At 72.1% G+C, this 57,671-nt stretch carries 45 protein-coding genes (2 of these 45 running past the window's edge); 23 read left to right on the top strand and 22 right to left on the bottom strand.

Annotation, left to right across the window (positions count from 1 at the left end; genetic code table 11):
* Both OG792_RS15540 and OG792_RS15535 read right to left on the bottom strand, forming a co-directional pair.
* Positions 1–3,323 carry the 5' portion of a non-ribosomal peptide synthetase gene (locus OG792_RS15540; protein ID WP_329110343.1) on the bottom strand. Its footprint begins 17,359 nt before the window's first position, so the window shows 3,323 of its 20,682 coding nt (coding positions 1–3,323); it begins with the start codon at positions 3,321–3,323; its stop codon lies off the left edge, out of view.
* Positions 3,324–3,454: 131 nt separating this feature from the next.
* Complete coding sequence (locus OG792_RS15535; RefSeq protein ID WP_329110342.1) at positions 3,455–4,807, bottom strand: lysine N(6)-hydroxylase/L-ornithine N(5)-oxygenase family protein; 1,353 nt, start codon at positions 4,805–4,807, stop codon at positions 3,455–3,457.
* Positions 4,808–4,947: 140 nt separating this feature from the next.
* Between OG792_RS15535 and OG792_RS15530 the strand changes: the two genes are divergently transcribed.
* Complete coding sequence (locus tag OG792_RS15530; protein WP_329110341.1) at positions 4,948–5,892, top strand: methionyl-tRNA formyltransferase; 945 nt, start codon at positions 4,948–4,950, stop codon at positions 5,890–5,892.
* Between the two features lie 60 nt (positions 5,893–5,952).
* Here the strand turns inward: OG792_RS15530 and OG792_RS15525 are convergent, their stop codons facing one another.
* Together OG792_RS15525 and OG792_RS15520 are read right to left on the bottom strand one after the other, a co-directional pair.
* Positions 5,953–6,888: a siderophore-interacting protein gene (locus OG792_RS15525; protein ID WP_329110340.1), complete on the bottom strand. Its 936-nt coding sequence runs from the start codon at positions 6,886–6,888 to the stop codon at positions 5,953–5,955.
* A 2-nt stretch (positions 6,889–6,890) separates the two neighbouring features.
* Positions 6,891–7,922, bottom strand: a complete 1,032-nt coding sequence (locus OG792_RS15520; RefSeq protein WP_329110338.1) for an iron-siderophore ABC transporter substrate-binding protein — start codon at positions 7,920–7,922, stop codon at positions 6,891–6,893.
* Positions 7,923–8,083: 161 nt separating this feature from the next.
* On the opposite strand from OG792_RS15520, the gene OG792_RS15515 reads away from it, so the two are divergent.
* The 10 genes from OG792_RS15515 (at position 8,084) to OG792_RS15470 (ending at position 20,293) form a co-directional block, all read left to right on the top strand.
* A complete protein-coding gene (locus tag OG792_RS15515) occupies positions 8,084–9,121 on the top strand; it encodes a FecCD family ABC transporter permease (RefSeq protein ID WP_329110337.1) in 1,038 nt (345 codons plus the stop codon).
* Entirely contained in the window at positions 9,121–10,188 is a 1,068-nt protein-coding gene (locus OG792_RS15510) for a FecCD family ABC transporter permease (protein ID WP_329110335.1), read from the top strand. Before OG792_RS15515 ends, OG792_RS15510 begins: the two co-directional genes overlap by 1 nt.
* 171 nt (positions 10,189–10,359) lie before the next feature.
* Positions 10,360–11,169: an ABC transporter ATP-binding protein gene (locus OG792_RS15505; protein WP_329111278.1), complete on the top strand. Its 810-nt coding sequence runs from the start codon at positions 10,360–10,362 to the stop codon at positions 11,167–11,169.
* The gene (locus tag OG792_RS15500) at positions 11,166–12,923 is read left to right on the top strand and encodes an ABC transporter ATP-binding protein (RefSeq protein ID WP_329110334.1); all 1,758 of its coding nucleotides are present in this window, start codon (positions 11,166–11,168) and stop codon (positions 12,921–12,923) included. Before OG792_RS15505 ends, OG792_RS15500 begins: the two co-directional genes overlap by 4 nt.
* A 129-nt stretch (positions 12,924–13,052) precedes the next feature.
* On the top strand, positions 13,053–14,804 hold the full coding sequence (locus OG792_RS15495) for an ABC transporter ATP-binding protein (RefSeq protein ID WP_329110333.1): 1,752 nt from the start codon (positions 13,053–13,055) through the stop codon (positions 14,802–14,804).
* 169 nt (positions 14,805–14,973) lie between these two features.
* On the top strand, positions 14,974–15,540 hold the full coding sequence (locus OG792_RS15490; protein WP_442932421.1) for a hypothetical protein: 567 nt from the start codon (positions 14,974–14,976) through the stop codon (positions 15,538–15,540).
* A gap of 91 nt (positions 15,541–15,631) precedes the next feature.
* A complete protein-coding gene (locus tag OG792_RS15485; RefSeq protein ID WP_329110330.1) occupies positions 15,632–16,627 on the top strand; it encodes an Acg family FMN-binding oxidoreductase in 996 nt (331 codons plus the stop codon).
* Positions 16,628–16,784: 157 nt separating this feature from the next.
* Positions 16,785–17,462 carry a vWA domain-containing protein gene (locus OG792_RS15480; protein WP_329110329.1) on the top strand — a complete coding sequence of 226 codons (678 nt, stop codon included), beginning with the start codon at positions 16,785–16,787 and terminating at the stop codon, positions 17,460–17,462.
* A gap of 115 nt (positions 17,463–17,577) precedes the next feature.
* Entirely contained in the window at positions 17,578–18,435 is an 858-nt protein-coding gene (locus OG792_RS15475) for a protein phosphatase 2C domain-containing protein (protein WP_329110328.1), read from the top strand.
* A gap of 10 nt (positions 18,436–18,445) precedes the next feature.
* Positions 18,446–20,293, top strand: a complete 1,848-nt coding sequence (locus OG792_RS15470; protein WP_329110327.1) for a hypothetical protein — start codon at positions 18,446–18,448, stop codon at positions 20,291–20,293.
* An 832-nt stretch (positions 20,294–21,125) separates the two neighbouring features.
* Here the strand turns inward: OG792_RS15470 and OG792_RS15465 are convergent.
* Positions 21,126–21,518 carry a hypothetical protein gene (locus OG792_RS15465; RefSeq protein WP_329110325.1) on the bottom strand — a complete coding sequence of 131 codons (393 nt, stop codon included), beginning with the start codon at positions 21,516–21,518 and terminating at the stop codon, positions 21,126–21,128.
* Positions 21,519–21,580: 62 nt separating this feature from the next.
* Here OG792_RS15465 and OG792_RS15460 point away from each other — a divergent pair, with 62 nt between their 5' ends.
* A complete protein-coding gene (locus tag OG792_RS15460) occupies positions 21,581–24,490 on the top strand; it encodes a CHAT domain-containing protein (RefSeq protein WP_329110323.1) in 2,910 nt (969 codons plus the stop codon).
* A gap of 54 nt (positions 24,491–24,544) precedes the next feature.
* Here the strand turns inward: OG792_RS15460 and nhaA are convergent, their stop codons facing one another.
* The gene (gene nhaA, locus OG792_RS15455) at positions 24,545–26,434 is read right to left on the bottom strand and encodes a Na+/H+ antiporter NhaA (protein ID WP_329110321.1); all 1,890 of its coding nucleotides are present in this window, start codon (positions 26,432–26,434) and stop codon (positions 24,545–24,547) included.
* 205 nt (positions 26,435–26,639) lie between these two features.
* On the opposite strand from nhaA, the gene OG792_RS15450 reads away from it, so the two are divergent.
* Positions 26,640–26,762: a 50S ribosomal protein L36 gene (locus OG792_RS15450; RefSeq protein WP_329110320.1), complete on the top strand. Its 123-nt coding sequence runs from the start codon at positions 26,640–26,642 to the stop codon at positions 26,760–26,762.
* Positions 26,763–27,021: 259 nt separating this feature from the next.
* The gene (locus tag OG792_RS15445) at positions 27,022–28,368 is read left to right on the top strand and encodes an MFS transporter (protein WP_442932475.1); all 1,347 of its coding nucleotides are present in this window, start codon (positions 27,022–27,024) and stop codon (positions 28,366–28,368) included.
* Positions 28,369–28,492: 124 nt separating this feature from the next.
* On the opposite strand, the gene OG792_RS15440 is transcribed toward OG792_RS15445, so the two are convergent.
* The 13 genes from OG792_RS15440 to OG792_RS15380 all read right to left on the bottom strand — a co-directional run bounded on the left by OG792_RS15440 (position 28,493) and on the right by OG792_RS15380 (position 40,126).
* A complete protein-coding gene (locus tag OG792_RS15440; protein ID WP_329110317.1) occupies positions 28,493–29,680 on the bottom strand; it encodes a YeiH family protein in 1,188 nt (395 codons plus the stop codon).
* Positions 29,680–29,841, bottom strand: a complete 162-nt coding sequence (locus OG792_RS15435) for a hypothetical protein (RefSeq protein WP_329110316.1) — start codon at positions 29,839–29,841, stop codon at positions 29,680–29,682. Before OG792_RS15435 ends, OG792_RS15440 begins: the two co-directional genes overlap by 1 nt.
* Positions 29,842–30,254: 413 nt before the next feature.
* A complete protein-coding gene (locus tag OG792_RS15430) occupies positions 30,255–31,142 on the bottom strand; it encodes a sulfite exporter TauE/SafE family protein (protein ID WP_329110314.1) in 888 nt (295 codons plus the stop codon).
* The gene (locus tag OG792_RS15425) at positions 31,037–31,537 is read right to left on the bottom strand and encodes an RrF2 family transcriptional regulator (RefSeq protein ID WP_329110312.1); all 501 of its coding nucleotides are present in this window, start codon (positions 31,535–31,537) and stop codon (positions 31,037–31,039) included. Before OG792_RS15425 ends, OG792_RS15430 begins: the two co-directional genes overlap by 106 nt.
* Positions 31,538–31,568: 31 nt before the next feature.
* Positions 31,569–32,450: an ABC transporter permease gene (locus OG792_RS15420; RefSeq protein ID WP_329110311.1), complete on the bottom strand. Its 882-nt coding sequence runs from the start codon at positions 32,448–32,450 to the stop codon at positions 31,569–31,571.
* Positions 32,440–33,255, bottom strand: a complete 816-nt coding sequence (locus OG792_RS15415; RefSeq protein WP_329110310.1) for an ABC transporter ATP-binding protein — start codon at positions 33,253–33,255, stop codon at positions 32,440–32,442. Before OG792_RS15415 ends, OG792_RS15420 begins: the two co-directional genes overlap by 11 nt.
* Positions 33,252–34,322, bottom strand: a complete 1,071-nt coding sequence (locus OG792_RS15410) for an ABC transporter substrate-binding protein (RefSeq protein ID WP_329111276.1) — start codon at positions 34,320–34,322, stop codon at positions 33,252–33,254. The genes OG792_RS15415 and OG792_RS15410 overlap by 4 nt, the downstream gene beginning before the upstream one ends.
* Before the next feature lie 129 nt (positions 34,323–34,451).
* A complete protein-coding gene (locus tag OG792_RS15405; RefSeq protein WP_329110309.1) occupies positions 34,452–34,940 on the bottom strand; it encodes a flavin reductase family protein in 489 nt (162 codons plus the stop codon).
* Positions 34,941–35,045: 105 nt separating this feature from the next.
* Positions 35,046–36,182 (bottom strand): LLM class flavin-dependent oxidoreductase, encoded by a 1,137-nt coding sequence (locus OG792_RS15400; RefSeq protein WP_329110308.1) that lies wholly within the window; start codon positions 36,180–36,182, stop codon positions 35,046–35,048.
* Positions 36,183–36,186: 4 nt separating this feature from the next.
* Complete coding sequence (locus OG792_RS15395; RefSeq protein ID WP_329110307.1) at positions 36,187–37,272, bottom strand: LLM class flavin-dependent oxidoreductase; 1,086 nt, start codon at positions 37,270–37,272, stop codon at positions 36,187–36,189.
* A complete protein-coding gene (locus OG792_RS15390; protein ID WP_329110305.1) occupies positions 37,269–38,645 on the bottom strand; it encodes an NtaA/DmoA family FMN-dependent monooxygenase in 1,377 nt (458 codons plus the stop codon). Before OG792_RS15390 ends, OG792_RS15395 begins: the two co-directional genes overlap by 4 nt.
* Positions 38,646–38,684: 39 nt before the next feature.
* Positions 38,685–39,890 (bottom strand): LLM class flavin-dependent oxidoreductase, encoded by a 1,206-nt coding sequence (locus OG792_RS15385; protein ID WP_329110303.1) that lies wholly within the window; start codon positions 39,888–39,890, stop codon positions 38,685–38,687.
* A 113-nt stretch (positions 39,891–40,003) separates the two neighbouring features.
* Complete coding sequence (locus OG792_RS15380; RefSeq protein WP_329110301.1) at positions 40,004–40,126, bottom strand: putative leader peptide; 123 nt, start codon at positions 40,124–40,126, stop codon at positions 40,004–40,006.
* Between the two features lie 317 nt (positions 40,127–40,443).
* On the opposite strand from OG792_RS15380, the gene OG792_RS15375 reads away from it, so the two are divergent.
* The 8 genes from OG792_RS15375 to OG792_RS15340 all read left to right on the top strand — a co-directional run bounded on the left by OG792_RS15375 (position 40,444) and on the right by OG792_RS15340 (position 50,634).
* Positions 40,444–41,511 carry an LLM class flavin-dependent oxidoreductase gene (locus OG792_RS15375; RefSeq protein WP_329111275.1) on the top strand — a complete coding sequence of 356 codons (1,068 nt, stop codon included), beginning with the start codon at positions 40,444–40,446 and terminating at the stop codon, positions 41,509–41,511.
* A 292-nt stretch (positions 41,512–41,803) separates the two neighbouring features.
* Complete coding sequence (locus tag OG792_RS15370; RefSeq protein WP_329110299.1) at positions 41,804–42,907, top strand: LLM class flavin-dependent oxidoreductase; 1,104 nt, start codon at positions 41,804–41,806, stop codon at positions 42,905–42,907.
* Between the two features lie 39 nt (positions 42,908–42,946).
* Positions 42,947–44,326 carry an NtaA/DmoA family FMN-dependent monooxygenase gene (locus tag OG792_RS15365; protein WP_329110298.1) on the top strand — a complete coding sequence of 460 codons (1,380 nt, stop codon included), beginning with the start codon at positions 42,947–42,949 and terminating at the stop codon, positions 44,324–44,326.
* A 62-nt stretch (positions 44,327–44,388) separates the two neighbouring features.
* A complete protein-coding gene (locus tag OG792_RS15360) occupies positions 44,389–46,014 on the top strand; it encodes an ABC transporter substrate-binding protein (RefSeq protein WP_329110297.1) in 1,626 nt (541 codons plus the stop codon).
* A 39-nt stretch (positions 46,015–46,053) separates the two neighbouring features.
* Positions 46,054–47,019 (top strand): ABC transporter permease, encoded by a 966-nt coding sequence (locus tag OG792_RS15355; RefSeq protein WP_329110296.1) that lies wholly within the window; start codon positions 46,054–46,056, stop codon positions 47,017–47,019.
* The gene (locus OG792_RS15350) at positions 47,016–47,945 is read left to right on the top strand and encodes an ABC transporter permease (protein ID WP_329110295.1); all 930 of its coding nucleotides are present in this window, start codon (positions 47,016–47,018) and stop codon (positions 47,943–47,945) included. The genes OG792_RS15355 and OG792_RS15350 overlap by 4 nt, the downstream gene beginning before the upstream one ends.
* Positions 47,942–49,609 (top strand): ABC transporter ATP-binding protein, encoded by a 1,668-nt coding sequence (locus OG792_RS15345; RefSeq protein ID WP_329110294.1) that lies wholly within the window; start codon positions 47,942–47,944, stop codon positions 49,607–49,609. The genes OG792_RS15350 and OG792_RS15345 overlap by 4 nt, the downstream gene beginning before the upstream one ends.
* A 104-nt stretch (positions 49,610–49,713) precedes the next feature.
* Positions 49,714–50,634, top strand: a complete 921-nt coding sequence (locus OG792_RS15340; RefSeq protein ID WP_329110293.1) for a glutathione S-transferase C-terminal domain-containing protein — start codon at positions 49,714–49,716, stop codon at positions 50,632–50,634.
* A 99-nt stretch (positions 50,635–50,733) separates the two neighbouring features.
* Here the strand turns inward: OG792_RS15340 and OG792_RS15335 are convergent, their stop codons facing one another.
* Together OG792_RS15335 and OG792_RS34705 are read right to left on the bottom strand one after the other, a co-directional pair.
* Positions 50,734–53,187 carry a M14 family zinc carboxypeptidase gene (locus tag OG792_RS15335; RefSeq protein ID WP_329110292.1) on the bottom strand — a complete coding sequence of 818 codons (2,454 nt, stop codon included), beginning with the start codon at positions 53,185–53,187 and terminating at the stop codon, positions 50,734–50,736.
* Positions 53,188–53,306: 119 nt separating this feature from the next.
* Positions 53,307–53,387 carry a putative leader peptide gene (locus OG792_RS34705; RefSeq protein WP_442932474.1) on the bottom strand — a complete coding sequence of 27 codons (81 nt, stop codon included), beginning with the start codon at positions 53,385–53,387 and terminating at the stop codon, positions 53,307–53,309.
* A 160-nt stretch (positions 53,388–53,547) separates the two neighbouring features.
* Here OG792_RS34705 and OG792_RS15330 point away from each other — a divergent pair, with 160 nt between their 5' ends.
* Positions 53,548–54,492 (top strand): aldo/keto reductase, encoded by a 945-nt coding sequence (locus tag OG792_RS15330; protein WP_329110291.1) that lies wholly within the window; start codon positions 53,548–53,550, stop codon positions 54,490–54,492.
* A gap of 9 nt (positions 54,493–54,501) precedes the next feature.
* On the opposite strand, the gene OG792_RS15325 is transcribed toward OG792_RS15330, so the two are convergent.
* A protein-coding gene (locus OG792_RS15325; protein ID WP_329110290.1) for a non-ribosomal peptide synthetase/MFS transporter crosses the window boundary here: on the bottom strand, positions 54,502–57,671 show its 3' portion. 2,401 nt of this gene lie beyond the right edge of the window; only the last 3,170 of its 5,571 coding nucleotides appear in the window; the start codon falls outside the window, past its right edge — the gene reads right to left on this strand; the stop codon is at positions 54,502–54,504.

Here is a 57,671-nt window from a genome sequence, read left to right as displayed (position 1 = left end):
AGGTCACGGAAGCGGGCCGGGCGGTTGCCGTACTCGGGGCGACGGGATCCGGTCGACACCGGCCGGTAGGCGTCGGTGGTGGCGGGGCCGGTGCTGAACAGCACGTCCAGGCTGCCGTCGGTGGCGTCGGCGGTCCAGGTGACGGCGACCGTGTAGCCGAGTCGGGCGCCCAGCCGGTGCAGGGCCTCCGGGTCCACCGCGTCGGCCGGCGGCTCCGGCTCGCCGGCCAGGGTGCGGGCGGCGGCGAGGTCCACGGTCAGTCGCGCGTTCGGCACGGCGGTGACCCGCAGCGCCGACGGGCGCCCGCCGTCGAACAGGTCCGCGAGCGCGTCGAGGTCCGCGACCGCACTCCCCCACCGGTACGTCCGCGGCTCGTCCCCGTCGGCCGTGCCGTTGACCGGGTCGCCGGCCGTGCGTGCGGTGACCGGGTCGCCGGCCCGGCGGTGGAGCACCACGTCGTACCGGTAGCGGGTCAGTTCGTTGTGGTCCTCGCCCCGCTTCACCCACAGGTCGGTTCCGTCGACCTCGGGCAGCTCGCGGGCGAGGGCGGGGAAGAACTCCGGGTCGAGCAGGAGTTCGCCCTCCCAGGCCAGGTCCTGCTCGACCGCGATCCGGACTGGGTCGAGTCCGGTCGAATCGAGTCCGGTCCCGTCGACTCGGCGGCCGACCTGGATCGCCGCCCGGAAGCAGGGCAGCAGGCGCAGGTTGCGGACGTCGCCGACGAAGACCCGGCCGCCGGGTACGAGCAGGTCGACCGCGCGACGCAGGACGTCGGCGAGGTAGTCGGCGTCGGGGAAGTACTGGGCCACCGAGTTGACGATCACGGTGTCGAAGTAGCCGGTCGGCAGGCCGTCGAAGCGGTGTGCCGGTTGGGCCCGCAGGGTGACCCGGGCGGCGAGGTCGGTGTCGCGGTCGACGTGCCGGCGCAGCGAGTCGATTGCCTGCTCGGACAGGTCGGTGCCCCAGTAGTCGGCGGCGCCGGGCGCGAGTCCGGACAGCAGCAGGCCGCTGCCGACGCCGATCTCCAGGATCCGTTCCGGGCGCAGTGCGGCGATCCGGGCGACGGTGGCGTCGCGCCAGGCCCGCATCTGCGGCAGCGGGATGGGTTGGCCGTCGTAGCTGCTGTTCCAGCCGGTGAAGTTCTCCGCCGCCGGTTCGGTCGTACCGGCGGTGTAGAGCAGTTCGTGCAGGTCCTTCCACTGGGCGACCTGGTGTTCACCGCTGTCGGCGGCGGGCCGCTCCCTGGTGGCCGGCACCACGTACGCGACCAGGCGGCGCTCGCCCGGCTGGTCCTCGCGGACCGTGGCGACCACCTGCGCCACGTCCGGATCGCGGGCCAGCGCCGCTTCGACCTCGCCGAGCTCGATCCGGTAACCACGGATCTTCACCTGGTCGTCGGCGCGGCCGACGAAGTCGAGCTGGCCGTCGGCACGCCACCGGACCAGGTCACCGGTCCGGTAGAGCCGCTGTCCCGGCTCGCCGTACGGGTCGGCGACGAACCGTTGGGCGGTCAGCGCCGGCCGGCCGAGGTAACCACGGGCCAGCCCACCGCCGCCGAGGTACAGCTCGCCGATCACCCCGACCGGCACCGGTCGCAGGGCGGCGTCGAGTACGTACGCGCGGGTGCCGGGGTCGGGTCGGCCGATCGGCACCGAGGAACCGGGGCGAGTGGTCGGGGTGCAGCGGCCCAGGGTGGAGTTGACGGTCGCCTCGGTCGGCCCGTACGCGTTGAACATCCGCTGCCGTCCGGCGTACCGGGCGACGAGTTCGGCGGAGACGCGTTCGGTGCCGGCGAGCAGGGTCGCGTCGGCCGGCAGCTCGACCTGCGGTGGCAGGGCGGCCAGCAGGGCCGGCGGCAGGATCATGAAGGTGACGCCGTGTTCGTGGGCGTAGTCGGCGAGGTCGGCGGTGGGCAGCCGCCGTTCGGTGGGCACCACCACCAGCCGGCCGCCGGAGAGCAGGGCCAGGCACAGGTCCCAGAACGCCACGTCGAAGCTCGGCGACGCGAACTGGAGAATCCGGCTGTGCGGGCCGACGCCGAACCGTTCGGTCTGGGTGGCGAGCAGTTTGGCCACGCCGGTGTGGGAGAGCACGACGCCCTTGGGGCGCCCGGTGGAGCCGGAGGTGTAGATGACGTACGCGGTGTTGCGCACGTCGAGCGGGGCGGTCCGGTCGGCGTCGGTCGGGTCGGTGTCGGGGCCGGCGGCGATCTGCCGGGCCAGGTCGGGCTGGTCGAGCAGCAGCCGGGCCGTGCCCGGGTGTTCGGGTACGTCGCCGGCCAGCTCGGCCGTGGTCAGCAGGCAGATCGGCGCGGCGTCGGCGAGCATGTAGCCGATCCGCTCGGCCGGGTAGTCGACGTCGAGTGGCAGGTAGGCCCCGCCGGCCTTGAGCACGGCGAGTTCGGCCACGAACAGGTCGACCGAGCGGGGCAGCGCCAGCGCGACCAGCCGTTCCGGTCCGACACCGGCGGCGATCAGCCGGTGCGCGAGCCGGTTGGCCCGGACGTTGAGTTCCGCGTAGGTCAGTTCGGTTCGCTCCAGCACCAGCGCCACCGCGTCCGGGGTACGCCGGACCCACGCCTCGAACAGCTCCGGCAGCGGTAGGGACGCCCCGGTGATGGCGGTGTCGTTCCAGCGCCGCACCATCAGCTCGTGTTCGACCGGTACGAGCAGGTCGAGTTGCCCGAGCGGCTGGTCCGGCCGGCGCAGTCCGTCGGTGAGCAGCACCTCCAGGTGGCCGAGCAGCCGGTCGGCTCCGGCCCCGGTCAGCGCCCCGAGCCGGTGGCGCAGTTCCACCGCGAGTGTGTCCGCCGTCGCGGTGAGTCCGAGCCACAGGTCGAGCCGGGGGTCGGGGGTGCCGGCGTACCCGATGTTGCTCAACGGGCCGGGCCGCTCCGGGTCCAGGTGCGCGGTGATCTCCGCCAGCGGCAGCGCGTACGCCGCCGTCTCGGCCCGTGCGGCCACGACCCGTCCGACCAGGTCGCCGAGACCGGCGGGACCGGCGAGGTCGAGGCGCAGCGGCAGGTCCCCGGCGATCAGCACCGGGTCGGTGCCGTTGCCGTACCGGGCGAGCAGGGCCAGGAACCCGGCGAGTACGACGTCGTCCGGGGTCGCGCCGACCCGTCGGGCGTGTTCGGCCACCAGCGCGGCCAGGGTGTCCGGCAGTACCCGACGGGCGCCCTCGACCAGGTCCGGGTCGACGTCCCCGGTGAGTTCCCGGTCCGGCCCGTCGGACGGTAGCGCGATCTCCGGAGCGGCCGGGCTCAGCCGGTCGCGCCAATACCGGAGCGCGTCGTCCACGGTGGTCAGTTCGCTGGCGGACAAGAAGACTCACACCTCTTCGACAGGGTTGCGCGGGAGGGCGCGGGACGGCGCGGCCGGTCCCGCGTCGGGCAGGCAGGGGGTGGCCCGGCACCGACCGGCCGGGCGGACCGGCCGGGTGGCACCGACGGCGGTCAGCCCCGCAGGGCAGCGGCCGGGTACGCCGGCACCGGGCTGGGCGTGTCGCGGTGGGCCACGATCGACTCCAGGATCTCGGCGGCGCGTACGGCGCCGTTGGACAGCAGCGAGGAGCTGATCCCGTGGCTGTGTTCGGTGCCGCCCTGGAGGTAGACGCCGCAGCGCAGCTCGTCGCCGGTGGACACCCGGTAGTCCCGGTCCAGTCGCAGCCGGCCGAGTTCGTCGCGGTGGCAGTAGCGGTTCAGTTCACCGAGCATGCTGGCCGGGTCGACCGGGTCGTAACCGGTGGCGCAGACCAGCACGTCCGCGTCGAGTACGGCAGGCTGCCCGGTGATCAGGGTCTCGATGGTGACCTGTACGCCGTCGGGGTCCGACACGGCGGCGCGCAGTCGGGAGGTGTTGAGCAGCCGCAGCCGGGACTGGCCGAGCACCTGTTCGCGGTAGCTGCGCCGGTACAGCTCGGCGATCAGGTCGCCGTCCACCACCGAGTAGTTGGTGTTGCCGTGGTAGTCCATGAGCTGGGTCTTGACCTCGGCGGGCGCGTCGAAGTAGTCGTCCACGGCACCGGGGTCGAAGATCCGGTTGGCGAACGAGCTGTCGTCGGCCGGGCTGTAGCCGTACCGGGAGAAGACGGCGCAGACCTCGGCGTCGGGGAACCGCTCGTGCAGGTGCGCGGTGATCTCGGCGGCGCTCTGTCCGGCGCCGACGACGACGAACCGGGACGGTGCCGCGCCGGTCTGCCGGTCGAGGTTGAACAGCAGGTCGCGGCTGTGCCAGATCCGGTCGTCGGCGATCACACCGGCCGGTAGCCGGGGTTGCAGACCGGTGGCGAGCACGAGGTTGCGGGCGCGGTGCACGGTGGTGCCCTCGCCGGTGTCGACCAGCACGTCGACCAGCTCGATGCCGTCGTCGGTGGTCACCGGGCGTACGCCGATCACCTCGTGGCCGTACCGGACCAGGTCGTCCACCTGGGCGGCGGCCCATTCGAGGTAGTCGTGGTACTCGATCCGCAGTGGGTAGAGCGTCTTGTGGTTGATGAAGTCGACCAGCCGGTCCTTGGCGTGCAGGTAGGCCAGGAAGCTGAACCGGCTGGTGGGGTTGCGCAGGGTGACCAGGTCCTTGAGGAACGAGACCTGCATGGTGGCGTCGTCCAGGAGCATGCCCCGGTGCCAGCCGAAGCTCTGTTGTCGTTCGAGGAAGATCGCGCTCAGCGGCGGTGTCGACTCGCCCGGTGCGGTTGCGCCGGCCTGTTCGGTCAGGGCGATGGCCAGGGCCAGGTTGGACGGCCCGAACCCCACTCCGACGATGTCGTAAACAGGCACCTCGTCATGCGGCGGTACGTGCGCCATGGACCACACCCCTAGATCGTCGATTTAGGGTAGGCTACCCTTGCTTCAAATCGCGGTCAATGAGTCGACGGCAACACCGTACCCGCTAGCTAGGTAAGCCTTGCCTGACTAGTATCCCCCAAACGCCAGGAGGCCTCCACATGCGAGTGATCATGTTCGGTTACCAGACCTGGGGTCATCGGACCCTGCGGGCGCTACTGGACTCGGAACATGAGGTCGTCATGGTGGTGACGCATCCCAAGAGCGACCACGCGTACGAGCAGATGTGGGACGACTCGGTGGCGGACCTGGCCCGCGAACACGACGTACCGGTGCTGTTGCGCCAGCGCCCCGACGACGAACTGGCCGACCAGGTCAAGCAGGCCGACCCGGACGTGATCGTGGCCACCAACTGGCGCACCTGGCTGCCGCCGGCGATCTTCAACATCCCCCGGCACGGCACCCTCAACGTGCACGACTCACTGCTGCCCAAGTACGCCGGATTCTCCCCGCTGATCTGGGCGCTGATCAACGGCGAACCGGAGGTCGGGGTCACCGCCCACCTGATGGACGACGCCCTCGACGGCGGCGACATCGTGCTCCAGCGCGCGGTGCCGGTGGGGCCGACCGACACCACCGCCGACCTGTTCCACCGCACCCTGGCGCTGTTCGGGCCGATCACACTGGACGGTCTGGCGCTGATCGAATCCGGTCGTACTGACTGGACCAAGCAGGACCCAAGCCAGGGCAGCTTCTTCCACAAGCGATCGATCCAGGACAGCCTGATCGACTGGACCTGGCCGGCGGAGGACCTGGAGCGGCTGGTCCGGGCGCTGGCCGACCCGTACCCGAACGCGTTCACCCACCACCGGGGCGAGCGGATCCGGGTGATCGAGGCCGGCGTGTCGCGCGGCTACTACGGCGGCACCCCCGGTCGGGTCTTCATCAGGGAGGACGACGGCATCGTCATCGTCGCCGGCACGCAGGCCCGGCACGGCCGCAGCCACGGCCTGGTGATCAAGCGCGTACGCACCGACGACGGCACCGAGTACCCGGCCACCGAGTACTTCCACACGATGGGCGGCTACCTCACCAACCAGCCCTGACCCGCGTACGGGTGGGTGCGCCTCCTTCGGCCTGCCGGGGGCGCACCCGCCCGAGCGCGGTCAGTTCGGTTGGGACCTGCCCCGGCGCCAGTAGCCCATGAAGGCGACCGAGCGCCGGTCCACCCCCCGCTCGCCCACCAGGTGCCGGCGCAGCGCCACGACCGCGCCCGCCTCCCCGGCCAGCCAGGCGTAGAAGCCACCCGAACCAGCGGCAGCGCCCGGTTCGGGCACGTCCCACGGGTCGTCGTCGCCGTCGTCCGGCGCCACCGCCGGCCCGTCGCCGGACCCGCCCACACGTTCCGCCGGCCGTCCCGATCGGACCGACGAGGTCATCCCGGCGGGCACCGGTACCAGGTCGGTGAGCAGGTCACGGACCACCGGCCCGAGTCGCTCCCCCCGGCTGCGGGCCAACCAGATCACGGTGACCCCGGCCGGCGTATCGAATTCGATCGCGTCGGCCGGTTCCGGCACCTCCAGGACGACGGTCGCCCGCTCCTCGGGTCGGAGTGTCCCGGCGATGGCCGACGCCGCCGGCAGGGCGGCCTCGTCGGCGGCCAGTAGCAGCCGCCCCGTGCCCGGCGGTGGTGCCCAGGCCACGTCCGCCACCGGTCCGGGATGCCCGGCGACCGGGCCGATGACGGTCAGCGGGTCACCGGGGCGGGCGGCACCCGCCCAGCGGGAGGCCGGGCCGACGTCGCCGTGCAGCACGAAGTCCAGGTCCAGTTCGCGGCTCTCCGGCCGGAACGCCCGCACCGTGTACGTCCGCAGCGGTGGGCGCCGGTCGGCCGGCACCGCCTGCCACCGGTCCACCCAGTCCGGGCCGGTCGGCAGCAGGCCCGCGTCCCCGCCGGGCGGGAACAGCAGATTGATCCGCTGGTCGAAGCCGTGGCCGGCGAACCCCGCGAGAGATTCGCCGGCCACGGTCACCCGTACGAAGGTCGGGCTCAACCGCTGCACCCGCAGCACCCGTACGGCGAACGGCAGGTAGGCCGACATGTTTACCGACCGGGAGCGACGAGCATCGGCAGCAGTTGGTCGATCGCGTACGGGACGCTGAGCACGGTCACGAAGGACAGTGCGGCGCCGACCGGCGGCTCCATGTAGGGCACGAACACCGCCCGCTGCTCCTTGGCCACCTTCAGCGCCGCGTACACCGGGTCGGCCTTGACCCTGGGCTCCACCGACTCGTCGGTGGTCAGCAGCACCAACCGGTCCACGTCGAGCAGGTCCAGCCGCTCCGAGCTGACCACCGCCGCGGTGTCCTTGCCGGCGATCTGTTCGACCTGGTCGGAGAGCTTGAAGCCCATCTCGTTGAGAAGCTGCGCCTTGGGGTCGCTCTTGGCGAAGGCGGCGTACGTGCCCGGCTCGCTGGGGTCGGCCACCACGACGGTCTGGGTGGCGAACTCGGGGTGCTGCTTGCGGATGTCGGCGAGCCGCTGGTCGATCGCGGCGAGCAACTCGTCGACCTTCGGCTGCTGACCCAGGGCCTGCCCGATCACCCGGGCCATCTCGTCCCACGGCGTGGAATAGTCGTCGTACTTCTTGGACTGTGCGACCACCGGGGCGATCTTCGACAGGGTGGTGTACTGCTCCTGCGTCATGCCCGTGTACTGCGCGATGATCAGGTCCGGCTTCAGCGCGACGATCTTCTCGACCTGATAGTCGTCCCGCTCGCCGACGATCTCCGGCGGGGTGCTGCCCCACCTGTCCTTGACCCAGGCCCAGTTGCCGAACGGGCGCTCGCCGAACCAGTCGACCGCCCCGACCGGCGTGACGCCCAGCGCCAGCACGGTGTCCTGGTCACTGAGGCCGAGGGTCACCACGCGGGTGGACGCCTTGGTGACGGTGGTCGAACCGTACTTGTGCTCGATGGTGACCGGGAACGCTCCGGAGGTGGCCGATGGCGCGGCGGCGTCCGGTTCGGCGGACTCGCCGCCACAGGCGGCCACCGTGGCGGTCAGCGCCACCGCGACCAGCGTCCGCGCCAGCAGGCCGGACCGGCCATTGACTATCTTCGACGGGCTATGCATTGGTCCCCTTCGGGAATCGGCGTCCAGCGAGCCTCGGCACCCGGGCCGAGGAGAGGTTGCCATATAGTAAGGGTCGGCTAACCTAACCTCAAGCCGTAGGATGCTCACACCCGTGTCGAGCGCCGATCCGCGTCGATGACACGACCGCGAGGGGAGACCATGTGAGCACACCGATCCGGCCACCCACCCTGTCGGGGCGGACCAGACGACACGTGGTCGCGCTCGGCGCCGGGTTGCTCGTACTCGGCCTGGTCTGTCTGCTGTCGATCGCGATCGGTGCCCGCCAGATCCCACCGACCCAGGTGGTGCGTTCCCTTGTGGACCCCGGCGGCACACCGGAGGACATCCTGGCGATCGTACGCGGACTGCGCCTGCCGCGTACGGTGCTCGGGCTGCTCGCCGGAGCCGCCATCGGCCTGGCCGGCGCCGTCATGCAGGGGCTGACCCGCAACCCGCTGGCCGACCCCGGCCTGCTCGGGGTCAGCGCCGGTGCCGCCTTCGGCATCGTCACCGCCAGCGCCGTGCTGCACCTCACCGGCCTGTACGGCTACATCTGGTTCGCCATCCTCGGCGCGCTGCTGGCCAGCGCCGCCGTCTACCTGCTCGGCGGGGTCGGCCGCGGCGGCGCGACACCGGTGAAGCTGGCCCTGGCCGGGGTCGGGGTCACCCTGCTGCTCGGCTCCCTGACCAGCGCCATGGTGCTGGCCAGCCCGCTGGCACTGGACCGCTACCGGTTCTGGACCGCCGGCTCCATCGCCGGGCAGACCAGCGGCACCCTGCTGCGGGTGCTGCCGTTCCTCCTCGTCGGCATCCTCGCCGCGCTCGCCCTGGCGCCCGCGCTGAACAGCCTCGCGCTCGGCGACCAGGTGGCCACCTCGCTCGGCCGCCGGGTCGGCCTGATCCGGCTGGGCGGAGCCGCGGCGATCACCGTGCTGGCCGCCGCCACGGTCGCGGTGACCGGACCGATCGTCTTCGTCGGACTCGTCGTACCGCACCTGGTGCGGATGATCACCGGGCCGGACTATCGCTGGCTGCTGCCGTACACCCTGGTTCTGGCCCCGATCCTGCTGCTGACCGCGGACATCGCCGGCCGGGTGGTGGCCCGGCCCGGCGAGATCCAGGTCGGGGTCATCGTCGCCTTCCTCGGCGCGCCGTTCTTCATCGCCCTGGTCCGCCGGCGTCGGCTGGCGGAACTCTGATGGCCCTGCTCGAACTCTCCACCACCGCCGGGCGGGCCACCTTCCGGCTCGGCCGTGGCGCGGTCTCCGGCGTGGTGTCGGTACGGGCGCTGGTGGTCGCCACCCTGCTCGCGATCACGACCTTCGGGGTGTTCTGCCTCGGTGTCGCGACCGGCGACTACCCGATAGCGGTGGCCGACGTGGTACCGGCCCTGTTCGGCGTCGGCGACGCCGGCACGCTGCTCGTGGTGAACGAGCTACGGCTGCCCCGGGTGCTGGTCGGGCTGCTCGTCGGAGCCGCGTTCGGCCTCTCCGGCGCGGTGTTCCAGACCATGACCCGCAACCCGTTGGCCAGCCCGGACATGATCGGGGTGATCGCCGGGGCACAGACCGCGGTGGTGGCCGGAATCGTGCTCGGCTTCGGCGCCGGACTCGGCACCCAGACGCTCGGCCTGCTCGGCGCCCTGGCCACCGGCCTCCTGGTCTACCTGCTCTCCCGGGGACGCGGGGCGACCGGATACCGGATAGTCCTGGTCGGCATCGGCGTCGCCTGGATGTGCACCAGCGCCACCGACTACCTGATCGCCAAGGCGCTGCCGTTCGAGGCGCAGAAGGCGGTCGGCTGGCTGGTCGGCAGCCTCAACGAACGCGGCTGGCAGCACGTACGCCCGCTCGGCCTGGCCCTGGCGGTGCTGCTGCCCGCCACCGTGCTGCTCAGCCGCTGGCTGCGTACGCTGCAACTCGGCGACGCGGTCGCCACCGGCCTGGGCACACCCGTCGCCCGCGCCCAGTTGGCGCTGCTGGTGACCGCCGTCGGCCTGGCCGCGTTCGGCACCGCCGCCGCCGGGCCGATCCTGTTCGTCGCGCTGGTCGCACCGCAGATAGCCCAGCGGCTGGCCGGTACGGCCGCACCGCCGCCGGTGGTCTCCACCCTCACCGGGTCACTGATCGTGCTGACCGGTGACCTGATCGCCCGGCACGTGCTGCCGGACGACCACCTGCCCGTCGGGGTGGTGACCGGGGTGCTCGGCGCCCCGGTCCTGCTCTGGCTCCTCGCCCGCGCCAACCGCACCGGCTCCGGAGGCTGACCCGTGATCGCTGAACCGCTCGGCCGCGCCACCCCCGACCCCGCCACCGCACCGCCGGACGCGCGTGCCGCTGCCCCGTCCACACCGCTCGACCCGCGCGCCGCCGCCGCTGCCCCGTCCACACCGGCCGACCCGCGTACCGCCGCCGAGGCCGGAGACGCACCGCCCGACCTGCGGGCGACCGGGCTGCGGCTGGGCTACGACCGGGTTGTCGTCGTGGACGACCTGGAGGTCGCCATCCCGCCCGGCCGGATCACGGTGATCGTCGGCGCCAACGCCTGCGGCAAGTCGACACTGCTTCAGGCCCTGGCCCGACTGCTCCCCCCACGCGCGGGTGCGGTCGAACTGGACGGCCGGTCGATCCAGTCGATGCCGACCCGGCAGGTGGCCCGCCGGATCGGGATCCTGCCGCAGTCACCGGTCGCCCCGGCCGGGCTCACCGTGATCGACCTGGTCACCCGGGGCCGGGCGCCGCACCAGACCTGGTGGCGGCAGTGGTCCACGACGGACGAACGGGCGGTGCACGACGCGCTGGCCGCCACCGACATGCTCGAACACGCGCACCGGCCGGTCGACGAACTCTCCGGCGGCCAGCGCCAGCGGGCCTGGATCGCGATGGCCATCGCACAGGGTACGCCGGTGCTGCTGCTCGACGAGCCGACCACCTTCCTCGACCTGGCCCACCAGATCGACGTACTCGACCTGGTGGTCGACCTGAACCGGCAGGAGAACCGCACCGTCGTGATGGTGCTGCACGACCTCAACCAGGCCAGCCGGTACGCCGACCACCTGATCGCGATGAAGGCGGGGCGGATCGTGGCGCAGGGCGCCCCCTCGGAGGTGATCGACGCGGAACTGGTGGAACAGGTCTTCGACCTGGACTGCCGGATCACCGTCGACCCGGTCACCGGAACGCCGATGATCATCCCGGTGGGTCGGCACCACGGCGCCCGTACGCCCGCTCCCCTGGCGCTGGCATGAGCCGGGTCACCGAAACGGCGGCGCCGGTCACGTCGGAAGCCGGCAACCCGCACCCGGCACCGCCGGCGGCGAGCCCGACCGCCGGCCGGATCCTGCGCCGGGCGGTCACCGGACAGGGCCGGTACGTGACCCTCGGCAGCCTGCTCGCGGTCGGGCACCAGGCCGGCGAGGCACTGATACCGGTCATCATCGGCGTGGTCGTGGACCGGGCGGTGGCGACCGGTTCCACCTCGGCACTGGTGCGCTGGCTCGCCGTACTGGGGCTGGTGTTCGCGGCGCTGTCGACCAGCTACCGGTTCGCCGCCCGGTTCGGTGAACGCGCGGCCGAACAGGCGGCTCACCAGATCCGCCGCGAGCTGACCGGACGGGTCCTCGCCCCGTACGGCGGGGTGGAACGCGGGCACCTGTCCGGGGCACTGGTCAACATCGCCACCAGCGACGCCAGCCGGGTCGGCGCGGTCAACATGGCCCTGACCGCCGCCGCGGCGGCCGTGGCCGCACTGGCCACCACCGCCGTCGCCCTGCTGCACATGTCCGTGTCGCTGGGCCTGCTGATCCTGCTCGGCGCCCCGCCGGTGCTCTGGGTGGCACACCTGCTCGGCGGTCTGCTCCAGCGGCGCAGCGCGGCCGAGCAGGAGAACGCCGCGCACGCCTCCGGGGTCGCCGCCGACCTGGTCGCCGGCCTGCGGATCCTCAAGGGCATCGGCGCCGAACAGGCGGCCTGGGCCCGCTACCGGCTGATCAACCGACGGTCGTTGGCCGCCACCCTGCGGGCCGCCCAGGCCCAGGCGTGGCACGACGGCGCGTTGATCGCGGTCACCGGCGTGTTCATCACCGTGGTCGCCCTGTGGGGGGCGCGACTCGCGATCCGGGGCGACATCACCATCGGCGAGCTGATCGCCGCCGTCGGATTGGCCCTGTTCCTGCTCAACCCGCTCTCGCTGGTGAGCTGGGTGAACGCCGAACTCGCCCAGGCGCGGGCCAGCGCCGCCCGGGTCGCGGCGGTGCACGCGGCCCCGGCCGCGGTTCGCGTCGGTGGCCTCGACCTGCCCACTCCGGTCCGGGGCGAACTGTGGTTGCGGGGCATCGTCGACGGTCCGCTGCACGTCGACGAGCTGCGGGTGGCGCCGGGCGAACTGCTCGGCGTCGTCGCCCCGGAGCCGGCGGCGGCCGGTGCGCTGGTCCGTTGCCTGGCCCGCGAGACCGACCCCGTACACGGCACCGTCACCCTCGACGGGATCCCGCTGACCGATTTGGATCCGGCGCTGGTCCGGACCGTGCTGCTCACCGCCACCCACGACGCGGTGCTGTTCGAGGGCAGCGTGCTGGAGAACGTCACGGCGGCCGGCGGGACCGGGTCCGGACTCGACCGGGTCCTCGCCGCCACGGCGGTCGACCAGGTCGCCGGGGTGCTGCCGGACGGGATGCGCACCATGGTCGGCGAACGCGGGCGGTCGCTGTCCGGCGGCCAACGCCAGCGGATCGCCCTGGCCCGCGCCCTGAACGCCGAACCCGTGGTGCTCGTCGTGCACGAGCCGACCACCGCCGTGGACGCCGCGACCGAGGCGCGGATCGCCGGCCGACTGCGGGAACTGCGGGCCGGGCGTACGACTGTTCTGGTCACCGGCAGCCCGGCGCTGCTCGCGGTCACCGACCGGGTGGTGCTGCTCGACGGTGACCGGGAACCGGTCGTCGGGCGGCACACCGACCTGCTGCGTGACCACGAGCGCTACCGCGCCACGGTCCTCGCCTGACCCACACCTGACCCACACCTGACCCACGCCGCGCCCGGCCGACGCCGCGCCGCTCCGACGCCAACCCGCTGGGCGCCCGTCAACCGCCGGGCGCCGCCGCCCACCATCGACCGTCGACGAGGGAGACCAGTGACCCAGCACGTGCTACCGATCGCCAGCCCGGCGCAGACCACCGCGGCGGTACGGCACCTGCTGCGCGGACGCCGGGCGCTGGCCGTGGGCTCGCTCGGCGTACTCGCGGCCGCCACCGCGATCGGACTGCTGACCCCGCCGCTGCTGGGGCACATCGTCGACCTGGTCACCGACGGCGGCACGGTCGCCGCGCTCGGCGTACCGGCGCTGCTGCTGGTCGCCATCGCGCTCACCCACGCGGTCAGCACCGCGATCGGGATCGGGATGATCGCCCGCCTCGGCGAGGGAATGCTTGCCGACCTGCGCGAACGGTTCGTCGACCGGGCCCTGCACCTGCCCCTGGGGCGGCTCGAACAGGCCGGCTCCGGCGACCTCACCTCGCGGGTCACCAACGACGTCACGGCCATCGCCGAGGCGGTCCGGGGCGCGCTGCCGGAACTGGTCCGCTCGGTACTGGTGATCGGGCTGACCCTGGTCGGCCTCGCCGTACTCGACTACCGCTTCCTGCTGGCCGCCCTGCTCGCCGTCCCGATCCAGTGGCACACCGTCCGGTGGTACCTGCGCCGCAGCCCGTCCCTGTACGCGGCGCACCGGCTGGCCGTCGGCGCCCAGCAGCAGCAACTACTGGAGAGCATCGGCGGTGCGCCGACCGTACGGGCGCTCCGGCTCGACGCGCGTCACCTGGAGCAGGTTGCCGACCGGTCCCGCACCGCGGTCGACCTCGCCCTGCGCGCCGTACGCCTGATCACCCGGTTCTACGGCCGGCTCAACCTGGCGGAGTTCGTCGGGCTCTCGGCCGTACTGGTGGTCGGTTTCCTGCTCACCGACGCGGGCGCGGTCACCATCGGTACGACCGCCGCCGCCACGCTCTACTTCCACAACCTGTTCGGTCCGATCAACTCGGCCCTGCGCCTGGTGGACGACGCCCAGGTGGCGGCGGCGAGCCTGGCCCGGCTGGTCGGCGTGACCCAGCTCGACACCCCGGCCACCGCACCGGACCACCCCACGCCGGTGGACGCCTCGGTCAAGGCCGTCGACGTCGAGTACGCCTACCTGCCCGGCCAGCGGGTGCTGTCCGGGGTGAGCCTCGACATCGCACCGGGGCAGCGGGTGGCGCTCGTCGGGGCGAGCGGGGCGGGCAAGACGACGCTGGCCCAGCTCGTGGCGGGCGTACACCGGCCGACGGCGGGCACGATCATGCTCGGCGGGGTGGACCTCGGCGAGCTGCCGCCGGAGCAGCGGCGCCGGACGGTGGCGGTGGTCACCCAGGAGGTGCACGTCTTCGCCGGGCCGCTCGCCGACGACCTGCGGTTGGCCCGGCCGGACGCGACCGACGGGGACCTGCGTGCCGCGCTGGCCGAGGTCGAGGCGCTGGACTGGGCGCTCGCCCTGCCCGACGGGCTGGACACGGTCGTCGGGGACGGCGGACACCAGCTCTCGGTGACGCAGGCGCAGCAGTTGGCGCTGGCCCGGGTGGTGCTGGCCGACCCTCGGGTGGTGATCCTCGACGAGGCGACCGCCGACGCCGGCAGTGCCGGGGCGCGGGTGCTGGAACGGGCCGCCGACCGGGCGCTACGTGGGCGTACGGCCCTGGTGGTCGCCCATCGTCTCACCCAGGCGGTCACCGCCGACCGGATAGTGGTGCTGGACGGCGGCCGGGTGCTCGACTCCGGCACCCACGAGGAGTTGGTCGGCCGGGAGTCCGGCCACTACGCGACGCTCTGGCGGGCCTGGTCGCAACAGCGCTGACCCGCCGAACAGCGACCCGCGGCGTCCCCACCCGGCGGGGGTCCCGTCGGGACGGGCCGAAAGTCCCGTCCCGGTACGGGTCCACGGCCTCTGCTGCCCATCGGCCCAGCGGAGTCGAATGGAGACAGCCAGAGCGCCTGGCCGGATACCCAGAGAGGACGTGGGGACAATGACCGCGATGGCCGAGCGGCACACCGGTACGAGGACCGCGACCGAGCAGCAGCGCGCGGAGCAGGTCGGGAACGTACGGCAGCAGGCGGTCCGCTACGTCTGGGCCGGCGTCCGGATCGCCCTGGGCTGGACCTTTCTCTGGGCGTTCCTCGACAAGACCTTCGGGCTCGGCCACGAGACCGAGTCGAAGGCGGCCTGGATCAACGGCGGCAGCCCGACCGAGGGCTTCCTGAACTTCGGCGCGGCCGGGCCGTTCAAGGACTTCTACAACGGCATCGCCGGCAGCGCGTGGGCGGACTGGCTGTTCATGCTCGGTCTCGCCGGCCTCGGGGTGGCACTCCTGCTCGGTATCGGCATGCGGGTCGCCGCCGTCGCCGGTGGTCTGCTCTTCGTCCTGATGTGGACCGTCGTCCTGCCGCCGGAGAGCAACATCTTCATGGACGACCACCTGTTCAACGCGGCCGTCCTGGCCGGGCTCGCGCTGACCGCTGCCGGGGACACCCTCGGACTCGGCCGGACCTGGGCCCGGCTGGCGATCGTGCAACGCCTGCCCTGGCTCAGGTAACCCGCCCACCGCCGACCCGCCCGCGCTGGGGGCGGGTCGGACCAGCGGCGGCCCGACGACCCGGATGACATGTGACAGAGGAGTAATCGTTATGGTCGAACCGGCTTCCGTACCGGAGCGTGCGCCCGCGGCCGTACTCGCGCGGGCAGCGGTGGCGGCGGGGTACGCGCCCTCGGTACACAACACCCAGCCGTGGCGCTGGTCGGCCCACCCGGACCGACTGGAGCTGCACGCCGAACGGGACCGTCAACTGTCCGCGGCCGATCCGCAGGGCCGACTGTTGATGATCAGCTGCGGGGCGGCGCTGGACCACGCGCTGGTGGCGCTGCGGGCCCAGGGCTGGGCCGCCGAGGCCGACACCGGGTCCGACCCGGACCGACCGGACCTGCTCGCCACGGTGACCGCGAGCAACCGTACGCCGGTGACGCCGGGCGCCAAACGGCTGTTCGAGGCCCTGGCGACCCGCCGTACCGACCGGCGGCCGGTCAGTGAGCAGCCGGTCGGCGCCCCGGCGCTGGCCACTATCCAGCGGGCGGTCACCGGCCGGGCCCGGCTGCAACCGCTCACCCGCGAGCAGGTCCTCGAACTCGCCGCCGCAGCCGACGCGGCGTCGACCGTCGAGTCAGCCGATCCCGCCATCCGGGCCGAACTGGCGTACTGGACCGGCCGGTCGGCGCGCGGCGGCGTCGGCCTGACCGCCGGCGTACTGCCGGGGCGGGCACCGCGCACGACGGTGCCGGACCGCGACTTCGGCCGGGCCGGGACCCTCGTGGTCGGGTCCGGCCACGACCGGGCCGCGACCTACCTGCTGTTGTACGGCGACGACGACGAACCGGCGAGCTGGTTGCGGGCCGGCGAGGCACTGTCGGCGGCCTGGCTGACCGCGGAGACGCTCGGCGTCTCGGTGCTGCCACTGAGCGTGACGATCGAGGTCGCCGGCACCCGACAGCTCCTGCGCCGGTTGCTGTCCGGCCTCGGCCACCCGTACCTGGTGCTCCGGTTGGGTATCGCGGACCCGGACCAACCGGGACCGCCGCACACGCCGCGGATCTCCCCGGCCGGCCTGGTCGAGATCGCCACGCTGTGACCGTCGACGGGCGACCCACCGCACCACCGGGGGCGGACAATTGCCCACATAGACCCCTGTGAGCATCGTGATACAGTCGGTGACGCCCTGCGCCTGACCACCTGGTGGGCGACCCCCGGGGTACGTCGGTTTCCCTGCGAGTCACCGGTGAGGGTTGATGTCAGAGACGTCCGGGCGGGTGTTGCCGGTCTACCTGGTGGCCGACGAGTCGCGGTCGATGTCCCCGGTGGTGGACGAACTCAACGCCGGTCTCAGCTCACTGCACGACGCACTGCTGCGCGAGCCGATGGCCGCGGCCAAGGTGCGGTTCTCCGTGCTCGGCTTCTCCAACGACGTGATCGTGCACGTCGCCCTCGCCGACCTCCGCGCCGAGGCCGCCCTGCCGCGACTGTCGGTAAGGGACGGTACGAGCTACGGCGCCGCGTTCTCGGTCCTGCTGGATCGGATTCCGGCCGATGTCCGGGCGCTGAAACGGGAGGGTTTCTCGGTGCACCGCCCGGCGGTCTTCTTCCTCAGCGACGGGCAGCCCACCGATCCGGGCCAGTGGGAGGAGCCGTACCGGCAGCTGGTCGACCGGGAGCGGACACCGACCGCGCCGAACATCATCGCCTGCGGCATCGGTGACGCCCGAGCGGCGACCATCCTCCAGGTGGCCACCCGGCCGGAGTTCGGGTTCGTCGCCACCCCCGGCGTCGAGGTGGGCCTGGCGATCGCCGAGTTCTGCACCGCGCTCACCAAGAGCGTGATCAAGTCCGGCCAGGCGCTCGGCGGCGGCGAGGCGGAACTCGTGGTCGAACGACCCGACAACTTCCGGATGGCACTGGACGTCGTCTAGGCGGGTGCGGCAGACCATGGGCGGTACAGGTACGCGATTGGACCCTTCCGGCGGGAGTGACGCCGACCTTCCACAGGCGACCGGTGACGGCGTCGGAGACCCCTGGGCCCCGCTGGTGATCGGGCGCGCGGGCGCACCCTTCCCGGTCCGGGGACCGTCGGCCGGGCCGTACCGGCCCGACATGGTCGCCGACGGCTGGTCGTCGGACCACTTCGACGTACGCTGCGCCTCCGTACGCGGCGCCGGTCACCGCTACCTGGGCGAGCCCCGGCAGGACGAGTGCGCCGTCGTGCCGCACCCGAGCGGCGCGGTGATCGCCGTGGTCGCCGACGGGGTCTCCGGCGCCCCGCTGTCCCACCTCGGCGCGACGATGGCCTGCCGCACAGTGGTCGACTACCTGTCCCGGGCACTCGACGACGGGGCGACCGAGCTGGACTGGCCGGACCTGCTGCGCTGCGCCGGCTGGTCCCTGGTGGAGTACGCGTCCCGCCAACTCGGTGTCGGCGAGCCCGATCCGCAGGCGGCGGAACGGCTGCTGGCCACCACGGTGGTGGTCGCGTACGTCCGGCCGGACGGGCCCGGCCGCGCCCGTGGCTGGCTCGCCCGGGTCGGCGACTCGACCGCCTGGACCCTGCGCGGGGTCGAATGGACGCCGCTGTTCCCGATGGACCCCGACTCCGAGTTGCTACCGGACGGCGTGTCCGCGCTGCCCCGGGTGCCGACGGCGATCGTGCCGGTGGAGGTTGAGCTGACCGTCGGCGACGTGCTGGTGTTGGGCACCGACGGTTTCGCGGACCCGCTGGGGGACGGCACCGGCACGGTCGGCGAGCTGTTCGCGACCGGCCTGGCCGGTCCGCCGACCCTGCCCGGACTCGCCTGGCTGCTCGACTTCGACTCGGCGGCACACGACGACGACCGGACGGTGCTCGCGGTGTGGCCTGTGGCCACGGACGCGGCGAACGTCGAGCCGTAGCGGGGCGACCATGGCCGAGGAACCCGTACCCGAGGTCGATCTGGCCCGGCTCGGTTCGCTGACCCGGATCGGGGTCGGCGGTCAGGGCACCGTCTACGCCCCGGAACACACCCCGCAGTTGGTCTTCAAAGAGTACGCACCGCAGTTCGTGGACGATGTGGACGTCGCCTCGCTGGTCCGGTTCGTCCGGCTCGCCGAGCAGGTGGACGGATCCGATGCCGAGTTGCTTCAGCGGCTCGCCGCCTGGCCGGTGGTGATCGTACGCAAGGGCGGGGTGGTCCGGGGTTTCCTCATGCCCCGGGTGCCGGACGAGTACCGGATCACCCTCGACCTGCCGAGCGGGCCGGCGACGGTGCTGGCCCAGGCGCAGTACCTGCTCAACAGCGAGGACTACCTGCGCGCCCGTGGGCTCGACATCGACGACCGGCTGCGGATGGAACTGCTCCGGGACACCGCCGAGGCGCTGGCCCTGTTTCACCGGCTCGGGATTGCCGTGGGTGACTTCTCCCCGAACAACCTGCTGTTCAGCGCCACCGTCCGGCCGCGCTGCTACTTCATCGACTGCGACGCGATGCGACTGGACGGCGACTCCGTCCTGACCCAGGCGGAGACGCCGGAGTGGCAGGTGCCGACCCGGTCGGACGGACCGGACGCCGACGCGCCGGACGGGACGGGCACGGACGGAACCGGCCCGAGCGGCGGGACCGGTGGGAGTGCGGACGGACCGGTGCTGCGGGCGGCGGTGCCGGCCGAGGAGTTGGCCACCCCGGCCAGTGACGCGTACAAGCTCGGCCTGTTCGCCGTCCGCCTGTTCGCCGGGCACCAGCACCTGCGGGATCCGGCCGCGGCGGCACCGTACCTGCCGCGTAGGTTGCGCGCTCTGGCCGCCCGCAGCCTGGACCCCGATCCGGCACGCCGGGCCCTGCCCGCGCAGTGGATCGCCGAACTGGACACGGTCATCGCCCGGACTCCCGACGGGCCTCGGCAACCCCCGCTGCGGGACCGGGTCCGGGACCGGGTGACACCGGGTCGGCGGCGCAACCCGGCCCGTGACCGGCCCGACCGGGTCGGAGCGACGGGGCGGGCGGGCGGCGGGCCGACGGGCCGGGCACCGAGGGTGCCCGGCTTCCGGCCCGGCCGGGGTCCCGGCACGACCACCCGTACGGCGGCGACGGCCACCGCCGGACGCCTGCCCTGGGAGTGGATCGTCCCGGTGGCCGCGATCGTCGTCGCGATGATCGCCGGAGTGTTCAACGGTGGTGGTAGTGCGGATGACAACCTCAGCGCCGGCAGCCAACTGAGTCGGATACCAACCGACGCACCGTACTGGCCCCTGAGGTCGAACCCGCCCGCCCTGCGCGACGCGACCGGGATCCCCCGCTATCCGGGGCTGCCGACCATCGCCGGTCTACCGGGGATCCCTGACCTGCTGTATCCACGGGCGACCGATTTCCTCATCCCCCTTCAACGGCTCTGCATCCTGCAAACCGAGGTCGGCCCCGGTCTCGACGAGGACAACGCCCGGGTCGAGGCGGCCACCGTAGCGACGTCCGAGTTCCTGTGCGGGGTCAACGCCGACAACCGGGAGCGGGCCTTCGCCGGGCTGGGCGAGGCGACGCCCGACGCGACGCAGCGGAAGCGGTTCGCCGACCTGGTCCGCCGCGCCCCGTACGAGAAGGCGACCGTGATCGGGCTGCGGACCGGATCGGCCGGTCGCCCGGAGGCGAACGTCGTGTTTCAGACCGATTCGGACAACGGCCCGGCGACCTGCTGGCGATTCCGGCTGTCGCTCGTCTCCGACGACTCCGTATGGCGGGTGGTCTCGCTCACCGCACCGGAGTCCTGGCGCTGCCGGTAGGGGCTGGCACCCTTGTGCAGCTGGTCGTTGATGACGTCGGCGGTCGCGAACCCGAGCGGTCGGCCGGGCTCGGTGGCATGGCCCAGCGCCTCGACGAGCCGGCGGTGGTGCAGGTCCACGACCGATTCCACGGTGTCCGCGAACAGCGCGGCGCCCTGCCTGCCCCGCCACCACGCGTAACCGGCGAGCGCGAGGCCGACCGGGAGGACGGGCCACCACACCGTCGCCAGGGCGGTGTAGAGCACCGCCCAGCCGGCGAGCGTGCCGGCGTACTCGAACCGGTCCCGCGCGTCGTGTACCAGGGTGCGGGCCTCGGGGTCGAGCAGCAGCCACAACCGGGGCCAGATCAGCCCCAGGCGGAGGCCGTACTGAGCGCTCACCCGGACGTCGGCCAGCCGGATCCGGTCGCCGATCCAGGTGGGACGTTGGGGCAGGTACGCACCGGGCAGGGTGGTCCGGTCCGCGGCGAGCCGAGCCAGGACGCGTTGCCGGCGTCGCGTGGTCAGGCCGACCCCGGCGCGGCGGGCCGGTCCGCGCCACTGTCCCAGCCAGCCGGCCCGGACCAGCGCACCGCCGGCCTGCGCGGCCAGGCCGACCACGGTCGCCGCGACTACGGACAGCACCGCGACCAGCACCGCCAGGATCGGCCGTCGCAGCAGCTCGTCGATGCCGGACTCGGCCCGGTACAGCGCGGCCTCGAACCCGAACGGGTGGGCGTGGCCGAGGAGCAGGGCGAGTGCCGCGACCGCGCACCAGAGCAGTCCGGGGCCGACCGCCCGGACCAGCCACCGGTCGGACAGCCGGCGACCGACCTCGCCCAGCAGGATCTCGATCACGCGTCGGCGTGGAACGACATGGTCACCCCGGACAGTTCGCAGACCGGCGTACGGCCGCGGTCGTCGCGTTGGCCCCGGCGGGCGCAGCGGCCGGAGGGGCAACGGTACTGGCCGGTCAGGACCACGTCGGAGAGCCCGACGAGTCGCCCACCGGTGCTACTCGGAGTGTCGGGCCCCCGGGAGACGGCTCCGTCGGTGTCCGCTTCGCCGTCGAGCAGACCGAGCTCGCGGCAGGCGTCGACCGCCGAGCCGCCGTCACGGACCTTTCCGATCCACCAGTCCAGGTCCTCGGACCACGAGCCCGCCTCGGCCAGGTCCCGGTAGGCCGGCAGGTGGGTGCAGAGGTGGGCCAGCGCCCCCCGCTCGGTCACCGCGAGCGAACGATCCACTGTAGGGACTCCCTCGACGAAGGGTCTTGACGTTAACACGCACCGTTCAATCTACTGGTCGAATGCCCGTGCCGGAGGAACCCGACGATCCCGTCGATCGTGCCCTCGAACTGCTCGAACACTACCGGCAGCGGCGGGACCTGACGGCCATGTCGTTGGCCGAGGACCTGCTGCGGCGGGTGCCGGAGAGCGACCCCGCGCGCCCGGTCGCACTGGTGGTGATGGCCGAGCTGATCGTGCTGCGGGTACGCGAGTCCGATCCGCTGACCACCCTGGACCACGCCGTCGACGTCGCGCGGGCCGCGGTGGACCTCGCCTCGCCCGGCGACCCGATCGAGTCGCTGGCCCGGTCGCAGCTCTGCTGGACGCTGTGTCAGCGGCACGAGGCGACCGGCCAGCTAGCCGATCTCGACGAGGCACTGCGGCAGGGTGCGGCGGCCGTGGCCGGCGCGACGGCGAGCCCGCAGGACCGGGCCGGCGGGCTGCGCAACCTCGGCAACGCCCGCCGGCTGCGGTACGCCCGGTTCGGCCAGCTCGCCGACCTCGACGAGGCGGTACGGCTGACCAGGGCGGCGGTGGCCACGGTGGACGACCCGGTCGGTCTGCTGGTCAGCCAGGGCATGCTGACAACCTGCCTGATCAGCAGGTTCATGGCACTCGGCCGGATGGGCGACGCCGACGAGGCGGTCGAGTTGGGCCGGGTCATGCTGGCCGGGTTGCCGGCCGAGCACATCGAGCGGGTGATGGTGCAGGCCAACCTCGCACACGCGCTGTGGCAGCGGCACATGCGCGGCGGGCCGGCGGCGGATCTGGAGGAGGCGACCCGTACCAGCCGCGAGGTGGTCACGACGCTGCCGGCGTACCCGCGGATGAGGTCGCAGTTCCTGGCCAACCACGCGGTGGTGCTGTTCGGACACTTCCTCAGCGGTGACTCCGGCGGGCATGTCGAGGCGGCGGTGCGGGCCGCCCGGGAGGCCGTCGAGGGTGCTGCCTCGGACGACCCGAAACTGTCGATCCACCGCTCCAACCTCGCCAACATGGTGCTGGTCCGGGCCCGTCTCGGCCGGGATCCGGTGGGGGTGGACGAGGCCGTCGAGATCGGCCGGACCGCACTGGCCGGGTTGTCTCCCGGTGATCCGGACCGGTGCCGGGCGTTGAGCGTACTGGCGACGGCGTTCCGGGTCCGGCACATGATCACGGGTGCGCCGGTGGATCTGGACGCGGCGGTTGGGCTGTGGCGCTCGGCGGTCGGTTCGCGGGTCGGGCCGATCGAGGTACGGATGGGAGCCGCCACCGCCTGGGCGAACGCGGCCACCGACGTCGGCGACGCCGGGCTGGCGCTGGAGGCGTACTCGGTGGCGGTGGGGCTGTTGCCGGTGCTGGCCTGGCGCGGGTTGGACCGGTCGGTGCAGGAGCAGCGGCTGGCGAAGTCGGCCGGGCTGGGCGCGGAGGCGGCGGCCTGGGCGCTCGCCGCGGGTCAGCCGCGCCGCGCGGTGGAGTTGTTGGAGCACGGGCGTCAGGTGCTCTGGTCCCAGGCCGTGCAGACCCGCAGCGACCTGTCCGCGCTGGCCGTGGCGGCGCCGGAGCTGGCCGCGCGGCTGGACGAGACCCGGCGGGCGCTGGACGGCGAGGGGGCGGACTGGTCCGGTGGCCGGGCCGGCGGCGCCGATCCGGCCGGCTTCGAGTGGCTGGCGGTCGCCGCGACGGGTTCCGGTACGGCCGGCGAGGCGGACCACCGGCGGCGGTCGGCGGAGCACTGGGAGCGGCTGCTCGCGGAGGCCCGGCGCCAGCCCGGATTCGAGGACTTCCTCGCCGCACCACGGTTCGAGTCGCTGCGGCGGGCCGCCGACGACGGGCCGGTCATCCTGGTCAACACCACCCGCTGGCGCAGCGACGCGCTCGTGGTGACCGCCACCGAGGTGTACCCGGTGCCGTTGCCGTGGCTGGATCACGACACCGCCCAGAACCGGGCCGGCGCACTGCTCGCGGCGCAGCGGGAGGCCGAATCCGGGCGGGGCCCGCTGGCCCGTACGCACCTGCGCCAGACCCTGATCTCGATCCAGCGGTGGCTCTGGGACACCCTGGCGGAGCCGGTCTGTGCCGCACTGGACGAGATCCTCGGCCCGGCACCGGCCGACGGAAGCGGGGCGGGGCCGGGCGACGGATCCGCCGCCCGGCGACGGGTGTGGTGGTGCCCGACCGGGCCGCTGACCATGTTGCCGCTGCACGCCGCCGGACGGTACGGAGCCGGGAAGGAACTGCGTGACCGGCGCCGGCCGACCGTGGCGGCGCGGGTGGTCTCCTCGTACACGTCGAGCCTGGGTGCGTTGCTGCGGGCCCGGACCGGGCCCGCGCCGGCCCGGCCACCGCGGGTGTTCGCGGTCGGCCTGGCCCAGACGCCCGGTCAGGCCCCGCTGCCGGCGGTCGCCGACGAGCTCCGCGCGGTCGGCGCGAACCTGCCCGGGGTACGCCTGCTCAGCGGGTCCGGTGCGACCACCTCGGCGGTCCTGGCCGCCCTCGGTCAGCACAGTTGGGCGCATTTCGCCTGCCATGCCCGGCAGGACTTCGACCACCCGAGTGCCAGCGCCCTGCACCTGGCCGACGGCCAGCTCAGCGTGTTGGACCTGTCGTCCGGTTCGACGTTGGCGGCCCGTACGGGTGCGGGTGCGGACCTGGCGTACCTGTCGGCGTGCCGGACCGCGGCCGGTGGGCGGGACCTGCCCGACGAGGCGATCCACCTGACCGCGGCGTTGCAGCTCGCCGGCTACCGGCACGTGATCGGCAGCCAGTGGGCGGTGTCGGACCGGGTCGCGGCACAGGTGGCCGAGGCGGTGTACGCGCGCCTCACCGCGGGTGGCGAACCGGACGCGAGCGGAGCCGCGTACGCGCTCGACCGGGCGGTGGCCCGGGTTCGCGAGGAGCAGCCCGACCGGCCCGAGCTGTGGGCCTCGTTGATCCACACCGGCCCCTGAGTCGGCGCGATTCCGCCCGCACCGGCGCCGGTGGCCGGCCGCTGTCGGCGGTGCTCAGTTCGGCCGGGCCCCGATCCGGGCTCGGGCGCGGGCGACCCTGATCGCCGAGGTCAGGGTTGAGATGTCGTACGCCCCGTAGTGGCGCTGTTCGTTGATGAAGAACGTGGGGGTGCCGGAGACACCGCTCAGGTCGGCCGACTCAAGGTCGCGGGCGACCCGGCCGGCGTACCCGTGCAGCATCAGGTCGTTGCGGAACCGCTCCGGGTCGAGGCCGAGCCGGTCGGCGTACCCGAGCAGGTCGTTCATCTGCAACCGCTCCTGATGGTCCAGGAGCAGGTTGTGCATCTGCCAGAAGGCTCCCTGGGCGGCTGCCGCCTCGGCCGCCTCGGCGGCGAGCTGTGCCTGCGGGTGCACATCGGCCAGCGGCAGGTGACGCCAGACGTAGCGCAGGTCGGAGTCGGTGAGCAGTTCGCGTACGACCGGTTCGGCCTGTCCGCAGTACGGGCACTGGAAGTCGCCGTACTCGACCAGCGTGACCGAGGCGTTCTCCGGCCCGCGTACGTGGTCCCGCTCCGGGTCGACGGGCGGGATGAGGTCGATGAGTTGTTCGGTCTCGCCCAGCAGCAGCCGGGCCCGGCGGGCCTTGGGCAGCGAGTTGGTCACCCGGTACACGGCCCAGGTGAGCAGCGACGCCACGGCGGCCGCCGCCAGTACGCCGATCTTCGCCTCGGCGAGTTGCGGCCCGTGGAAGGCCAGGGTGGCGATCAGCAGTGAGACGGTGAAGCCGATGCCGGCGATGGTGCCGCTGCCGAGCACCGCCGCCCAGCCGACCGCCGGGCGGATCCGACCGGCGGTCAGTCGGGTCAGCAGCCAGGAGACCGCGACGACCGCGACCGGCTTGCCGATGACGTACCCGAGCAGGATGCCGAGGGTCACCCGGGAGGTGAAGGCGCGGGCGAGGAAGTCGCCGTCGAGGGTGATGCCGGCGTTCGCCAGTCCGAACAGCGGGACGATGAGGTAGCTCGTCCACGGGTGGTACATGCGTTGCAGCCGGTCGTTCGGGGACAGCGTCTGGGCCAGGCCGAGGGTGGCGGAGCGGGCGAGTTCGGCGGTCGGCTGTTCCCGGAAGAGCTTGAACAGCCCGGTGGCCCGTTCCAGGGCCCCGCGCGGCGGCGAGTAGGCCGTCGCGGTCAGGCCGATGGCGAGCCCGGCCACCACCGGGTCCACCCCGCTGGTCAGCAGCGCGGCCCAGAGGGCGACGCAGAAGGGTGCGTAGACGACGCCGCGCCGGAGCCCGAGGGCACGCAGGCCGAGCAGTACGCCGAAGAGGGCGACGGCGATGACGATCGGCATCAGTCTGATGTCGTCGCTGTAGACGACGGCGATCACCACCAGCGCTATCAGGTCGTCCACCACGAAGACGGTGAGCAGGAAGACCCGTGCCTGGTCCGGTACGCCGCGGCCGAGCAGGGCGAGCAGACCGAGCGCGAGCGCGGTGTCGGTCGACATCGCCACTCCCCAGCCGTGCGCACCGGGCCCGCCCCGGTTCACCAGGAGGAAGATCAGCACCGGGAGCAGCATGCCCAGCACACCGGCGGTGAACGGCAGGACGAACCGGCGCCGCTCGCGCAGGTCGCCGAGGTCGAATTCCCGGCGCGCCTCCAGGCCCACCACCAGGAAGAACAGCGTCATCAGTCCGCTGTTGACCCAGGTACGCAGGTCGTGGGCGGTGCCGAAGTCGCCGAGCCGGATCGAGAACTCGGTACGCCAGACCGCCTCGTACGAGCCTGCGCCGAGGTTCGCCCAGACCAGTGCCGCGACGATGGCCCCGACGAGCACCCCGGCGCTGCCCGCCTCGGTCCGGATGAACATCCGCAGCGGCGCGGTGACCTCGCGGGTCCGAATGGTCCGCCCGGCCATCCGGGACGGAGCGGGATCAGTCACCGGTCATCCCGTCTTCCGGCACTCACGACCACCCGTTCTCCGGCACTCACGACTACCCGACAAATCAGACAAAACACCCTCCGATCCCATCCTGCCCACACCACCTGCCACCGTCTCCCACCTGGGAATCTTGTCAGCGGTGGGGGCGTTGACGAGAGCGGACCGGCCGAACAGGTCGGGTCCTTCGAACCGGACGGAGGCAGTCATGAAGGTTCGCAGTTCACTGCGGTCGATGAAGCAGCGGCCGGGCTCGGTAGTCGTACGCCGCCGGGGGCGGGTGCTCGTGATCAACCGCACCAACCCGAAGTGGAAGAGCCGCCAGTCCTGACCGGCCCGCCACAACGGAATTTCCCCAATGAGATCGACCGACGCGGCCCACCCGTACCCACGGGTCGGGCCGCGTACCGGCTCACCGACCGCCCGCCAGCGTTCCCCGCTTGACCTGAACAACCATTGAGGTTGCAGGATCTCCGAATGGGGAAAGAGCGCGATTTGGTCAGACCCTACCGGCACGATGGCGGCATACGACCGCACGTACGGGGGGACAAGTGGTGAGTACGACGACGGAGGCGACCGGACCGGGCTGGTTGCGCGGCCCGCTACGCCCGTTCCGCAGCAGCCAGTACCGGCTGCTGGCCGCCTCGGTGACGATGTCACTGTTCGCCGGCGGGGTCTGGATCATCGCCCTGGTGTGGCAGGTCATCGCGATGGGTGGCGGCCCGTCCGAGCTGTCCTTCGTCTCCGCCGCGATGGCCGGCGGCATGTTGGCCACCGCACTGCTGGGCGGTGTGCTGGCCGACCGGATCCCGCAACGCCGGATCCTGCTGGCGGTCGCCGCCAGCCGTACCGTGGCCATGGGCCTGGTCGCGGCGCTGGCCCTCACCGACCTGCTGGACCTGTGGCACCTCGCCGCCGTGGCGCTGCTCGTCGGCGCCGGAAACGGCTTCACCTACCCGGCCTACTCCGCGCTGCTCCCCTCGATCCTGCCGACCGAGGACCTGATGGCGGCCAACGGCGTCGAGAGCATGCTCCGGCCGACGATCTTGCAGGCGGCCGGGCCGGCGCTGGCCAGCGCCCTGGTGGCCGCCTGGTCGCCGGGCGCGGCGATGCTCGTGGTGACCCTGCTGGAGGCGGCCGGTGTCCTGTTCCTCCTGGCCCTGCGGCCGGCTCCGCTGCGCGGCGACCGCCCGCCCCGGACCGACCATCCGGTACGGGGCACCCTGGTCGATCTCCGGGACGGCTTCCTCTACATGGCGCGGACGCCGTGGCTACTCGCCACCCTGCTGTTCGCGTCGCTGCTGATCCTGCTGATCATGGGCCCGATCGAGGTGCTGGTCCCCTTCGCGATCAAGGACCGGGCCGGCGGCGGACCCGGCGCGCACGCGCTGGTGCTGGCGGCGTTCGGGGTCGGTGGCGCGATCGGCGCGCTGGGCATGGCCGCACTGCGGATGCCCCGGCGCTACCTCACCATCATGAACCTGCTCTGGGGCCTGGGCTGCCTGCCGCTGGCACTGGTCGGCTTCGCCACCGACCCGTGGCTGATCGCCGTCGCCCTGTTCGTGGTGGGGTTCTGCTTCTCCGCGCCGATGGTCATCTGGGGCACCCTGCTGCAACGGCGGGTGCCGGCGCACATGCTCGGTCGGGTGTCCAGCCTGGACTTCTTCGTCTCCCTGATCTTCATGCCGCTGTCCATGGCGATCGCCGGGCCGGTCAGCACGACCGTCGGCCTGCGCGGCACGTTCGCCATCGCCGGTCTGCTGCCGGCGGTGGTCGCCGTACTGGCGATCATCCTGGCCAGGATGCCCCGCGACGAACTGGCCCACCCGCTCGACGTGGTGCCGGAACCGGACGGGCAGCGGCCGGCCGACGAGGATGCGGACGCCGGCCGGTTCGAACCGGACCAGCAACTCGCCGGGAACCGCGTCGGCGACTGACCCGGCCGTCGTCGGCCGGCGGTCCATCCCGTACGCGGCTCGGCGATCCGCACCCGCGACGGCGCACCCGCGACGGCTCGGCGACCGGTTCGGTCCGGTCGCCGAGCCGCCACGGCCGGCACGGTCAGCCGTCGAAGCCCTGGAACAGCAGGGAGGCCAGTCCGAGCGCCAGCAGCAGGTTGAACACGGTGGCGCTGGCGAACACCGCGATCGGCCGCCAACCCGCCTCCCGCAGCGACGCGACCCGGAACTCCAGTCCGATGCTGACGAACGCCAGGATCAGGAACCAGACCCTCAGGTCGTTGACCACGCCGATGACCTCCTTGCCGTCCGCGCCGGCACCGTCGAGGTACCAGGTGGCGATGACCGACGCGGCGACGAAGCCGAGCACGAACTTGGGGAAGCGCCGCCAGAGCTCACCGACACCGGGTCGGGCCGCGCCCGGCTGGCGCTCGACCCGCAGGGTGAAGTAGGCGGTGAGCGCCACCGCCACGACGCCCATCAGGGCGTTCTGGGTGACCTTGACGATCGAGGCGATCTGGAGCGCCTCCTCCCCGGCCAGCGCACCGGCGGCGGTGACCGCCGCGGTGGTGTCGATGTTGCCGCCGATCCAGGCACCGGCGACGGCGTCCTCAAGGCCGAGCACGTCGGCGAGCCACGGCAGGATGAAGATCGACGGCAGGGCGAAGAGGATGACCAGACTCGCCGTGTACGCCAGTTGCTCCCGCCGAGCCCGTACCGCGCCCGCGGCGGCGATGGCCGCGCTCACCCCGCAGATCGACACCGCTGCGGCGAGCAGCGCACGCAACTTGTCGTCCAGTCCGAACCGGCCGGCCAGCCACCAGGTGAACAGGAAGACGCCGCCGATCAGCAGGATGGCCTGGCCGATCGCCGGGCCGGCGGCACTCGCGATGACCGAGAGGTTGATCGAGGCGCCGAGCAGCACCAGCCCGGTCTTGATGAAGAACTCGGTACGGAACGCGGCGGCGATCCGCTCCCGCAGCCCGAGCAGCGTGACGAGTACGTTGCCGAGCAGGCCGAGCAGGATCGCGTACACGGGGTACTCGATCGCGCCGGCGATGTCGTCGAGTGCGGTGTCCTCGAAGAAGACCGGCACATTCTGTTCGAGGTACCTGGTCAGCGCGGCCAACCCGAGCACCACGAGCAGCCCCAGCGCCGTCCAGCCCCAGAACGTGGTCGACGACGTACCCGAACCGGCCCCGGCGGACCCGGCGGCGGTGTCGATGGTGGCCCCGGTGTCGGTGTCGGTGTCGCGAGCCTGGTTCGGGGTGCGGGTGGCGTCGGCGGTCATCAGGGCACCAGCCCGGTGGGAATCAGGCCGACCAGGACCAGGACCAGCAGGACCAGTCCCAGGATGGTCGCGGCCCAGTCCTCGTTGAAGGCCAGCCGGCTCTCCGGGGCGGTCGGCACCGGCGTCGCCGGGGCCGAGCGGGGATGCTGTTCGTCGCTCATCGTCTTCCTCGGGGGTACGGCGGCTCCACGGCGGAGCCGGGGCGGAGGGTTCGGACGGCTGCGGGTGCCGGCACGGCCGTGGTCGACCGGATCGCTCCGGGCGGACGATGACGCGGGGTACGCAGCCGGTTGGCTCGGTGAGCTGCCGGACCGCCGGTGGTTACGGCCGGGACCGGACGTCGGTCAGAAGGTGACCGGTTAGCGGCGGCGACAGAGCTCGGAGGCGACCCGCATCAGGTCGACGACCCGGCGGGAGGTGAGATAGACCTCGATGAGCACGGCCCCATATTCCTATCCGGACGATAGGAATAGCAAGACCCGGTTCACCATCTGGTCGATCCCGCCGGACACCGCTCGAAAGTGGAGGCACCCGATCACCCGTGACCGGACCGCCGACAAACGCTCCGGCACCCTCAACCGAGGACGAGGCGGACCGCGCCCAACCCGACCATGGCGGCGAGTACGGTCCGGAGCAGCCGGTCGGGCACCAGGGCGGCGTACCGGGAGGCGACGTAGCCACCGATCACGCCGCCGGTGCCCAGGGCCAGGCCGAGCGGCCAGTGCGGGGTGTTCACCGCGGTCTGACCGGCGAGATCCAGGATGACGTACGTGGCCAGCCCGGTGACCGAGACGACGAACGTGGCGACCAGTGCGGCGCCCGAGATCCGGACCACCGGCCAGCCGGTCAGCAGCAGCGCGGCGGGCGCGGCGAGGACGGCGCCGCCCAGGCCGTAGAACCCGCCGAGCAGGCCGCTGGCCGCGCCCACGACAACCAGCCCCCAGCGTCCCCGCCCGCTCAGCGGTACCGTTCCGGAGCGCTGTGGGCGGGGCACCAGCACACTGACCGCGACCGCGCCGAGCAGCGCCGCCACCAGCACCCGGAAGGCCGTCGAGTCACCGAGCAGGAAGACGTTCGCCAGCGCGCCGAGCACCGCCGCCGGGGCCGCCGACCCGACCAGCAGCAGGGTCAACTGGACGTCGACCCGCCGCTGACGGACGATCCCGATCGGCGTCGACACGATGTTGAACAGCAGGTTGGTGGCGCTGGCCACCGTGCCGCCCAGGCCGAAGACGGTCAGCAGCAGCGGTAGCAGGAGCAGGCCGCCGGAGACGCCGGTCGGCGTACCGATGGCGGCGGCGAGCGTACCGAGGACGACGGCCAGGCCGAGTTCCCAGCCGCTCGTCTCCCAACCGGTCAGCGGACGGGACCGGGCTCGGACGCGCGCAGGTGGGGTGCGAGCAGATCGGCCAGACTCGTCCGGTCCACCACCTGCTCGATCGCGCTGTGTACGGCGAGCCACACGTTGCCGAGTTCGGTCGCCACGCCGTGGTAGGCGGCGGCTTCGGTCGGCAGTCCGCGTACGGTGGTCAGCGAGCCGCTCAGCGCGCGCAGGACGTCCCCGACGCTGATCTGGTCGGCCGGACGGGCCAGCAGGTAACCGCCGTCGACACCCCGATAGCTCAGCAACAGTCCGGCCCGGCGCAGGTCGTGCAGGATGCCGTGCAGGAAGCTCAGCGGAATCTCCTGCTCGGTGGCCAGCGTGGCGGCCTTCACCGGCCCACCACCGCCGCCGGCGGCGCTACCAGCGGTGGTGGCGGTGGCGCCCGCGCCGGCCGGCGGCGGGTGGGTATGGGTTCCCGCCGCGATGGCCAGCATGGCGCGGATCGCGTAGTCGCTGCGGGCTGAGACGTACATGGACCGCTGCCTCCCCAGGAGCGTGGTGGTTTTACCGGCGCGCCCGCAGCAGGCCCCAGCGGCGGCGGATGGCCCGGTCCACCGCGCCGAAGGCCGCGTCGACGATGAGGCCCAGCACCAGGATCACGATCATGATCGCGATCAGCCGCTCGGCCTCGGAGAGTTCTCGGGCGTAGACGAGCTGCGCGCCGATCGAGGTCTTCGTCGCGATCACCACCAGCAGCTCGCCGGCCATCAGGCTGCGCCAGGCGAAGGCCCAGCCCTGCTTCAGCCCGGCGACGATCGCCGGCAACGCGGCCGGGGCGATCACGTACCAGTAGAGCTTCAGTCCCCTGGCACCGATGTTGCGGCCGGCCCGCAGCAGCAGCGGCGGGACGTAGTCGACGCCGTGGATGACGCCGTTGGCGATGGACGGTGCCGCGCCGAGCACCACCACGAAGAAGATCGCCTGCTCGCTGAGCTGGAACAGCAGGATGGCCAGCGGGAACCAGGCGATCGACGGCATGGTCTGCAACGCCGTGATCATCGAACCCAGCGCGGCCCGCAGGATACGTCCCCGGGCCACCGCGAGACCGAGGACGAGTCCGAACGCGACCGCGGCCAGGAAGCCCACCGCGGCCCGCCGTGCCGTCGTGGCGAGCCCGTTCCAGAACGCGGGGGTGAGGACGTACTGCCCGAGGTCACTGAAGACCGGTCCCGGTCCGGGCAGGGCCCAGGGGTCCTTCCAGCCGGTCCAGACGACCACCTGCCAGATGCCGATCGCGAGACCGATCGCGGCGAGCTTCGGCCAGGTCGCCGCCCAGAACAGGCGGCCGCCACCGGCGACCTTCTTCCTGGACGCGATCTCCAACGCGTCCAGGCCGGAGATGGTCTCCGCGTCGCCCCGGCCGGTGGTGATGGTGTCACTTGCCATGGCGGCCCACCTCGGTACGCAGTCGGTCGGTGACCTCGGCGGCGATGGCCGCGACCTCCGTGGAGTCGATCCGGCGGGGCCGGGGGGTGGTCACCCGGGTCTCGTAGATGATCCGGCCCGGTCGGCTGGAGAGCAGCACGATCCGGTCGGCGAGCCGGGCCGCCTCCCGTACGTTGTGGGTGACGAACAGGATGGTCAGCCGGCGCTCGGTCCAGATCCTTTCCAGCTCGTCGTGCAGCAGGTCGCGGGTCATCGCGTCGAGCGCGCCGAAGGGCTCGTCCATCAGCAGCACCGGGGTGTCGAGCGCCAACGTACGGGCCAACGCGACCCGCTGGCGCATCCCGCCCGACAGCTCGTGCGGCCGTCGTCGGCCGAAGTCGCCCAGGTGCACCGCGTCGAGCAGCTCGGCGACCCGGTCGCGGCGGGCGGCGCGGGGCAGGCCGCGCAGCTTGAGCGGCAGCTCGACGTTGGCCGCCACGGTGAGCCAGGGGAAGAGTGCGGGCTCCTGGAACATCAGGCCGGGCGACGGTCGCCGACCCGACGGTGCCGGTCCGGTCGACCCGGCACCCTCGTTGACCTGGATCGATCCGCCGCTTGCCTGGTCGAGCCCGGCGACGAGGTTGAGCAGTGTGCTCTTGCCGCAGCCGGACGCGCCGACGAGGCAGACGAACTCGCCCGGCGCGACGTCGAGGGAGACCCGGTCCAGCGCGAGGACCGCGTTCTCGCCGCGGCCGTACACCTTGCTGACGCCGGACAGCGCGACCGAGGTGGTCACGCTGTCCGGTGCCGTGGATACGGACGTCATGTCAGCGGGACCTCGGCCTTGCCCTGTACCTTGAGCACCTCGTTGAGGTAGGACAGGTCGTAGAGGCCCTTGAGGTCGACCGGCTCGGTGAGGCCGACCGCCACCGCGTGGTCCAGCCCGGTCTTCAGCGACGATTCGATCGGGTCGTTGAGGAACTGGAGGGTCGGCCACGCCTGCTTGATCAGCTTGAGGTCGAGCGGCTTACCGGTGATCTTGCCGATGTGCTCGGAGATCGCCTGCTGGGCCTCGTCCGGCTTGGTGTTGACGAACTCGTTGGCGGCGACCTGACCCTCGACCAGACGCTTGACCACGTCCGGGTGGGCCTTGGCGAACTTGGTGCTGACGATCAGATTGGTGATCACGAACTTCTTGTCCGGCCACAGGTCCCGCTCGTCGATCAGCACCTTGCCGCCGGCGTTGACCAGCCGGGACACGAACGGCTCGGGCACCCAGGCGCCGTCGATGGCGCCGCTGCCGAAGGTCTCGACCGTCTGCGCGTTCTCCTGCGGCACGATCGAGACGTCGCCGCCACCCTCCTTGTTGGTGGTCAGCCCCTTCTCCTTGAGCCAGTAGCGGATCGCCACGTCCTGGGTGTTGCCGAGCTGAGGGGTGGCGATCTTCTTGCCGCGCAGGTCCTCGGCCGAGTTGATGCCGGCCTTGACGACCAGGGCCACCCCGCCCGAGGCGGCACCCGAGATCACGCGTACGGCCTCGCCCTTGGACTTGGAGTGCGCGTTCACCGTCGGGTTCGGGCCGATGTACGTGGCGTCCAGGGCACCGGAGAAGATCGCCTCGATCGCGGCGGGTCCGGCGTTGAAGGTCGACGTCTCAAGCTTGACGTTGGCGCCCAGCTTCTCGGTGAAGATCCCCTTTTCCACGCCGACCACGGCCGGGGCGTGGGTGATGTTCGGGAAGTAGCCGAGGCGCAGGGTCACCGGGCCGGAGGAACCGCCCTCTCCGGTCGCACCGTCGTCACCGCCACAGGCGGCGGTGGCACCGAGCATCGCCGCGGTGAGGACCGCGATGGCGGCCAGCCGGCCGGTCCGGCTGTACGGGGGACGTCTCATCATCATCCAATCCACAGTTTTCCTACTTGTTTGATAGGAAGAGTGGACTGCGCGAGCGAATCGGTCAAGTGCCCGTTCGTACGGTCGGAATCGGCCGAGTGATCCCGACCGATCGACGCGCGGTCACGGTCACCGTTCGAGTCGACGGAACCGGCTGTGGTGGAACACCAGCGGCGAGATCTCGGCGTCGCCGCCGAGGTCGTGCACGCGGAGCAGGATGATGTCGTGGTCACCGGCGGTGACCTGTTCGAACGGCGTGCACTCCAACCACGCGCTCGCACCGTCGAGGAAGACCGCCCCCTCGCCCGAGGCACGCCAGCCCAGCTCCGCGAACCGGTCGACGCCCCGGCCGCTCAACTGCCGGCAGGCCTGCTCCTGATCGGCACTGAGCACGCTGATGCCGTAACGACGGGCCGCCCGCAGCACCGGCCAGGTGGTCGACGTGTGGGCGACACAGAGTGACACGATCGGCGGATCGAGCGACACCGACGTGAACGAACTAGCCACGATGCCCATCGGCACCCCACCGGTGAGCGCCGCGATCGCCACCACGCCGGTGGGGAAGGCCGAGAAGACCCGGCGCAACTCGCGCGGTTCCAACGCCTGTCCCAGACTCATCCGAGACTCCCGATCACGACGCTCGCCCCGTACCCGCCCGTGCCCGACACGCAACCACCGCCGACGCCGAAACCCTTCATGACTGCCTCCTCGCCCGGTCTCCGATCAGCCTTGCCTGCGCGCCCACTCCTCGGCAATCAATCCGTAGGAACGCACCCGGTCGGCGTGGTCGTGGGTGATGGTGGTGAGGACCAGTTCGTCGGCACCGGTCGCGTCCCGCAACTGTTCGAGCTGATCGGCGACCCGACCCGGGGTACCGACGAACTGGGTGTCGACCCGGTCGGCCACCAGCTCGCGGTCGGCGTCGGTCCAGGGACGGGCGCGGGCCTCGGCCGGGGTCGGGAACGGGATCGCCCCCTCGGCGGTCCGGATGCTCCGGACCCAGTGCCGGTAGCCCGAGGCCAGCTCGCGGGCGGTGGCCTCGTCCTCGGCGACGACCACGTCGGCCGACACGCTGAGGTAGGGGCGGTCCAGTTCCGCGGACGGGCGGAAGGCGGCCCGGTAGCCCTCGGCCGCTTCGAGGACGGCGCCGGGGCTGACGTGGTAGTTGGCGGCGAAGCGCAGGCCGTTCGCGCCGGCGACGTCGGCGCTGACGCCACCACTGCTACCGAGGATCCACACCTGCACCGACGCACCCTCACCCGGTACCACGTGGGCCTGCTCGCCGTCGGCCGAACGGTACGTGCCGCGCAGCAGGTGGAGGATGTCCGCCACCTGCTCCGGGTAGTCCCGGGGCTGCGCGCCCGGCATTTCGAGCAGTGCCTTCTGCATCGCGACGCGCGGCGAGGCGAGCAGGTGGGCGAAGGAGAACTTGGGCGGTATCAGCAACCCGTTCGGGGTCCGGCCGTCGACCACGGCGGTGCCGCCGACGAGGGCCGGTTCCCGGGCCGGCTCGGGCGCACGCCCACCGGATCGGCCGAGGCCGAGGTCCAGGCGTCCGGGGTGCAGCGCGTCGACCAGCCCGAACTCCTCGACCGTCGCCAGTGGTGTCCGGTGTCCCAACTGGACGGCGCCGGACCCGATCCGGATGGTCGAGGTCGCCGCGGCGGTGAGCGCCAGCAGGACCGCGGGTGAGGTCCCGGCCACCCCGGGATTGAGATGATGCTCCGCGAACCAGTACCGGGCGTAGCCGAAGCGCTCGGCCTGCCGAGCCAGGTCGATGCTGTTGCGCAGTGCCGCCGCGGCGGTCGACCCCGAGGAGATCGGGACCAGGTCGAGCACTGCCAGCGGAGTGGTAGCCATGGCGTCACCCTTCTCGTACGGCGGAAACGGGCTCGGGGACGACCGGTCCCCACGGCCAGGGCGGATCCGGGATCTCCCGGCGCAGCACCGGGGCGATGTCGGACTGGAAGAGTTCCAGCGACTCGCGGTGCTGGGCGTCGGTCAGCCCGCCGGCGTCGGCGTGCAGGTGCATCACGCTGTGGCCCAGTTGCCGGTGGTAGCGGTGGACCTTCTCGATGACCTGCTGCGGGCTGCCGATCAACGCCGAGCTGCGTTCGACGAAGTCCTCCAGTGTCGCGAACACCGGTTCGAGCCCGAGTCGCCGCTGGAACGCGAGCTGGCCCTCGAAGACCGGGCGGTAGGCGGCGACGGCGTCCTGGGACCTGCGGGCCGCGTAGTAGCCGGCGGTGCCGGCGCCGACCACGGCGGTTGCCGGGTCGTGGCCGTACTCGGCCCACCGCTGGCGGTAGTAGCGGACCAGTTCGGCGTACGGTTCGATCGGGTTGGTGACGTTGGCCGAGAACAGCGGGTCGCCGTAGCGGGCGGCGAGGTCGACCGATTCCCGGCTGGTCGCACTGCCGTGCCAGACCCGGATCGGCTGCTGCAACGGTCGGGGCCAGACCTCCGCCCGGTTGAGTTCCGGCCGGAACCGGGGCGACGCGGTCACCCTGTCCTGCCGCCAGAGCTGACGGAACAGTTCGTAGCTCTCCGCGTTGCGTTCCCACTGGTCCTCGGGCGTGACGTGGAACAGCTCCCGCTGTGCGGCGCCGTTGCCCTTGCCGATGATCAGCTCCAGCCGGCCGCCGGAGAGGTGGTCGAGCGTCGCGTAGTCCTCGTGTGCCCGGACCGGGTCGAGCAGGCTCAGCGTGGTGACCGCGGTGAACAGCCGGATCGCCGAGGTGAGCGCGGCGACGTGGCTGAGGACCACCGGTGGCGAGGAGGAGATGAACGGCCGTTCGTGCCGCTCCCCCACGCCAAAGCCGTCGAAGCCGAGCCGCTCGGCGAGCAGGGCGTTGTCGACGACCTCCCGGAACCGGTCGGTGGTCGACTTCTGCTCGCCGGTCACCGGGTCCGGCGCGTGCACGATCAGGGTGATGGCCAGGAACTTCACGGCGCGGTCCGCAGCACCGCACCGGTACGCCGGGCAGCGGGCAGGCCCAGGTGATCCCGCAGGGTGTCGCCCCGATATTCGGTACGGAACACGCCCCGCTCCTGTAGCAGCGGCACGACGGTGTCGGCGAAGCCGTCGAGTCCTCCCGGCGTGACGTGCGGTACCAGGATGAACCCGTCGCTGGCGTCGGCCTGAACCAGTGCGTCGATGGCGTCCGCGACGGTCGCGGGTGCGCCGACGAACGTCTGCCGCCCGGTGACCTCGATGATCAGTTCACGGATGGACAGGTTCTCCGCGGCGGCTCGTTCGCGCCACTGCCGGGCCGTCGCGACGGGGTCGCGATACATCCGTACGCTCGCCCGACCGCGCGCGACAGTGTGCTCGCCGGGATCGGGGTCGGTGTCGGGCAACGGGCCGTCCGGGTCGTAGCCGGACAGGTCCCGGTTCCAGAGCTGTTCCAGGAACTTGATCGCGGTCTGGCCGCTGACCTGCTGGAGTCGTACCTCGTGCGCGAGGTCGCGGGCCTCGGCGTCGGTGTCGCCGAGCACGAAGGTGGCCGCGGGCAGGATGAGCAACTCGTCGTGGGTACGCCCGTGGCGGGCCAGCCGGCCCTTGACGTCGGCGTAGAAGGCCCGGCCCTCTTCGAGGGTGGCGTACCGGCTGAAGATCGCGTCGGCGGAGGAGGCGGCGAACTCCCGTCCCTCCTCGGAGTCGCCGGCCTGGAGGATGACCGGCCGACCCTGCGGGGCGCGCGGCACGTTGAACCGACCGGAGATGTCGAAGTCCGGATCGTGGTGGGTGAACGTACCGGCGTCCGGGTCGCCGAGGAAGACGCCGGTGGCCTTGTCCGCGACGATCTCGTCACCGTGCCAGGAGTCGAACAGTTCCCACGCGGTCCGCAGGAAGTTGCGTGCCCGCCGGTAGCGCTGGTCCTGCGGCAGGAACCCGCCCCGGCGGAAGTTCTCGCCGGTGAACGCGTCCCAGGAGGTGACGACGTTCCACGCGGAGCGGCCGGCGGAGAGATGGTCGAGGCTGGCGAACTGGCGGGCCACCTCGTACGGCTCGTTGAAGGTGGAGTTGATGGTGCCGGCGAGGCCGAGGTGTTCGGTGACCGCCGCGAGGGCGGCGAGCACGGTGAAGGTGTCCGGGCGCCCGACCACGTCCAGGTCGTAGATCCGGCCGTTCTGCTCGCGCAGTCGCAGTCCCTCGGCCAGGAACAGGAAGTCGAACTTCGCCCGTTCGGCGGTACGCGCGAGATGCGCGAACGAACTGAACTCGATGTGGCTGCCGGCCTGCGGATCGCTCCACACGGTGGTGTTGTTGACGCCGGGGAAGTGGGCGGCGAGATGAATCTGCTTGAGTGGTCTGGTCATGATCGACAGAGGTCCTTCCGGCTTCGCTGTGCCGACGGGTCAGACGGCCGCGTAACGATTGGCGGGCCGGGGCAGGCCGAGCAGCCCGCGCAGGGTGCCGGCGTCGTACCCGGTCCGGAACGCCCGCCGCCGCTGTAGTTCGGGCACCAGTGCCCGGGTGATCTGCGCCAGGTCGTGCGGGAGGGCACCGGGGCGCAGCCGGAACCCGGACAGCCCGGCCCGGTGCCACTCCTGCAACAGGTCCGCCAGTTGCGCCGGGGTGCCGACGAACACCCGGGCGTCGCTGGCGTACGGGCTGCCGGCGAGTTCGTCGAGGCGGGCCTTGCGGGCGTCGGCGACCGGGGCGGTGTCGTCGAGGAAGACGACCAGGTCACCGAGGATGTGTACGGTCTGGCCGCCCCGCCCGGCGGCGACCTGCCCGGTACGGATCTCGGCCACGATCTCCCGTACCTGGGTCGCGTCGTGCGGTGTCACGTAACCGATGTCGGCGGATCCGGCGACGAGCCGGTACGGCTCACTCTGGTGCGCCAGCGCGCTCACGGGAGGCTGACCCTGCGGCGGTCGCGGCGTGATCGACGGCCCCTTGACGCTGAACCAGCGCCCCTCGAAGTCGACGTAGTGCAGCCGGTCCCGGTCGACGAAGCGCCCGCTGGCGACGTCCCGGATCTCCGCGTCGTCCTCCCAGCTGTCCCACAGTCGCCGTACCACCTCGACGTAGTCGGCGGTCTCGGCGAACAGGTCCCCGATCAGCGCCTGCGCCTGCGGTGTGGTGGCTTCGGCGAAGTCGATCCGGGGCAGGGTGCGCCGGCCGAAGTGGTCCGCCTCGTCCGGGCGGGCCGAGACGCGTACCTGCACCCCGGCCCGGCCGGACGAGACGTAGTCCAGGGTGGCGATCGCCTTGGCGATGTGGAACGGCTCGGTATGGGTGACCACCACCGTGGGCACCAGTCCGATGTGGCTGGTCAACGGGGCGACCCGAGCGGCGATCAGCACCGCGTCGAGCCGTCCGCGCACCTGGTCGGTACGCCGGTCGGGGTCCGTAGGGCTCGACGCTTGCAGCCCGAGCGAGTCCTCGATGGTCACGAAGTCCAGCAGTCCCCGTTCCGCTTCGACCACGAGGTCGGACCAGTAGCGCGGGGTGAGCAGTTCGGTCGGCCGAGCCCCCGGTTCACGCCACGCCGCGGGGTGCCAACCGGCCCCGTCGAGGGCGACCGCGAGTTGCAGTGGGCTTTCTGGATCGGACATGACGATGCTCCGCTTCCTGCTGCGATGAGGCCACGGACCGACTCATGGGTGACGGCCGACGGTCGACCGAGGGCCGGTCCCGGGGTGCCGTTGCGTGGGGGACTGGTGTCGGGTCAGCGGGGACAGAGTGCGCTGGCTAGACGCCGCAGGTCGATGTGCCGCCGGGAGACCAGGACGACACCGGCGCGGCGCGGCGTCGCAACGATGACGACGGCCCGGCGGGTGATGGGTCGCATGGTCGTCACCTCCTGTGGCGCCTAGATCCTTTCCGGAGACTACTCCGGTCGACCTGAAGCTGTCTATCCCTACAGATTTAGTGGGCTTTGTTGTCGTGTTTCCGCTGACAGAAGGCATGATGAGCCGCCCCGGGCCGACGAGATCGGGCTCGGATCGCCCACCCCGTGACCACCCTCGACCGGGCCTCGGAGCCGCCCGGTCGGCCGACCCCAACCGACCCAACGCGATTCTATTGCCCACTATTCCGCTAGGGATAGCATGCTAGGAAAGATGGCATGACAACAACGGCAGCCGGCGCGACGCGTCCGGCGTACCACTGGTTCCTGCCGACCGGCGGCTGGGCGGAGCGGTACACGGTGTCGACATCGGCGCCGCCGCGACGCGGACGGCGCAGCCGGACGGACCCGAGCGCGCTCCCTCGCTCGACTACCTGACGCAACTGGCCCGTGCCGCCGACACACTCGGCTACGAGGGCGTGCTCACCCCGACCGGCGCCCACTGCGAGGACGCCTGGATCGTCACCTCGGCGCTCATCGCCCAGACCCGGCGACTGAAGTTCCTGGTCGCGTTCCGGCCCGGACTCGTCGCACCGGCGCTCGCCGCGCACATGGCGGCGACCTTCCAACGCCTGTCGAACGGACGCCTGCTGCTCAACGTCGTCGCCGGCAGCAGCGACGCCGAGCAGCGCGGCTACGGCGACCCGCTGCCGCACGACGAGCGGTACCGGCGGGCCGAGGAGTTCCTCGGAGTCGTCCGTACCTCCTGGTCGGGCGCCCGCTTCGACCACCACGGCGCCCACTACCAGCTCAGCGACGCGCGGTTGCGACAGCCGCCGGTGCCGATCCCGCGGATCTACCTCGGCGGCTCGTCGCAGCCCGCGCTCGAACTCGCGGCCGACCACGCCGACACCTACCTGACCTGGGGGGAGCCGGTTGCCCTGGTGGCCGAGAAGGTGGACCGGGTACGGGAACTCGCCGCCGCCCGTGGCCGGGTCGTACGGTTCGGGCTGCGGATCCACGTGCTCAGCCGGGACAGCGGCGGGCGAGCCTGGCGCGACGCCGAAGCGCTCATCGCCGGCCTCGATGACGCCACCATCGCGGCCGGTCAGCGACGACTGCGGGCTCTCGAATCGGTCGGCCAGCGGCGCATGCTCGACCTGCATGGCGGCTCCCGCGACCGCCTCGTCGTCGCCCCCAACCTCTGGGCCGGGATCGGCCTGGTCCGCGGCGGAGCCGGTACGGCACTGGTCGGCAGCCACGACGAGGTCGCCGAACGGTTGGCCGAGTACCGCGCGGCGGGAATCGACGAGTTCGTCCTGTCCGGCTACCCGCACCTGGAGGAGGCGTACCGGTTCGCCGAGGAGGTCCGGCCACTGCTCGGCTGAGTTCCGATTCCCGGCGCCACCCAACCCGCCACCCAACCCGCCACCCAACCCGCCACCCGACGCGTCACCCGAGCCGCCACCCGGCGCTTGGCCGGGGCGCCGAATCACACTCGTTGCGGAAAACCCCTCAACACGATAGGAATAATAGGAATACCGGTCGGGCACCGGGCCACCCGGCGTTACCGAGGTGGGGCAACCGGACGCTGCCCGGACGTACGGGCTGGAGGTTTGAGCCGATGGCACACGCAGACATCAGCGGGCGACCACACCGTCGGCGGTCGGGACGGGCCGGATGAGCCGGGTTCCGAGCGGGTACGGGCTGCGCCTGGCCCTGGAAGCCGACGGCGACGGTGCCCACCCGGCCGCCTGGCGGTTCACCGGCCGACCCCCCTCGGCCGCGCTGGGCACCGCCGCCCTGCGCGCCACCGCCGAGTACGCCGAGGCGGCGGGCTTCGCCCTGCTCACCTTCGCCGACTCACCCCTGCCGGCGGGCACCGGTCGCAACGCCGCGGGCCGGATCGAGGCCGGTGTCCGCGCCGCGTACCTGTCGACCCTGACCGACCGGATCGGGCTCGCCCCGACCCTGCACGCCACCACCACCGAACCGTTCCACCTGGCCACCCAGCTGGCGAGCCTCGACCACGCCTGCCTGGGCCGGGCCGGGTGGGTCGTCGGCGCGACGAACGACACGGCGGAGCTGGCCACCATCGGCGGCCCGGCGCCGCTGGGACCCGACCGGCTGCGCGGCGAGGTCTCCGACGTGATCGAGGTCGCCCGGTGCCTGTGGGACTCCTGGCAGGACGACGCGATCATCCGAGACCGGGTCACCGGCCGGTTCCTCGATCCCGACCGGGTGCACCACGTGAACTTCACCGGGGGATCGTTCTCGGTGGTCGGGCCCCTGATCACCCCACGACCACCACAGGGCCAGGTCGTGGTGATCGCCGCCGACACCCTCGGCGTCACCGGGCAGGTCGACGTCGCCCTGGTCGGCGGCGCCGACCTCGGGCAGGTCGCAAACCGGGCCCGGCGGGCACGCGAGGACGACGTCCCGCTCGTGTTCGCCGAGGTCGAGGTCCTGCTCGACGCGGCCGAGCCGGCCGCCGCGCGGCTCGCGGCACTGGCGGAGGCGAGCCCGTGGGCGGCATCGGACCGACTGCGGCACGTCGGTTCGGCCGAGCGGCTGACCGCACTCCTGCGACAACTCGCCACCGTGGTCGACGGCGTCCGCCTGCACCCGGCGGTGCTCCCCGTCGACCTGCCGGTACTGGCCGAGCGGGTGCTTCCGGCGCTGGCCGCCGACCGGTCGGTCGTCGCCCCGATCGCGGGCGCGACCCTGCGCGCCACCCTCGGGCTCCCCCACCCCGCCAACCGGTTCGCCGGCACGACCGGCTGACCGGGAACCCCCACCACTACCGCCCGGGAGGTATGTGCCGTGAGCGAACCGAACCCCATCGGGTACGACCCGAAGGCCCGCGTCCACCTGGGCCTGTTCTACACCGGAGTCGGCCCCCAGGTCGTCTGGACCGACCCGGACGCCGCCCCGCACACCCACATCGACACCTTCGTCCGGGTGGTACGGACCCTCGAACGCGGGCTGTTCGACGCGTTCTTCCTCGGCGAGGGACTGCGGGTACGGGAAAACCGGGGCCGGGTGCACGCGCTCGACGTGGCCGGTCGACCGGACGCGATCACCCAACTCTCGGCGCTGGCCGCGACGACCACCCGGATCGGACTGGTCGCGACCCAGAACACGACGTACAACTATCCCGCCGACCTGGCCCGCCGGCTGGCCAGCCTCGACCTGGTCTCGGCCGGCCGGGCCGGCTGGAACATCGTCACCACCGACAACGCCTGGACCGGCGAGAACTTCCGGCACGGCGGCTGGCTGCCGCACGACCGGCGCTACGAACGCGCCGGGCAGTTCGTCGAGGCGGCCCGCGCCCTCTGGGCCTCCTGGGACACCGACGCGGTCGCCGAGTCCGGCGACGAGGAATCGTGGCTGCGACCCGGTAGCACCCGCACGGTCGAACGGGACGGCGACCTGGTACGGCTGCGCGCGACCGGCACGCTGCCGCGCAGCCGGCAGACCCGACCGGTGCTGTTCCAGGCCGGTGACTCCCCCGGTGGGCGTGACCTGGCGGCCCGGTACGCCGACGTGGTCTTCTCCGCCAACACCGGGTACGACAAGGCGCTGGCGTACGCCACGGACATCCGGAGCCGGTTGGCCGGCTACGGGCGTTCGGCCGACTCGTTGCGGATCCTGCCCGGTGCGTCGGTCGTGCTCGGTGACACCCCCGAGCAGGCTCGGGAACGGGCTGCATGGATCAAGCGTGAGCAGACCAGCGGACCGCGCGCGATCGCCTTCCTGGAGCAGTACTGGGGCAAGGACCTCGCCGGCTACGACCCGGACGGGCCGTTGCCCGACATCGACCCGACGCCGGACGAACTCGACCCGTCCCGTGGCACGATTCCGATCGACCAGCGCACCGACAAGCTCGCCATCGTCGCGCGCTGGCGCGAGCTGGCCGACCGGCGCAAACTGTCCATCCGCGACCTGGTCACCGAGGTCGCACCCGGACACGACTCGTTCGTGGGGACGCCGGGGCAGGTCGCCGACGAGTGGGTCCGCTACGTCCGCACCCGCGCCGTCGACGGTTTCAACCTCATCCCGCAGCTGGTACCCGGCTCGATCGACGAGGTCGTCGACCGGCTCGTGCCGCAGTTGCAGGAACGCGGCGCCTACCGGACCGCGTACGAGGGCAGCACCCTGCGCGAGCACCTCGACCTGCCCCCGCTGGACGAGCCGTCGTGAACGCCGCACCGGACCCGCGTACGCAAACGCCCCCGCCGTCCTTCACAGAGATGGGAAACCTCGTGAGATCAACGCCGCGATCGGGCCGCGCCCGCGGGTCACTTGCGATCACCTTCGCCGCCGCCCTCGTGCTGACCGCCTGCGGTTCGGGCGACGGCGCTACCTCCGACGGCGCCACGGACGGCATCGCCCGGCCCGGCGGCACCCTGACCTTCGCGGTCGGCTCGTACGCCGGATGCGTCGACCCGCACCAGGTGGGCAGCAACGACACCATCTACTCGCTGCGCCAGATCGTCGACTCGCTGACCGACCAGGACCCCGCCACCGGGAAAATCGTGCCCTGGCTGGCGGAGAGCTGGGAGGTCAGCCCGGACGCGAAGACCTTCACCTTCCGCCTGCGGCCGGGCGTCACCTTCAGCGACGGCACCCCGGTCGACGCGCGGGCGGTGAAGGACAACTTCGACGCCGCCCTCAAGCTCGGCGCCAAGGCCAGCCTGGCGACCGGCTACCTCAGCGGGTACGTCGCCACCGAGGTGCGCGACGACCTCACCGCAGTCGTCTCGTTCGGCCAACCCAACGCCCAGTTCCTCCAGGCCACCTCGACCTTCTCCCTCGGCCTGGTGGCCGGCACGAGCGTACGGAAGACGCCGGACCAGCGGTGCACCGACGGCGTCGTCGGCTCCGGCCCGTTCGTGCTCGACGGCTACCTGGCCAACCAGTCGATCACCCTGGTCAAGCGCAAGGGCTACAACTGGGGTTCGTCGCTGTGGCGGAAACCGGGTGAGGCGTACCTGGACCGGGTGCTGTTCACCGTCGTTCCGGAGGCCGGTGTGCGTACCGGAAGTCTGGCTTCGGGGCAGGTCGACGCCATCGGCAGCGTCAGCCTCGCCGACGAGGCCGCGCTCGGGGCCGGCGGCGGTGTCGACCTCCGGGCGCGGGCCAATCCGGGCGTCGTGTTCAACCTCGGGCTGAACAACTCCGGACCGGCGCTGCGCGACGTCGCGGTACGGCAGGCGATCCAGGTCGCACTCGATCGACGGCAGATCGTCGACACCGTCTACCCGACCGGCAGCAAGCCGGCGACCAGCATCCTGGCCCACACCACGCCGTACTACCGCGATCTCGGCGCGCAGCTCACCTTCGACCAGGCCAGGGCGAAGTCGCTGCTCGACGCCGCCGGCTGGCGGGTCGGCGGCGACGGCATCCGAACCCGCGACGGCGCCCGGCTCAGCCTGTCCGTCGGCTGGTTCGCCAACGCGGCGACCAACCAGCCGTCGCTGGAGCTGATCCAGCAACAGCTCAGGGCGGTCGGTGTCGAGATCACCCTGAAGGAACTTCAGCTCGCCAAGATCGCCCAGGTGCAGCAGGCCGGCGACTTCGACGCGCTGTGGGGGAACATCACCCGGGCCGACCCCGACATCCTGCGCGCCACCTACTCCACCGGTCTGGCCAACGTGTACCGGCTGGCGCCCGGCCCGCTGGACGCGGTGCTGACCGAGCAGGCCGCGACGGTCGACCAGGCCAAGCGGCAGGCCCTGGTCGACCAGGCTCAGGAGCTGATCGTACGGGACGCGTACGTGATCCCGGTGGTGGAACTGACCACCGCGCTGGGCGTCTCCAAGAAGGTGCACGACCTGGGCTTCGAGGCGTCGAGCCGGATCCAGCTGCACGACACCTGGAAGAGCTGACCCGGCACCGACCGGACGAGCGGTGGAAGGGAGCGGATCGTGCGTCGGTACGTGATCGGCCGTCTCGGCCAGGCCGTGTTGGTGCTGTGGGCGGCCTACACGCTGTCGTTCCTCGTACTGGACTTCCTGCCGGGCGATCCGGTGTCGGCGATGGCCGGCGGCGGACTCGACCAGGCCAGCGTCGACCCGGCCCAACTCGAAGCCCTCAAACGGGAGTACGGCTTCGACAAGCCGGTGCTGGTGCAGTACGCCGACTATCTCGGCCGGGCCCTGCGGGGCGACCTCGGCAACTCGGTCGCGACCGGTCAACCGGTCACGACGACGATCGGCGATGCCCTGCCGCAGACGCTCGCGCTGACCGGTGCCGCGCTGCTGCTGGCCGTCGTGTTCGGTACCGGGCTGGCGCTGGCCGCCACCTACACGTCGACCCGTACGCTCCGGCAGCTGCTGCTGTCGTTGCCGGCGCTCGGCGTGTCACTGCCGACGTTCTGGGTCGGGCTGATGCTCGTCCAGCTCTTCTCCTTCCGGTTCCATCTGCTGCCGGCGTTCGGCAACGACGGCCTCGGCAGCCTGATCCTGCCCGCGGTCACGCTGGCCGTGCCGACCGGCGCGCTACTGGCCCAGGTACTGGCGAAGAGCCTGTTCACCGCGCTCGACGAGCCGTACGTGCAGACCGCGCGGGCCAAGGGCGTGGGGCGGGTACGGGTGCACCTGCGGCACGCCCTGCGCAACGCCGCCCTGCCCGCGCTGACCATCGTCGGGCTGCTGGTCGGCAACCTGCTGGCGGGTTCCGTGGTCGTGGAGACGGTCTTCTCCCGCAACGGCATCGGTCGGGCGACGGTGAGCGCGGTGACCGTACAGGACATTCCGGTGGTCCAGGGCGTCGTGGTGTTCGGCGCCCTGGTCTTCGTGGGCGTGAATCTCGCCGTCGACCTGGTCTATCCACTCTTCGACCCACGGATCGTGGTGGCCACCACGGCCACCCGGCGAAGGAGCCTCGTGTGAGTCAGACAGTCGTCGGTGACCCGGCGCTGGGCATCGGGCCGGGCCCCGGCCGGCGTACCGGATCGACACCGACCGGCCCGGAGCCCGCGCGCGGTCCCGACCTGCGGCGGGTGGCCCGTTTCCTGGTCCGACGCCCCGGCCTCGTGCTCTCCGTCGTGGTCGTCGCCCTGGTGGTGCTGGCGGCGTTCTGGCCGGCGCTGTTCACCGGACGCGATCCGCTGCTCGGGGTGCCCGCCGACCGGTTCCAGGGGCCGGGCGGCCAGCACTGGTTCGGCACCGACGAGATCGGCCGCGACGTGTACGCGCGGGTCGTGCACGGGGCGGCGCTGTCGCTGAAGACGACCCTGATCGCGGTCGCGGTGGCGTTCGTCGTCGGCGGGGCGATCGGCCTGGTCGCCGGGTTCGTCGGCGGGTGGGTCGAGGAGACGCTGATGCGGCTGGTCGACGTGTTGCTCGCCATCCCCGCGCTGTTCCTGTCCCTGGCCCTGGTCACCGCGCTCGGCTTCGGCACGGTGAAGGTCGCGGTGGCCGTCGGCATCGCCAGCGTCGCCGGCTTCGCCCGGGTGATGCGCGCGGAGGTGCTCCGGGTACGGCACGCCACCTACGTCGAGGCCGCCCGGTCCTCGGGGGCCCGCTGGTACTCGATCCTGCTGCGGCACGTGCTGCCGAACGCGATGGGGCCGGTGCTGGTGCTGGCCACCCTCGACTTCGGTACGGCGATCCTGGCCGTGTCGTCACTGAGTTTCCTCGGTTACGGTGCGGCGCCACCCGCGCCGGAGTGGGGGACGTTGATCTCGACCGGGCGGAACTACCTGGCGAACGCATGGTGGCTCTCGACGCTTCCGGGCCTGGCGGTCGCGGCGACGGTGCTGGCCACGAACCGGATCGCCCGAGCCGTCGACGGGGAGTGGGCGAGCCAGCGATGACGGGACAACACGCTGCCGCAGGCGGCGGCGAGAGCCTGCTTGAGGTGCGCAACCTGTCGGTCTCGTACGGGTCGCGGTCCGGACCGGTGCCGGCGGTCGACGGCGTCGACTTCGACGTCCGGCCGGGCGAGGTCGTCGCGGTGGTCGGGGAGTCCGGTTCAGGCAAGAGTACGACCGCGCACGCGATCATCGGCCTGCTACCCAGCGGTGGGCGGGTCGACACCGGCAGCATCAGGTTCGCCGGGCGGGATCTCGGCAGGCTGTCCGAACGGGAGTTCCGCACCGTCCGGGGCGCCCAGATCGGGCTCATCCCGCAGGACCCGGCGGTGTCGCTCAACCCGGTGAAGCGGATCGGTGAGCAGGTCGCGGAGGTGCTGCGGGTACACGGGCTGGCCACTCGTCGGTCGGCGGGCCCGGACGCGGTCGAGTTGCTGCACCGGTCGGGCCTGCCCGATCCGGGCACCCGAGCGCGCCAGTATCCGCACGAACTCTCCGGCGGCATGCGACAGCGGGTCCTGATCGCGATAGCGATAGCGGCCAGACCCCGCCTGATCATCGCGGACGAGCCGACCAGTGCGCTCGACGTGACCGTGCAGCGGGTGATCCTCGACCACATCCAGAGCCTGACCGAGGAGCTCGGCACCGCCGTGCTGCTGGTGACCCACGATCTCGGGGTGGCCGCCGACCGGGCGCAGCGGTTGGTGGTGATGTCGCGGGGGCGGGTGGTCGAGACCGGCCCCACCCGCGACGTGCTGCGCGACCCGGCCGACCCCTACACCCGCCACCTGTTGCGCAGCGCGCCGAGCCTGGCCGCCGGGCGGACCGGGGCGCCGGCCCGCGCCCGACCACCGGCCGACCCGGCCCGAGGGCCGCTGGTGACGGTGGAGAATCTGGTCAAGGACTTCCCGCTGCCGGCGGCCGGCGCCGGCCGGCGCAGCGTACGGGCGGTGGACGGGGTCAGCTTCACCGTCCACCGCAACGAGACGCTGGCCCTGGTCGGCGAGTCCGGTTCGGGGAAGTCGACCACGGCCCGGCTGGTGCTGCGGCTCACCGAGCCGGACGCCGGGCGGATCCTGTTCGACGGTGCCGACATCACCGGGGCCCGGGGCGCCGCGCTGCGTCGACTGCGCCGCCGCGCGCAGCTCGTCTACCAGAACCCGTACGCCTCGCTCGACCCTCGGTTCTCGATCCGTGAGGTGATCGTGGAGCCGTTACGCGTGTTCGGCATCGGTGACCGGGCGTCCCGCCGGGCCCGAGCCCGTGACCTCGTCGAACGGGTGGCGTTGCCGGTCTCGGTGCTCGACCGCCGGCCCGCGCAGCTGTCGGGCGGCCAGCGCCAACGGGTCGCGATCGCCCGCGCCCTCGCCCTCTCCCCCGAGCTTGTCGTCTGCGACGAGCCGGTGAGCGCACTGGACGTGTCCGTGCAGGCGCAGGTGCTCGAACTGCTCGCCGAACTGCAAGCGACCACCGGTGTGGCGTACCTGTTCATCTCGCACGATCTCGCGGTGGTGCGGCAGATCGCCGACCGGGTGGCCGTGATGCGGGCCGGCCGGATAGTCGAGATCGGCACGACCGCCGAGCTGTTCGACCGCCCGGCACACCCGTACACCCGCGAACTGCTCGCGGCGATTCCCGGCCACGGGTACGCCGCCAGCGAGGGTTGACGGGTGGGCGCGCCCGTACGGACCCAGTTGACGTGGACCGAAAACCCATTCACTCAGTAGGCTTTTCCCCGGTTGTCCCGCTCCGACCCTCTCGGAGGTATCCCATGCCCGGACTGTCCCCCTTCAGCCGGCTGGCCAGCCCCGCCGACCCCGACACCCACGGCGAGTACCGGATCGTCCGGCGACCCGACGACCCCCGCCCGGTCTACCGTTTCTCCGGACGGATCGACGAGCACAGCCCCGCCGGCTTCACCCCGCGCGCCGGCCGTTACCACATCTACGCGGGATGGTTCTGCCCCTGGGCGCACCGGGTGACCATCACCCGAGCCCTCGCCGGCCTGGACGACGTCGTCAGCGTGTCCTACGTGGACAACGTCCGCGACGGGCGCGGCTGGGCGTTCCGCGAGCGGTACGGGCCGGACCCGGTGAACGGGTTCACCCTGCTGCGCGAGGCGTACGAGGCCACCGAGGAGAACTTCGACGGCCACATCTCGGTGCCGGCGCTCTGGGACCGGGTCACCGCCGGGGTGGTCAGCAACACCTTCAAGACCATCGGAATCGACCTCGCGACCCAATTCCGGCAGCTCGCCACCCCGCTCGTGGACACCTATCCGGAGCGCCACCGCGAGGAGATCGAGGAACTGGACGAGTGGCTCAACCCGACGGTCAACTGGGGCGTCGGTACGGCGGCCCGGACCGACGAGGACGGCGTACGGGCCCGGACCGCGCTGCTCGACGCGCTCGCGACGCTGGACGAACGGTTGGCGACCCGGCGGTACCTGGTCGGGTCGACGGTGACCGAGGCCGACGTCCGGCTCTGGGTGACCCTGGTCCGCTACGACGTCCAATCCAACGCCCACCGGGCCATCAACCCCGGCCTGCACGAGTTCCCGCACCTGTGGGCGTACGCGCGGGACCTCTACACCCTGCCCGCGTTCCGGGACACCACCGACTTCAGCTCGTTCGCCGCGCCGGACGCGCGGATCCCCGACTGGCACGCCCCGGCGAACCGCACCGGGGTGTGACGCCGGACCCCACCGGGGCCGGCAGCACGGGCAGGGCCCGGGTGTCCACCGACACCCGGGCCCTCGTCTGTCACTCGTCGCGGAACCTACCCGCCGGTGCTACCGCTGGGACGCCCAGAGCACGGCCCGGCCGAGCTGCGGCTGGATGCCCTTCGGGTGGGTGCGGTAGGTCGGGTCCGTACCGAAGAGCACCACGCCGTTGCCCGCGGCCGTGACGCCCCGGACGATGCTGGCCTGGTTGGCCGCCGCGGTCGGGCCGTTGGTGCCGGCCGCGTTCGCCGCCCACCAGCCGGAGAGCAGCGGGTCGGCGGCGTAGGACTGCTCCACCGTCACCCCGGCGCCCAGGTTGGTGAACCAGACCGGCTGGTTGATGAACGAGTGCGGGATCGCACCCGAGGTCACCGGCCCCTGGCTGTTGACGATGTTGACCACGCCGCTGGCCAGCGAGGCGCCCGCGGTGGCCGTGACGGTCAGCAGCCCGGCGGCGTTGCTGAAGTTCGCCCCGGCGGTGTCCAGACCGATGACCCCGCCGCCCCGGACGAGGAAGGCGTTCAGCGCGGCCCGGTTCTCCGCCGTCAGGTTCGCCAGGTTGAGGTTGCCGCCGACCAGCAGTACGTCGACGTCCGCGGTGAGGGTCGTGGCCAGCGTCGCGGCGGTGACGGTACGCGCCTCGAAGCCGAGATCCTTGAGCGTGTCGCGTTCCTCGACCGTACCCAGGTAACCGACGACGACCCGGTCCAGCAGGGTCCCCTGCCAACCCGCCGGGGCGGCTTCGAAGGCGACGTCGTGCTTACGGGACTCGGCCGCGGCGAGCCGGCGGTTGGTGGTCGTGTGCGGGATGGCGACCGACCCGTCGGACAGCCGGTAGACGCTGACGCCCTGGTCCAGCAGCGCGTTGACGGCGAGCAGGTCGGCGGCGTCCTGGAGGTTCAGCCGCAGGTCGGGCGTACCGCCCGGCACGGCGCTTTCGGCCTTGCCGTCGTAGGCCCGGACCAGGCTCACCGTCGGCAGCTGGTCCCACAGGGTGTCGACGGTCGCGCCCCAGGTCAGTCCCTGGCTCCAGGCGGCCGGGCCGGCATAGAGGTCGTCCACCCGCTCGGTGATGTCGACACCGGGTTCGAGCAGGGAGTTGACCAGGCCACGCTTGGGCTGGTGCATGTCGATCACGTACGAGCCGGCGGGGTAGTTCTTGCCGTTGGCGGTGAAGCTCGCCTGCGCCCGCCACACCCGGCCGCCGCTGCCGATCAGCAGGTCGACGAGGCGGGCCGCGGCCGGCGCGGAGTGCTGGCCGGAGCCGGCCGGGATGACGTACGAGCGGGGGAAGGTGGTGTGGTAGTTGTCCTCCGGGCCCCAGCCCGGTACGTAGCCGTCCGGGATGTCCCGCAGCGGCTCACCGGCCCAGCCGCGCCGGTAGCCCTCGGCCTGGTCGAACAGCACCTCGGCCCGGTGGTCCTGGATGTACTGCAACGAGGTCTTGATCGCCACCTCGTGCACGTCGGTGTTGATGCCGGAGCGGCGCAGCTTCTCCGCCGGGGTGAGGTTGCCGCGCGGGTTCAGCGGTGCCTCGATCGTGTACGGGATGCTGCTCTGCAACATCGCGAAGGACGGCACGTAGATCGGCGGGAAGTCGTCCCAGACGCCGGGTTCGTCGTCCCGGAACGGGATCCGCGCCTGCTGCGTCTCGGGGTAGCCCAGCGCCTTGAGGCCCTGCTCGATCGCGAGCGCGTTCGGCAGGCCGTGCTTGATGTAGAGGTCGTACTCGTTGTTGACGTTGTGCGGCGGGGTGCTCGGGTGCAGCAGCGTCGGGTTGACGTAGCCGTGCAGGTCGAGCGTGATGATCGGCCGGGTGTCGACGATCAGCTCACGGATCAGGTTGGTCTCGGGCTGCGACACGATGGTCAGGTCGCGGTTGAGGTCGTAGCCCGCCGCGTTCTGCCGGGTGCCGGCCACCCGACCGTCCGGGTTGGAGGTGACGTTGAAGACCAGCCGGTTGCGCTTGAGCAGCTGCGCGACCTGGGGATCGGTGCTGGTCGCGAACTCCTCGATCACCCGCAGGGCGGCGTCGGTGCCCTCCCACTCGTTGCCGTGGATGTTGGCGTTGATGAACAGCGGGGTCTTGTAACCCTCCAGGAAACGCCGGTCCTGCTGGGCGGTCGCCGGGTGGTCCTCGATCTGACGGCGCCAGTTCTCCTGCCGCCGCGCCTCGTCCTGGGTCTCCGGTGCGGTCACCGTCACCGCGTACAGGTCGTAGCCGCCGGCCGACTTTCCCGCCACCCGGGCCGACACCCGGTCGGTGTTGGCCTGAAGGGCGTTGAGCTTCGGGGCGATCTCGTCGTACGGGGTGACGCCGATCGGGATGGAGGCGTCGTTCGGGTTGTCCGCCCAGACCGGTAGCACGTTGCGGGCGGGGTAACCGGTGATGCCCCAGAAGTCGACGCCGGACGGGGGCACGGACGGCAGCGCGGAGGCGTTCACCGGCGCGGCCCAGGCCATGGTGCCCAGGAGCGAGGCGGCAACCGATGCCGCGGCGATCCGGGAGAGCTTTCTACCCATGAAAGGGGGATCTCCTGTCGGGATATAGGACAATGCGCGCGGACAGACGTCCCCTCGGGGCCGGAGACCCGGGGGAGCGGAGAAACGTCAGCAGCGTGCGAGGAAGGAGGAGCCCGGCGTCAGATGGAGCGTCGACAGGCGGCGCTGGCGACACGCAGGAGGTCGATGTGACCCCGCTTTGTCAGATAGGCGCTTCGCACGTACTAGATCTTCGTTTACTCATGATCACCTGTCAACCAGAAGTGTGCATCCGTTGATCCGTACGTGACGAAGCGAACCCGGCGGGACGGCGGACCGAGGCCGCCGTCGATACGCTGTCGGAACCGCCGACCGGCGGTCCTGGCAGGGGGGATCTCAACGATGCAGCTCAGGGCGTTCGGCTCGACCGGCCTACGGGTCAGCGCGATCGGCCTCGGTGCCTGGCAGCTCGGCCGATCGGCACAGTGGCCAGACGGACCGGATCCGACGGAGGCGGTCCGGATCGTGCACACCGCGCTCGACGCCGGGGTCAACCTCATCGACACCGCACCCGGATACGCCGACGGACAGAGCGAGTCGAACATCGGCCGGGCGCTGACCGGCCGCCGCCGCGACGAGGTGATCCTCTGCACCAAGGTCGGTTACCACCCCGACGGCAGCCCGAACTGGGCACCCGGCGCCGTCGAGGCGTCGATCGAGAGCAGCGCCCGCCGGATGAACGTCGACCACGTCGACATCGTCGTCCTGCACAACCCGCCGCCGGAGATCCTCGACGGCACCACCGGCGAGCACTACCAGGTCCTGCAACAGCTCAGGGACAAGGGCACGATCCGCGCCTACGGTGCGTCCGTCGACTGGGGAGCCGACATCGACACCGTACTGACCACCAGTGCCTCGGACGCGCTGGAGGTCCGGCTGTCCGCCCTCTACCAGGAGCCGTGGCAGGCGTTGGGCCGAGCCCGGGACCGGGGTGTCGGAACCCTGGTCAAGGTGCCACTGGAGTCCGGCTGGCTCGCCGGCAGGTACGACGCGGACAGCGTCTTCACCGACGTACGCGACCGGTGGACCCGCGCCGACGTCGTGCTGCGCGCCGGCCTGGTGGACGAGTTCCGGGAACTGCTGCCCGACGGGGTGAGCCTGCTCGACGGCGCGCTGCGCTTCCTGCTCCACTACGACGCGGTGTCCACCGTCATCCCCGGCACCAAGTCCCTGGCCCAACTGCACAGCAGCCTCGCCGCCGCCGCCGAGCCGCTGCCGACCGAGACGTTCCGGGCGATCCGGGGCTGGTACGACGAACGACTCGCCGCCCAGCCCCTCGACTGGTAGCCGCGCCGGTCAGCCACCGCTCCCGTTCTCCGGGCGGGGCCCGCCGCTGGTGCGGGACCCCGCTCGGGCCGTCCAGTTGCTCAGGCCGACCAGATCGTCCGGTGGCGCGTCCGGCACCTCGTCGTCGAACCGGGACAGCGTACGCACCCGCAACGACACCGCCACCACCACCGCGACACAGGCGGCGAACAGGATGTAGAGCAGGCCGGTGCCCCGTCCCGGCCCGACGCCGAGCACCTGCCCGACGGTGTCGGCGAGCGCACCGTCGGCCAGCAGCAGCGGCTCGAACCGCGGCACCAGCAGCGGGGCGAGTACGGCCTGACCGAGCGGCATCGTCGACAACGCGATGACCATGTTCAGGGCGATCACCCGGGCGTGCAGCCGCTGCGGCACCTTGGTCTGGATGATGGTCAGCCAGATCCCGTTGATCACCGACAGCGACAGCGACATCCCGAGCGCGCCCGCCGCCACCACCGCGACGCTCGGCCGCAGCCCGGTGACCAGGCCACCCGCCGCGAACGCGAACGTCAGCAGCAACATGCCGCGCATCCGCCGGTGCCGGGGACCGCCCCACGCCGTCATGATCAGGCCACCGACGACCGCCCCGATGCCACCGGCGAGCGACACCTGGGCCACCGACTCCAGCGGGGCGAACGCCAGGACCAGCGGGGAGAGCAGCAGGAACAGCGGCGCGAGGAACAGGTTGAACGCGGCGAAGAACAGCACCATGGCCCGGAAGCTGCGGTTCTGCACCGTGTACCGCAGCCCCCCGGTGATCTCGGCGAGCAGGCTCTCCCGGCGTCGGCGGGCCATCGTCCGGGGGAACTTGACCAGCACCAGCACGGTGACCGCGAACAGGTAACTGCCCAGGTCGATCAGGAGGATGCCGCCCAGGCCGATGGTGGCGATCAGACCGACCGCGACCAGCGGTACGAGGAACTGGGCGACGCCACCGCCGAGCTGGACCATCCCGTTGGCGTGACCGAGGTAGCGCTTGGGCACCAGTTGCGGCACCGCCGACATGTACGCCAGCCGTTGGAAGGTCAACGCGACCGACAACCAGCCGACGAAGGTGTAGATGTGCCACGGCTGGAGTTGGTCGGTCCAGTAGAACGCGGCGAACAGGGCGATCGCGGTCAGCGCGGCGAGGTCCCCGGCGAGCATGGCCCGACGCCGGTCAGTGCGGTCGATGATCGCACCGGCGATCGGCGCGGCCAGGATGCCCGGCACCTGACCGAGCACCGCGAACAGCGCGAACCGGATCAGCGACCCGGTTTCGAGGTAGGTCCACAGCGGCACCGCGAAGGTGGTCAACGCCGACCCGATCGCCGAGACGAGCTGCCCGGTGGCGACCGTCAGGAACCGCCCCATCCCCGGCTGCTGCTCGACGGCCGCCGCAGGCGCCGGATCGGTCTCCCGGGAGACCGCGGTGACCTGCCACGACAGGTCCGGGTCGTACGCCGCGACGGGCTGGTCCAGGTGCCCGTCGACGGCGGTGATGATGTCGGCGACCTCGTCGGCGCGGAACTTAGCGAAGTAGTGCCCGGCCTCCTGCAACACCACCAGGGCGGTGGTGTCGCTGAGGAAGTGCCACTCCCGGTACCGCTCCTGGTGGTACTCCGTACCGGGGTCGCGGTCGCCGACGACGCTGATCACCGGCGCCCGCAGCGGGGTCGCCTGCTGGTGCAGCAACTCGGTGAAGTAGTTCTCGGCCGCCTCGCCGTCGTGCCGCATCGCCCGGATCAGGAACCGCTGCTGCTCCGGATCGAGCGCACCGAGGTCGGCGCCCATGCCCTGGAGCCAGTTGGCGTAGACCCGGTCGCCGCGCAGCCGCTCACCGAGACGGAGCCGGGTGAGCCGGCCGAGCAGTCCGCCGACCGGTCGGGCGAACGGGAAGATCCCGCCGAGGTAGAGCGCGTCGAGTTCCCGGCCGGCCGCCTCCAACCGCCGGGCGACCTCGACCGCGAGCGCCCCACCGGGCCCGCAGTGCCCGTACACCACCAGGGGGCCGCTGATCGTGGTCAGGATCTCCTCGGTGAGCCGCTGCGCGGTCACCTCGATCGGCTCGATCTCCTCGGCCAACCCGATGTCGTGTCCGGGTACGGCGACCGCGTACAGGCTGTGGCCGTCCGGGAGGGCGTCGGCCAGCGGCTGGTACACCACGGCGTTCGCCCCGCCGTACGGGACGCAGACGTACGAGCGTTTCCGGGGGCCGCTCGGCGCTCGGCTGAGTTCGTGCAGCAACCGGTCGGCCGGTTGGCCGGATTCGCCGGTGGCGAGCAGGGCGAGTTCCCGGACCGTACGGCACCGGAACAGGTCCATCACGCTGATCGACCGCTCGGTGGTCAGCGTACGACGCAGCCGGGCCACCACCTGGGTGGCGAGCAACGAGTGCCCACCGAGGTCGAAGAAGTCGTCCAGCGCGCCGACCCGCTCGACTTCGAGCACCGTCTCCCACACCTGCGCGATGGCGGTCTCGACCGGACCGTCCGGCGGGACGTGTTCGCCGGCGGCGGCGGTCGAGGCGGCCGGTTCGGGCAGCGCCCGACGGTCGACCTTGCCGTGCTCCTGCAACGGCAACCGGTCCAACCAGACGAACTGGTTCGGGATCATGTACTCCGGCAGGATGCCGGCGAGCAGCCGGCGCAGCGTACCCGGATCCGGGTCGTCCGGGGTCGGCCCGGCACCGTCGGCGGCCTCGCGTTGCAGGTAGCCGACCAGCCGGTCACCGCGCAGCACGGCGACCGCCGCGCCCACCCCCGGGCAGTCGACCAGCGCGGCCTCCACCTCGCCCAACTCGACCCGGTAGCCGCGCAACTTGACCTGGCCGTCGCGCCGGCCGAGGAACTCCAACTGCCCGTCCGGGCGCCACCGGGCCAGGTCACCGGTGCCGTACATCCTGGCACCCGGCTCGACCGCGTACGGGTCGGGCCGGAACCGCTCCGCGGTCAGCCCCGGCTGACCGAGATAGCCCCGGGCCAGCCGGTCCCCGCCGAGGTACAGCTCGCCCGACACACCGACCGGCACCGGCCGCATCCGCTCGTCGAGCACGTAGACCCGGGCGTGCGGCAGCGGGCCGCCGATCGGGGTGGTGCCGGTGCCGGTGTCGGACGCCTCGACCCGGTAGGTGGTGACCCCGACGGTCGCCTCGGTCGGCCCGTAGTGGTTGAACACCGCCG

Origin of the sequence: Micromonospora sp. NBC_01699, from assembly GCF_036250065.1 — a bacterium.
Classification (GTDB): domain Bacteria; phylum Actinomycetota; class Actinomycetes; order Mycobacteriales; family Micromonosporaceae; genus Micromonospora_G.
The sequence above is the reverse complement of the archived record's forward strand: the minus strand, read 5'-3'. Positions and strand labels throughout refer to the sequence as shown.

Coding starts and splice junctions, on each gene's coding strand:
- OG792_RS15530 (WP_329110341.1), top strand. CDS start 4,948: ATGCGAGTGATCATGTTCGGTTACCAGACCTGGGGTCATCGGACCCTG.
- OG792_RS15370 (WP_329110299.1), top strand. CDS start 41,804: ATGAGCCGGGTTCCGAGCGGGTACGGGCTGCGCCTGGCCCTGGAAGCC.
- OG792_RS15425 (WP_329110312.1), bottom strand. CDS start 31,537: ATGTACGTCTCAGCCCGCAGCGACTACGCGATCCGCGCCATGCTGGCC.
- OG792_RS15510 (WP_329110335.1), top strand. CDS start 9,121: ATGGCCCTGCTCGAACTCTCCACCACCGCCGGGCGGGCCACCTTCCGG.
- OG792_RS15525 (WP_329110340.1), bottom strand. CDS start 6,888: ATGTCGGCCTACCTGCCGTTCGCCGTACGGGTGCTGCGGGTGCAGCGG.
- OG792_RS15405 (WP_329110309.1), bottom strand. CDS start 34,940: ATGAGTCTGGGACAGGCGTTGGAACCGCGCGAGTTGCGCCGGGTCTTC.
- OG792_RS15400 (WP_329110308.1), bottom strand. CDS start 36,182: ATGGCTACCACTCCGCTGGCAGTGCTCGACCTGGTCCCGATCTCCTCG.
- OG792_RS15490 (WP_442932421.1), top strand. CDS start 14,974: ATGACCGCGATGGCCGAGCGGCACACCGGTACGAGGACCGCGACCGAG.
- OG792_RS15385 (WP_329110303.1), bottom strand. CDS start 39,890: ATGTCCGATCCAGAAAGCCCACTGCAACTCGCGGTCGCCCTCGACGGG.
- OG792_RS15340 (WP_329110293.1), top strand. CDS start 49,714: ATGCCCGGACTGTCCCCCTTCAGCCGGCTGGCCAGCCCCGCCGACCCC.
- OG792_RS15500 (WP_329110334.1), top strand. CDS start 11,166: ATGAGCCGGGTCACCGAAACGGCGGCGCCGGTCACGTCGGAAGCCGGC.
- OG792_RS15380 (WP_329110301.1), bottom strand. CDS start 40,126: ATGCGACCCATCACCCGCCGGGCCGTCGTCATCGTTGCGACGCCGCGC.
- OG792_RS15330 (WP_329110291.1), top strand. CDS start 53,548: ATGCAGCTCAGGGCGTTCGGCTCGACCGGCCTACGGGTCAGCGCGATC.
- OG792_RS15390 (WP_329110305.1), bottom strand. CDS start 38,645: ATGACCAGACCACTCAAGCAGATTCATCTCGCCGCCCACTTCCCCGGC.
- OG792_RS15435 (WP_329110316.1), bottom strand. CDS start 29,841: ATGAGCGACGAACAGCATCCCCGCTCGGCCCCGGCGACGCCGGTGCCG.
- OG792_RS15415 (WP_329110310.1), bottom strand. CDS start 33,255: ATGACGTCCGTATCCACGGCACCGGACAGCGTGACCACCTCGGTCGCG.
- OG792_RS15410 (WP_329111276.1), bottom strand. CDS start 34,322: ATGAGACGTCCCCCGTACAGCCGGACCGGCCGGCTGGCCGCCATCGCG.
- OG792_RS15450 (WP_329110320.1), top strand. CDS start 26,640: ATGAAGGTTCGCAGTTCACTGCGGTCGATGAAGCAGCGGCCGGGCTCG.
- OG792_RS15535 (WP_329110342.1), bottom strand. CDS start 4,807: ATGGCGCACGTACCGCCGCATGACGAGGTGCCTGTTTACGACATCGTC.
- OG792_RS15520 (WP_329110338.1), bottom strand. CDS start 7,922: ATGCATAGCCCGTCGAAGATAGTCAATGGCCGGTCCGGCCTGCTGGCG.
- OG792_RS15335 (WP_329110292.1), bottom strand. CDS start 53,187: ATGGGTAGAAAGCTCTCCCGGATCGCCGCGGCATCGGTTGCCGCCTCG.
- OG792_RS15345 (WP_329110294.1), top strand. CDS start 47,942: ATGACGGGACAACACGCTGCCGCAGGCGGCGGCGAGAGCCTGCTTGAG.
- OG792_RS15480 (WP_329110329.1), top strand. CDS start 16,785: ATGTCAGAGACGTCCGGGCGGGTGTTGCCGGTCTACCTGGTGGCCGAC.
- OG792_RS15470 (WP_329110327.1), top strand. CDS start 18,446: ATGGCCGAGGAACCCGTACCCGAGGTCGATCTGGCCCGGCTCGGTTCG.
- OG792_RS15460 (WP_329110323.1), top strand. CDS start 21,581: ATGCCCGTGCCGGAGGAACCCGACGATCCCGTCGATCGTGCCCTCGAA.
- OG792_RS15485 (WP_329110330.1), top strand. CDS start 15,632: ATGGTCGAACCGGCTTCCGTACCGGAGCGTGCGCCCGCGGCCGTACTC.
- OG792_RS15420 (WP_329110311.1), bottom strand. CDS start 32,450: ATGGCAAGTGACACCATCACCACCGGCCGGGGCGACGCGGAGACCATC.
- OG792_RS15440 (WP_329110317.1), bottom strand. CDS start 29,680: ATGACCGCCGACGCCACCCGCACCCCGAACCAGGCTCGCGACACCGAC.